At 60.5% G+C, this 41,222-nt stretch carries 47 protein-coding genes and 1 pseudogene; 31 read left to right on the forward strand and 17 right to left on the reverse strand.

Features of this window, described 5'->3' with window-relative positions:
• Nucleotides 1-59: 59 nt before the first annotated feature.
• The 5 genes from ACFWEM_RS31045 to ACFWEM_RS31065 all read right to left on the reverse strand — a co-directional run bounded on the left by ACFWEM_RS31045 (nucleotide 60) and on the right by ACFWEM_RS31065 (nucleotide 4,882).
• Nucleotides 60-464, reverse strand: coding sequence for a carboxymuconolactone decarboxylase family protein (locus ACFWEM_RS31045; RefSeq protein ID WP_003945227.1), 405 nt, complete (start codon nucleotides 462-464; stop codon nucleotides 60-62).
• 30 nt (nucleotides 465-494) lie between these two features.
• Nucleotides 495-920, reverse strand: a complete 426-nt coding sequence (locus ACFWEM_RS31050) for a limonene-1,2-epoxide hydrolase family protein (protein WP_378539530.1) — start codon at nucleotides 918-920, stop codon at nucleotides 495-497.
• Between the two features lie 18 nt (nucleotides 921-938).
• On the reverse strand, nucleotides 939-2,552 hold the full coding sequence (locus tag ACFWEM_RS31055; RefSeq protein ID WP_378539531.1) for a serine hydrolase domain-containing protein: 1,614 nt from the start codon (nucleotides 2,550-2,552) through the stop codon (nucleotides 939-941).
• Nucleotides 2,553-2,649: 97 nt separating this feature from the next.
• Nucleotides 2,650-4,221, reverse strand: coding sequence for an MFS transporter (locus tag ACFWEM_RS31060; RefSeq protein ID WP_378539568.1), 1,572 nt, complete (start codon nucleotides 4,219-4,221; stop codon nucleotides 2,650-2,652).
• Nucleotides 4,222-4,315: 94 nt separating this feature from the next.
• Nucleotides 4,316-4,882, reverse strand: coding sequence for a TetR/AcrR family transcriptional regulator (locus ACFWEM_RS31065; protein ID WP_378539532.1), 567 nt, complete (start codon nucleotides 4,880-4,882; stop codon nucleotides 4,316-4,318).
• A 341-nt stretch (nucleotides 4,883-5,223) separates the two neighbouring features.
• On the opposite strand from ACFWEM_RS31065, the gene ACFWEM_RS31070 reads away from it, so the two are divergent.
• Together ACFWEM_RS31070 and ACFWEM_RS31075 are read left to right on the forward strand one after the other, a co-directional pair.
• The gene (locus ACFWEM_RS31070; protein ID WP_378539533.1) at nucleotides 5,224-5,679 is read left to right on the forward strand and encodes a nitroreductase family deazaflavin-dependent oxidoreductase; all 456 of its coding nucleotides are present in this window, start codon (nucleotides 5,224-5,226) and stop codon (nucleotides 5,677-5,679) included.
• Between the two features lie 59 nt (nucleotides 5,680-5,738).
• Nucleotides 5,739-6,458: an NADPH-dependent F420 reductase gene (locus tag ACFWEM_RS31075; RefSeq protein ID WP_378539534.1), complete on the forward strand. Its 720-nt coding sequence runs from the start codon at nucleotides 5,739-5,741 to the stop codon at nucleotides 6,456-6,458.
• A 49-nt stretch (nucleotides 6,459-6,507) separates the two neighbouring features.
• Here the strand turns inward: ACFWEM_RS31075 and ACFWEM_RS31080 are convergent, their stop codons facing one another.
• Both ACFWEM_RS31080 and glpX read right to left on the reverse strand, forming a co-directional pair.
• Nucleotides 6,508-7,911, reverse strand: coding sequence for a class II fumarate hydratase (locus ACFWEM_RS31080; RefSeq protein ID WP_003945220.1), 1,404 nt, complete (start codon nucleotides 7,909-7,911; stop codon nucleotides 6,508-6,510).
• A 101-nt stretch (nucleotides 7,912-8,012) separates the two neighbouring features.
• Nucleotides 8,013-9,047, reverse strand: a complete 1,035-nt coding sequence (gene glpX / locus ACFWEM_RS31085; protein ID WP_003945202.1) for a class II fructose-bisphosphatase — start codon at nucleotides 9,045-9,047, stop codon at nucleotides 8,013-8,015.
• Between the two features lie 180 nt (nucleotides 9,048-9,227).
• Between glpX and ACFWEM_RS31090 the strand changes: the two genes are divergently transcribed.
• Nucleotides 9,228-9,797, forward strand: a complete 570-nt coding sequence (locus tag ACFWEM_RS31090; RefSeq protein WP_378539535.1) for a DUF4245 domain-containing protein — start codon at nucleotides 9,228-9,230, stop codon at nucleotides 9,795-9,797.
• Nucleotides 9,798-9,819: 22 nt separating this feature from the next.
• On the opposite strand, the gene ACFWEM_RS31095 is transcribed toward ACFWEM_RS31090, so the two are convergent.
• Genes ACFWEM_RS31095 through ACFWEM_RS31105 form a run of 3 tightly spaced genes read right to left on the reverse strand, consistent with a single transcriptional unit; the run spans nucleotide 9,820 to nucleotide 11,911 of the window.
• A complete protein-coding gene (locus tag ACFWEM_RS31095; protein ID WP_003945276.1) occupies nucleotides 9,820-10,038 on the reverse strand; it encodes an exodeoxyribonuclease VII small subunit in 219 nt (72 codons plus the stop codon).
• The gene (gene xseA / locus ACFWEM_RS31100) at nucleotides 10,035-11,300 is read right to left on the reverse strand and encodes an exodeoxyribonuclease VII large subunit (protein WP_378539536.1); all 1,266 of its coding nucleotides are present in this window, start codon (nucleotides 11,298-11,300) and stop codon (nucleotides 10,035-10,037) included. Before xseA ends, ACFWEM_RS31095 begins: the two co-directional genes overlap by 4 nt.
• Nucleotides 11,297-11,911, reverse strand: coding sequence for a lipid droplet-associated protein (locus ACFWEM_RS31105; protein WP_378539537.1), 615 nt, complete (start codon nucleotides 11,909-11,911; stop codon nucleotides 11,297-11,299). The genes xseA and ACFWEM_RS31105 overlap by 4 nt, the downstream gene beginning before the upstream one ends.
• Before the next feature lie 152 nt (nucleotides 11,912-12,063).
• Between ACFWEM_RS31105 and ACFWEM_RS31110 the strand changes: the two genes are divergently transcribed.
• Nucleotides 12,064-13,077, forward strand: a complete 1,014-nt coding sequence (locus tag ACFWEM_RS31110; protein WP_003945273.1) for a 4-hydroxy-3-methylbut-2-enyl diphosphate reductase — start codon at nucleotides 12,064-12,066, stop codon at nucleotides 13,075-13,077.
• A gap of 69 nt (nucleotides 13,078-13,146) precedes the next feature.
• On the opposite strand, the gene ACFWEM_RS31115 is transcribed toward ACFWEM_RS31110, so the two are convergent.
• Entirely contained in the window at nucleotides 13,147-14,109 is a 963-nt protein-coding gene (locus ACFWEM_RS31115) for a DUF6542 domain-containing protein (protein WP_378539538.1), read from the reverse strand.
• Nucleotides 14,110-14,326: 217 nt separating this feature from the next.
• Between ACFWEM_RS31115 and ACFWEM_RS31120 the strand changes: the two genes are divergently transcribed.
• Together ACFWEM_RS31120 and ACFWEM_RS31125 are read left to right on the forward strand one after the other, a co-directional pair.
• Nucleotides 14,327-15,502 carry an exonuclease SbcCD subunit D gene (locus ACFWEM_RS31120; RefSeq protein WP_378539539.1) on the forward strand — a complete coding sequence of 392 codons (1,176 nt, stop codon included), beginning with the start codon at nucleotides 14,327-14,329 and terminating at the stop codon, nucleotides 15,500-15,502.
• Complete coding sequence (locus ACFWEM_RS31125) at nucleotides 15,499-18,477, forward strand: AAA family ATPase (protein WP_378539540.1); 2,979 nt, start codon at nucleotides 15,499-15,501, stop codon at nucleotides 18,475-18,477. The genes ACFWEM_RS31120 and ACFWEM_RS31125 overlap by 4 nt, the downstream gene beginning before the upstream one ends.
• On the opposite strand, the gene ACFWEM_RS31130 is transcribed toward ACFWEM_RS31125, so the two are convergent.
• Complete coding sequence (locus ACFWEM_RS31130) at nucleotides 18,478-19,671, reverse strand: AI-2E family transporter (RefSeq protein ID WP_378539541.1); 1,194 nt, start codon at nucleotides 19,669-19,671, stop codon at nucleotides 18,478-18,480. It abuts the gene before it with no gap.
• Between the two features lie 152 nt (nucleotides 19,672-19,823).
• Here ACFWEM_RS31130 and ACFWEM_RS31135 point away from each other — a divergent pair, with 152 nt between their 5' ends.
• Nucleotides 19,824-20,228 (forward strand): hypothetical protein, encoded by a 405-nt coding sequence (locus tag ACFWEM_RS31135; protein WP_378539542.1) that lies wholly within the window; start codon nucleotides 19,824-19,826, stop codon nucleotides 20,226-20,228.
• 6 nt (nucleotides 20,229-20,234) lie between these two features.
• Here ACFWEM_RS31135 and ACFWEM_RS31140 read toward each other — a convergent pair whose 3' ends face one another.
• Together ACFWEM_RS31140 and ACFWEM_RS31145 are read right to left on the reverse strand one after the other, a co-directional pair.
• On the reverse strand, nucleotides 20,235-20,444 hold the full coding sequence (locus ACFWEM_RS31140; RefSeq protein ID WP_003945213.1) for a YbdD/YjiX family protein: 210 nt from the start codon (nucleotides 20,442-20,444) through the stop codon (nucleotides 20,235-20,237).
• A 2-nt stretch (nucleotides 20,445-20,446) separates the two neighbouring features.
• Nucleotides 20,447-22,534, reverse strand: a pseudogene (locus ACFWEM_RS31145) (carbon starvation CstA family protein); the annotation flags it as partial.
• Between the two features lie 35 nt (nucleotides 22,535-22,569).
• On the opposite strand from ACFWEM_RS31145, the gene ACFWEM_RS31150 reads away from it, so the two are divergent.
• Nucleotides 22,570-23,937, forward strand: coding sequence for a recombinase family protein (locus ACFWEM_RS31150; RefSeq protein WP_378539543.1), 1,368 nt, complete (start codon nucleotides 22,570-22,572; stop codon nucleotides 23,935-23,937).
• Here ACFWEM_RS31150 and ACFWEM_RS31155 read toward each other — a convergent pair.
• Together ACFWEM_RS31155 and ACFWEM_RS31160 are read right to left on the reverse strand one after the other, a co-directional pair.
• A complete protein-coding gene (locus ACFWEM_RS31155) occupies nucleotides 23,915-24,346 on the reverse strand; it encodes a hypothetical protein (protein ID WP_378539544.1) in 432 nt (143 codons plus the stop codon). The two genes, ACFWEM_RS31150 and ACFWEM_RS31155, sit on opposite strands and share 23 nt — an antisense overlap.
• Nucleotides 24,347-24,410: 64 nt before the next feature.
• Nucleotides 24,411-24,890: a hypothetical protein gene (locus tag ACFWEM_RS31160; RefSeq protein WP_378539545.1), complete on the reverse strand. Its 480-nt coding sequence runs from the start codon at nucleotides 24,888-24,890 to the stop codon at nucleotides 24,411-24,413.
• A 183-nt stretch (nucleotides 24,891-25,073) separates the two neighbouring features.
• On the opposite strand from ACFWEM_RS31160, the gene ACFWEM_RS31165 reads away from it, so the two are divergent.
• Entirely contained in the window at nucleotides 25,074-25,265 is a 192-nt protein-coding gene (locus ACFWEM_RS31165) for a helix-turn-helix domain-containing protein (protein ID WP_378539569.1), read from the forward strand.
• Between the two features lie 335 nt (nucleotides 25,266-25,600).
• On the opposite strand, the gene ACFWEM_RS31170 is transcribed toward ACFWEM_RS31165, so the two are convergent.
• Nucleotides 25,601-25,864 carry a hypothetical protein gene (locus ACFWEM_RS31170; RefSeq protein ID WP_378539546.1) on the reverse strand — a complete coding sequence of 88 codons (264 nt, stop codon included), beginning with the start codon at nucleotides 25,862-25,864 and terminating at the stop codon, nucleotides 25,601-25,603.
• An 851-nt stretch (nucleotides 25,865-26,715) separates the two neighbouring features.
• On the opposite strand from ACFWEM_RS31170, the gene ACFWEM_RS31175 reads away from it, so the two are divergent.
• The 22 genes from ACFWEM_RS31175 to ACFWEM_RS31280 all read left to right on the forward strand — a co-directional run.
• Nucleotides 26,716-27,240 carry a hypothetical protein gene (locus tag ACFWEM_RS31175; protein WP_378539547.1) on the forward strand — a complete coding sequence of 175 codons (525 nt, stop codon included), beginning with the start codon at nucleotides 26,716-26,718 and terminating at the stop codon, nucleotides 27,238-27,240.
• A gap of 581 nt (nucleotides 27,241-27,821) precedes the next feature.
• On the forward strand, nucleotides 27,822-28,601 hold the full coding sequence (locus ACFWEM_RS31180) for a phage antirepressor KilAC domain-containing protein (RefSeq protein ID WP_378539548.1): 780 nt from the start codon (nucleotides 27,822-27,824) through the stop codon (nucleotides 28,599-28,601).
• The gene (locus tag ACFWEM_RS31185) at nucleotides 28,546-29,391 is read left to right on the forward strand and encodes a hypothetical protein (protein WP_378539549.1); all 846 of its coding nucleotides are present in this window, start codon (nucleotides 28,546-28,548) and stop codon (nucleotides 29,389-29,391) included. Before ACFWEM_RS31180 ends, ACFWEM_RS31185 begins: the two co-directional genes overlap by 56 nt.
• Complete coding sequence (locus ACFWEM_RS31190; RefSeq protein WP_378539550.1) at nucleotides 29,391-29,588, forward strand: hypothetical protein; 198 nt, start codon at nucleotides 29,391-29,393, stop codon at nucleotides 29,586-29,588. Before ACFWEM_RS31185 ends, ACFWEM_RS31190 begins: the two co-directional genes overlap by 1 nt.
• Nucleotides 29,589-30,004: 416 nt before the next feature.
• Nucleotides 30,005-30,832: a hypothetical protein gene (locus ACFWEM_RS31195; RefSeq protein ID WP_378539551.1), complete on the forward strand. Its 828-nt coding sequence runs from the start codon at nucleotides 30,005-30,007 to the stop codon at nucleotides 30,830-30,832.
• Nucleotides 30,768-31,667 (forward strand): hypothetical protein, encoded by a 900-nt coding sequence (locus tag ACFWEM_RS31200; protein ID WP_378539552.1) that lies wholly within the window; start codon nucleotides 30,768-30,770, stop codon nucleotides 31,665-31,667. The genes ACFWEM_RS31195 and ACFWEM_RS31200 overlap by 65 nt, the downstream gene beginning before the upstream one ends.
• A complete protein-coding gene (locus ACFWEM_RS31205; RefSeq protein ID WP_378539553.1) occupies nucleotides 31,667-32,257 on the forward strand; it encodes a hypothetical protein in 591 nt (196 codons plus the stop codon). The genes ACFWEM_RS31200 and ACFWEM_RS31205 overlap by 1 nt, the downstream gene beginning before the upstream one ends.
• Nucleotides 32,257-32,652, forward strand: a complete 396-nt coding sequence (locus ACFWEM_RS31210; protein WP_378539554.1) for a hypothetical protein — start codon at nucleotides 32,257-32,259, stop codon at nucleotides 32,650-32,652. Before ACFWEM_RS31205 ends, ACFWEM_RS31210 begins: the two co-directional genes overlap by 1 nt.
• Nucleotides 32,653-32,869: 217 nt before the next feature.
• Nucleotides 32,870-33,613, forward strand: a complete 744-nt coding sequence (locus tag ACFWEM_RS31215) for a hypothetical protein (protein ID WP_378539555.1) — start codon at nucleotides 32,870-32,872, stop codon at nucleotides 33,611-33,613.
• Nucleotides 33,610-33,867, forward strand: a complete 258-nt coding sequence (locus tag ACFWEM_RS31220; protein ID WP_210377345.1) for a hypothetical protein — start codon at nucleotides 33,610-33,612, stop codon at nucleotides 33,865-33,867. The genes ACFWEM_RS31215 and ACFWEM_RS31220 overlap by 4 nt, the downstream gene beginning before the upstream one ends.
• A 12-nt stretch (nucleotides 33,868-33,879) precedes the next feature.
• Nucleotides 33,880-34,125: a WhiB family transcriptional regulator gene (locus ACFWEM_RS31225; RefSeq protein WP_210377344.1), complete on the forward strand. Its 246-nt coding sequence runs from the start codon at nucleotides 33,880-33,882 to the stop codon at nucleotides 34,123-34,125.
• 1,195 nt (nucleotides 34,126-35,320) lie between these two features.
• Entirely contained in the window at nucleotides 35,321-35,779 is a 459-nt protein-coding gene (locus ACFWEM_RS31230) for a hypothetical protein (RefSeq protein WP_378539556.1), read from the forward strand.
• Between the two features lie 22 nt (nucleotides 35,780-35,801).
• Nucleotides 35,802-37,100 (forward strand): AAA family ATPase, encoded by a 1,299-nt coding sequence (locus ACFWEM_RS31235; protein ID WP_378539570.1) that lies wholly within the window; start codon nucleotides 35,802-35,804, stop codon nucleotides 37,098-37,100.
• An 8-nt stretch (nucleotides 37,101-37,108) separates the two neighbouring features.
• Nucleotides 37,109-37,735, forward strand: coding sequence for a hypothetical protein (locus tag ACFWEM_RS31240; protein WP_378539557.1), 627 nt, complete (start codon nucleotides 37,109-37,111; stop codon nucleotides 37,733-37,735).
• Nucleotides 37,732-38,154, forward strand: a complete 423-nt coding sequence (locus ACFWEM_RS31245) for a DUF4326 domain-containing protein (RefSeq protein WP_378539558.1) — start codon at nucleotides 37,732-37,734, stop codon at nucleotides 38,152-38,154. Before ACFWEM_RS31240 ends, ACFWEM_RS31245 begins: the two co-directional genes overlap by 4 nt.
• A 41-nt stretch (nucleotides 38,155-38,195) precedes the next feature.
• Nucleotides 38,196-38,570 carry a single-stranded DNA-binding protein gene (locus ACFWEM_RS31250; protein ID WP_378539559.1) on the forward strand — a complete coding sequence of 125 codons (375 nt, stop codon included), beginning with the start codon at nucleotides 38,196-38,198 and terminating at the stop codon, nucleotides 38,568-38,570.
• Between the two features lie 76 nt (nucleotides 38,571-38,646).
• Nucleotides 38,647-38,847 (forward strand): hypothetical protein, encoded by a 201-nt coding sequence (locus ACFWEM_RS31255; RefSeq protein WP_378539560.1) that lies wholly within the window; start codon nucleotides 38,647-38,649, stop codon nucleotides 38,845-38,847.
• On the forward strand, nucleotides 38,837-39,124 hold the full coding sequence (locus ACFWEM_RS31260; RefSeq protein ID WP_378539561.1) for a hypothetical protein: 288 nt from the start codon (nucleotides 38,837-38,839) through the stop codon (nucleotides 39,122-39,124). The genes ACFWEM_RS31255 and ACFWEM_RS31260 overlap by 11 nt, the downstream gene beginning before the upstream one ends.
• 117 nt (nucleotides 39,125-39,241) lie before the next feature.
• Nucleotides 39,242-39,805 carry an RNA ligase family protein gene (locus ACFWEM_RS31265; RefSeq protein ID WP_210377337.1) on the forward strand — a complete coding sequence of 188 codons (564 nt, stop codon included), beginning with the start codon at nucleotides 39,242-39,244 and terminating at the stop codon, nucleotides 39,803-39,805.
• On the forward strand, nucleotides 39,802-40,251 hold the full coding sequence (locus tag ACFWEM_RS31270; RefSeq protein WP_378539562.1) for a DUF3310 domain-containing protein: 450 nt from the start codon (nucleotides 39,802-39,804) through the stop codon (nucleotides 40,249-40,251). The genes ACFWEM_RS31265 and ACFWEM_RS31270 overlap by 4 nt, the downstream gene beginning before the upstream one ends.
• A gap of 17 nt (nucleotides 40,252-40,268) precedes the next feature.
• Nucleotides 40,269-40,697: an endonuclease VII domain-containing protein gene (locus ACFWEM_RS31275; RefSeq protein WP_277377321.1), complete on the forward strand. Its 429-nt coding sequence runs from the start codon at nucleotides 40,269-40,271 to the stop codon at nucleotides 40,695-40,697.
• 8 nt (nucleotides 40,698-40,705) lie between these two features.
• Nucleotides 40,706-41,222: hypothetical protein (locus ACFWEM_RS31280; protein WP_378539563.1), on the forward strand; the 517-nt coding region annotated here is incomplete at its 3' end.

Below are 41,222 nucleotides of genomic sequence, written 5' to 3' on the forward strand. Positions count from 1 at the left end.
AAGTGATCTCCCCGTGCGGACTTCGGTCTGCACGGGGAGATGCCTGGGTTTGAAGTTGTTCAGTTTTGCAGCGGTCCCAGTTCGTTGTCGAGAACTTCCTGCACCACACGCATCGCCGCCAGTCCGGCCGGAGCGCCGCAATACGCGCTCGCGTGGATCACGGTTTCGACGATCTCGGTGCGCGTCAAGCCGTTTCGCAATGCCCCACGTACGTGGCCTTTGAGTTCGTTCTCGGCGCGCAGCGCGATCAGCATCCCCAGATTGATCAGACTACGACTGCGGCGATCCAGTCCCGGGCGCGTCCATACCGAACCCCAGACGTTGGCAGTCACGAAGTTCTGCAGTTCTTCGCTGTCGGTGCCGCGGGTGCGCTCGAAGGCGGCGTCGACGAAATCGGCCCCCATGACTTCGGTGCGCACAGCCAATCCGGCGTCGAAGGAGTCAGGCGTGGTGTTTTCGGACATGGCAGGTTCGCTCGCTTTCGGCAGGTGATTTCAGGCCGGAGCAAGCCTACTTCGTGTCCCGGTCCCGACAACTGCGCGGCCGACCGCGGTCACCACGCCCCACGCGACGTCTCGCAGACTGAAGTAGTCCCGCCAGACGGAGACCTTGCCGTCGCGCAGTTCGAAAGTTCCGCATACCCAGAACTCGATGCGCAACGGCCCGACAGTCAGAATGTCGGTGCGTTCGGTGAGCACCGTGGACTCGTCGCCGACGATGTGGTGCATCTCCGCCTCGAATTTCAGTGAAGGCTTGGTGACCAGACGTAGCGCTCGCACGACGGTCTTCTTGCCTCGCAGTGTGGGGAGCGAGACGTTTTGCCACACGATGTCGTCTGTCATCAATTCGGCTGCGGTGTCCACGTCGAAATCGGTGAGGGCTGCGAACATTGCGTTCACCGTGGCTGTCGAACTACTCATGGGGTGTCCTTGGCTGATTTATTCGGCCGGTGTTGCCCGGATGAAGGTACCGAGATGATCATGATCGAAGTACTCCAAGGTTAGCGAGTTTCCGTCGAAGGTGGCCTTCGAGACAGTCCCGGCCGGTGCGTTTTCGCCGCTGAGGGGGAACGTGAAGGTGTTTCCGTCCCAGTGCGTCAGCGGGTACGTCACGGCCGCGGGTCCCATGGTCAAGGTCAGCGCACCGTTCTGCTGCGTCACGAGCGCGGGGCCCCAGTAGGCGTTGCCGTAGTCGCCGGTTACTTGGTCTGTCGGTGGAGCAGGAGCAGGGGAGGTCGGCGGCGTCTTCCCGGCGAGTTCGCCCTCGGGATCGGCTTGTGAGGCAAACGACGCTTCGTACAGCGGGCGCCACTCACGAGTGATCTTTCCGAACTGCACCAGATCGGCGAACTCGGCGGTCAGGGTCTCCGCGACACCGGTGGGAGTGCCGTTGGTGAGAACGACGATGCCGACGTCAGCGGAAGGAATCGTCACGAAATTCGTCCCGGCCCCGACCAGGAAGGCTCCGGAGTGGCTGGCTGTGACACGGCCGGCGGCGCTGTCGGAAACGTTGAACCCGTAGCCGTAGAAGCCGGAGCGCTCACCGATTTCCTGCGCGTGCCGCGAGACGATCTCCGGGTTGACCGCGGGCACGAGCGCATCCGTCTCAACGACCTGCTGCCCCTGATACCGACCGCCGGCCAGCACCATGTCCAACCACTTGGCCATGTCGTTCACCGACGAGCTGACACCGCCGGCGGGGGATTGAGCGTCGGCGTCCCGGACCGGTCCTACCGAGTACTTCCCGTCCTCGAGGATGTGGCCGACTGTTCGATTTTCTCGGGCCTGGTAATCGGAGAACCGCGAAGACGTCGACGTCATCCCGAGCGGACCGTAGATCGTGTTCTGCGACAGCGTTTCCCAATCGGTGCCCGCCGCGGATGCAACGGCCTCCGCACCGGCAGTGACGCCGAAGTTCGTGTACTCGTAGGTGATTCGGAAGGGATTGAGCGGTAGTTGGCGAAGTTTTTCGAGCACCTGGGCCCGGTTGTAGCCCAGGTCCTCCAGCCCGTCGCCGGCGTGGTCCGGTAACCCCGACCGATGCGTGTAGAGATCGGAGATCGTGAGGTGGTCGGTCACCCACGGATCGGCAAGCGCAAACCCCGGCAGTTTCGAGATCACCGGAGTGTCCCAGTCGACGGTCCCGATTCCGACTTCGTGGGCGACCACCGTGGCCCCGACCGATTTCGACACCGATGCCAGTTGGAACACGGTGTCGGCATCGACGGTGGCGCTCTTACCCAACTCGCGAACCCCGAATCCCTTTGCGTACACAGTCTTACCTCCGTGCACCACGGCCACCGCCATGCCGGGAACACCGGAACTTGCCATGAGGTCGTTCGCGAGGCCGTCGAGCTTCCCGACCGCGTCGTCGATTTGCCCGTCCGGGATCGGCACCCCGGCGTCGAGACCCGGGCTGGCGTCGCTGACGACCGGCCCGGGCGCCGAGGTGGTGTCTGAATCGGACGAGCATCCGGCGAGCAGGGCGACCGTCAGTACTACCGGAACCGCCGCTGCCGACAGTCGCGAACTGTTTCTACTGGTGATGGACACGAGATTCTCCCTAGCAGGGTTGTCGTCGGTACCACTCGGTCAATCCAGTATCGGGGAACGGAGGGCTGATATTGGGACAAATCGGGAAACCTTGTAGCTACTTCGGGGTCTTGGTTGTCAGACTGCCGAGAATGGAGCCTTCCGTGACCGGCTTCCAAGGGAGCAACAACGCGACCAGCAGAGCGGTGATCAATGCTGCTCCGACTGTGAAGTACGACGCGATGGCGAAGCCTTCCAGGCATGCGGTCTTCATCGTGTAGATCAGACTGTCCTTCTGCTGCTCGAAGAGCGGACTGATGTCGCGGGAGCGGATCTCGATGACGCTGAGCACGGACTCACGAGCGAAGCCTTTCTCCTGCGCCGACATCACGGCGTCGGGAATGGCGTCGACGATCGGAGCCACCTTGGACGTGTAGTACGAGGCGACGATCGAACCGATGACGGCGACGCCCAGGGTCCCGCCGAGCTCACGCGTCGTGTCGTTGACTGCCGAACCTGCGCCGGCTTCGTCGAGGGGCACCGAGGACATGATGGAGTCGGTAGCCGGTCCCTGGACAATTGCGAGGCCCAGACCCATGAGAACCATCGAGATCACGACGGGTCCGAGGTAGGGCGTCTCGACGGTCGTCTGGCCGGCCAGGAACATGCCGCCGCTGAGGACGAGGAGGCCGAACACCATCACTGCGGTCGTGCCGAGTTTCTGTGCCGCCAAGGTGGCGACGGGGGCGCCCACGGCGACAGCGGCGGCGAAAGGCAAAGAGTGGATGCCGAATTCGAGCGGCGAGTATTCGCGAACGCCCTGGAAGTACTGCGTGATCAGGAACAAGAATCCGAACATACTGAAGTAGCTGACCGCAATAGCCAAGGCGGGGAATGAAAACCGCCGGATTCGGAAGAGATTCATGTTCAGGATCGCCGCGTCGGTGCGCAGTTCCCATGCTACGAATGCGGCCAACAACACTGTCGCAGAGAGGTATCCCGTGATGCTGAATGTCGACACCCATCCGCGATGTGGTGCGTCGATGATGGTCCACACCAGAATGACGATGCCCAGTAGCGACAAGATTGTTCCGACGAAATCGAATCGGCCGACGTGGAGCGCCTTCGATTCCGGAACAACCAGCAGCACACCCACGATGACCAACAATGCTGCCGGAACGTTCATCCAGAACACCGAGTGCCAGGAGAAGTGCTCGAGAAGCCAGCCGCCCGCAGTCGGGCCGATGGCAATCGCGAAGCCGGCCATTGCGGTCCAGGCCGCGATGGCGATGGCTCGTTCTCTGGCGTCGGTGAAGATGTTGGTGATCATGGCCAACGTAGCCGGAAAGACAGCTGCGGCAAAGACACCCATGGCGGCTCGCGCCATGATCACCTGTTCGAGGTTGGAAGCCAAGGCGCCGACGAGCGACATCGCACCGACGCCGATCAAGCCGATGATCATCACTCGGCGGCGTCCGAAGCGGTCACCCAGGTGGCCGAAGGTGAGTAGGAACCCGGCGAAGGTCAACGTGTACGCGTCGACGATCCACTGCAGATCGCTGACGCTGGCGAACAGGTCGACGCTCATCGTCGGCAGCGCCACGTTGACCACCGTGTTGTCCAGCACGACAAGGAGTTCGGCGAGGCAGATGAAGATCAGCGCAGTGAAGCGACGGGATTTTGTCATCATGGGCGCCGAGGGCGCCGGTGCAAGTGTGTGAGACATGTTTGTACGCCATCTCTGCTCCTGCGCGAACGGCAGCAGCGGTTGGAAGTGGGGTTCGTCAGCTCGGGGCTGAGACCAGAGCCTTGAGGTGAGCGCCGATGCGATCGAGAGGCGCCGTGGTGTGCTGAGCTTTTGCCATCAGGGTTGCGCCTTCGATCGACGCGATGACGACTGTTGCCCACTGTGCTGCAGTGTCGGACGGCTGTCCCTGCTGCCAGAAGAACGATGTGAGAAGCGATTCCCACGATGTGAAGGATTCGCCCGCAGCAGTTAGCGCCGCCGGCGTCGACGCGCCCTCCACTGCCGCGGCTGCGACAGGACAGGAAGAAGTGAAATCGCTCTCTACCAAGCTGTTTCGGAAGATGGTGACAACCGCGTCGATGATCTCCGGTGGGGAAGACTGGGCGATCATCGAACTGATGGCTGCGCTCACGCCCCGGCCGAAGTACGCGACGGCTTCCCCCGCCAACTGCCCTTTGCCCTCGGGGAAGTAGTGGTACACCGACCCGCGGGGTGCGCCGGATCGTTCGACGATCTCGGTGAGCGAGGTTGTGGCGATCCCGTGTTCGCGAAAGGCGTTGATCGCGCCGACCAGCATCAGAGTGCGGGAATCGGAGTCGGCCATTCCGCCATCGTATGCAATCGCGGTGCTGCTCGATTGATTCGGTGTCACTGATTCCTTCGGTACGCCCCACTTGCGACGCGCTGCGGTGATCGGACAACGCGTCTGCGGGCCGGTCATGGCAACGAGGCGTCTCGAGGTGCGTTCATCTCTGCCTCCCAGTATGTCGATCGGTATAGGAACGAATCTGAGACTAGATGTAACCGGCAGACACAGTCAAGTGTTGTATGCAGGTAGCGTGCCTTGATGGAGAATGTTGCTGGCAAAACTCTGCGAACAGTGGTTATATCGTGCGGTATAGAGCTGCTGCATGGAGTGCCAGCTCCGGAGGAGAGGAAAACGACATGCCGGTTCCGACGTCCGTTGCACGAAAAAGAAGAATCGAAGTCGCAGTCGGGAAGTACTTCGCCAATCCGCTGGTCACCGGATTGAATCGGATCGGTCTGATGCCGTCGTTGATGACCGAGATCGAGACGGTCGGACGCCGAACCGGTCTGACCCGCCGAGTACCAGTCGCGATCACCTACAACGGCGACGAGGCGTGGGTCATCGCGCAGCATGGCACCGGCACGGGCTGGGGAGCCAACATCTCTGCGACGCCGGAGGTTCGGATCCGTCGTCGCGGCGAGTGGGTGGATGGTCAGGCTCAGATTATGCCTGACGACGACGTGCCGGCGCGGGTGAAGACTTTCGCGTCGGGGAAGCTCAGATCAGCACTGACTGCGTCTGCGTTCCGCGGGTTGCAGACCGATCCGGTGAGCGTTCGGATCAGGCTGGCGCCCGACCGGTCAACAGATTGAATCAACCGGAGTTGAAATGGTCGGTGCGGAATGACCCGGTGCGTTCTCGTCGTTGACGAATGCAGCGGTGGCGCGATCGCCACGGCACACGACGAAGGAGCAGGGTCATGCGCATCGGAATCATCGGAGCCGGTCAGATCGGTGGCACGCTCACACGTAGGCTTGCTGCGCTCGGTCACGACGTGCGCGTCTCGAACTCGCGGACACCGGATACCCTTGCAGAACTGGAAGCGGAGACGGGCGCGAAGGCAGTCCGCAGTACCGAGGCCGCCGAGGGTGCCGAGCTGGTCATCGTGAGCATTCCGCAGAAGAACGTGGTCGATCTACCGGCGGGGATTCTCAGCGGTGCGGTCGCCGGTGCCCCGGTCATCGAGACCAACAACTACTACCCGCAACAGCGTGACGGTCTGATCTCGGCCATCGAGGACGGGCAGACCGAAAGCGGATGGGTGCAGGAACACCTGGGTGTACCGGTGTTCAAGGCGTTCAACGGAATCTGGTGGAAGCATCTCCTCGAGACGGGGCTTCCCGAAGGTGCAGAGGGGCGCATTGCGCTACCCATCGCCGGTGACGACGACGCGAACAAGCAGGTCGTCTTCGATCTGATCAATCAGTTGGGCTTCGATCCCGTCGATGCGGGAACGATCGACGATTCCTGGCGTCAGCAGCCGGGAACTCCCGTGTACGGCAAGGATTTCGATCGCGAAGCGACGCTGAAAGCATTGGCCGAGGCGAGCCCCGATCGCACCGACGAGTGGCGGGCAACCACTACGGTGTAGGGAAAAGTGTGGCGGTTTCCGAAGTGGAAACCGCCACTCTTTTGTTTGTTCAGTCCTTGACCTTCGCCATCGCCAGAACGTCGAGACGCTTGTCGAGTTCTTCCTCGCTCAGCTTGTCCGGGACGAGTCCGCGCTCGATGACGACCTGACGGATCGTCTTCTTCTCTTTGAGCGCCTGCTTCGCGACGGCTGCGGCTTCCTCGTAACCGATTGCCGAGTTGAGGGGCGTCACGATCGACGGCGAAGATTCGGCGAGTGTCTTGAGGTGCTCCTCGTGCGCGACCAGTCCACTCACGCACTTGTCGGCGAACAGTCGAGAGACGTTGGCCAGCAAGGTGAACGACTCCAGCAGGTTGCGGGCCATGACCGGGATGTAGACGTTGAGTTCGAAAGCTCCGGCGGCGCCACCCCACGCGATGGCGGCGTCGTTTCCGATCACCTGAGCCGCAACCTGAGTGGTTGCCTCGGGCAGGACCGGGTTCACCTTTCCGGGCATGATCGAGCTTCCCGGCTGCAGATCAGGGAGTGCGATCTCGCCGAGTCCGGTCAGCGGACCCGATCCCATCCACCGAATGTCGTTGGCAATCTTCGTCAGTGAGACGGCGATGGTCCGCAGCGCGCCCGATGCCTCGACCAGTCCGTCACGCGCGGCCTGCGCTTCGAAGCTGTTCTTCGCCGGAGTCAGCGCGTCGACACCGGTCGACTTGACCAGTTCGGCAACAACTTTGGGGCCGAATCCATCCGGAGCATTGAGACCGGTGCCGACTGCTGTTCCGCCGATCGGCAGCTCGCCGAGGCGAGGGAGTGTTGCGTTGACGCGCTCGATGCCGGCCTCGATCTGACGTGCGTAGCCGCCGAACTCCTGACCGAGCGTGACCGGCACAGCGTCCATCAGATGGGTGCGTCCGGATTTGACGACGGTCTTCCACTCGGTCGCCTTCGTGGCAAGCGCAGCATGCAGATGTTCCAGTGCCGGAACAAGATCGGTGACCGCTGCTTCGGTAGCTGCGACATGCGTGGCGGTGGGGAAGGTGTCGTTGGAGGACTGCGACATGTTGACGTGATCATTGGGATGTACGTCCACACCGGCGGCCTTCGCGATGGATGCGATGACCTCGTTGGCGTTCATGTTCGAACTGGTTCCCGAGCCGGTCTGGAAGACGTCGATGGGGAACTGATCGTCGTGCTTGCCTTCGGCGATCTCGTTCGCGGCGGCGATGATTGCGTCGGCCTTGTCCGCGTCGAGGAGTCCGAGGTCCTTGTTGACCTGCGCACACGCTGCTTTCAGCAGGCCCATTGCGCGGATCTGGGTGCGTTCGAGGGGGCGCCCGCTGATCGGGAAGTTCTCGACCGCGCGCTGGGTCTGTGCTCGCCACAGTGCGTCGATGGGCACCCGAACTTCGCCCATGGTGTCGTGTTCGATTCGGAACTGTTGATCGTTGCTCTCCGTCATGGCTCCACATTGCCACTTTTGGAGAGCGGGCAGGGGACTACGTCCCCCGTGAGCGGTTAAGGAGTGCAGGGACTCCTTAACCACTCACGGGGCGGAGCCCATCAGAACGTCGGGGGAACCGCGCCCTCTTCGCCGTCGAAGTCGACGGAGCTGTACTCACGGAGCTTTTCGAGACGGTGGTACGCGTCGATCATGCGGACGGTGCCAGACTTGCTGCGCATCACGATGGACTGCGTGCTGGCGCCGCCGCCGTAGTAGCGGACGCCGCGCAGGAGGTCACCGTCGGTGACGCCGGTGGCGCAGAAGAAGACGTTCTCGCCCGAGACGAGATCTTCGGTGGACAGGATCCGATCGAGATCGTGACCGGCGTCGATGGCCTTCTGACGCTCTTCGTCGTCGGTGGGCGCAAGCTTGCCCTGCAGCGATCCTCCCATGCAGCGCATGGCTGCTGCGGCGATGATGCCCTCGGGCGTTCCGCCGATGCCCACGAGCATGTCGGTGCCGGACTCCGGACGCGCTGCGGCGATGGCGCCGGCAACGTCACCGTCGGAGATCAACCGGATACGAGCGCCGGTGTCGCGCACGTCCTGGATCAGCTGGTTGTGACGCGGGCGGTCCAGGATGCAGATCGTGATGTCGGAGACCGACGCCTTCTTGACCTTGGCGACGCGCTTGATGTTCTCGGCGATCGGTGCGCTGATGTCGATGACATCTGCAGCATCCGGTCCGACAGCGATCTTCTCCATGTAGAACACGGCCGACGGATCGAACATCGCGCCGCGCTCGGCAACAGCCAGAACGGAGATCGCGTTGGGCATGCCCTTGGACATCAAGGTGGTGCCGTCGACCGGGTCGACGGCGAAGTCACAGTCGGGACCGTCGCCGTTTCCGACCTCTTCGCCGTTGAACAGCATCGGCGCTTCGTCCTTCTCGCCTTCACCGATGACGACGATGCCGCGCATCGAGACGGAGGAGACGAGCTGACGCATCGCGTCGACGGCTGCTCCGTCGCCGCCTTCCTTGTCGCCGCGGCCTACCCAGCGGCCGGCAGCCATAGCACCGGCTTCGGTGACTCGGACCAATTCGAGTGCGAGGTTACGGTCCGGGGTCTCACGATGAGTGCTGCTGGCCGTCATGTGCGGTGCCTCCTGGCGCGGTCGCGGTCGACGGGGTGTGTCGACGCAGTGGTTTCTTCAGGCGTCATTGTCCCAGATGGGAGCGGCTACGTGCGCTGTCGGGTCGCCGCACGGACGTTTTGTCTCGCTCGAGGGGGACCGGGAATCGTATCCAGAGCGGAGTACCTGGATACTGGGGGTGTGGCATCGAAGAAACCCCGCATTCTCGAAGACAACAAAGACATGGTCTGGTCTCTCGTACCGTTGGTGCTGTTCTGCATCATCATTGCGGGCATCGCCAGCCAGTGCACGTTCAGTCCTGGAGGCCCGACGCAGGGGCCGATCCCGAGCGTCGACGTGGACGCAGCTCTGAACTACGACGCGAAGGAACTCGGATTTCCCATCCGTAACCCCGGTGTTCCGGACGGGTGGACCCCGAACTCCGGCAGTCGCAAGATCATTTCCGGTGATGGCGGCGGTGATTCGAGCACTGTGGGATTCATCACGACCAGCGGTCGCTACATTCAGCTGACGCAGAGCAACGCCGAGGAATTCCCGTTGGTGTCACACGTTGCCGGTGGACAGCGATTCGCGACCGGAGTCGAAACCGTCGGTGCCGATACGTGGAATGTCTTCGGCGGCGAAGGCGTCGAGTCGATCTGGGTCACGGACGTCGGAGATGTTCGCCTGTTGCTGACGGGCGCGGCGATGCCGGAAGAGTTCCGGACTCTTGCCGAGAAGGTCGGCGCAGCGCAGCCGATCACCCCTTAAGGTTTTGCGGTCGGAGCGGGCCTTACTCGTCCGCTTCGGCCAGAGCCTTTTCGACGCGGGCCCTGGCGCCGGCCAAATGCTCCTCACAGCGCTTGGCCAACGCCTCGCCGCGCTCCCACAGCGAGAGAGATGCGTCGAGATCCAGGCCACCCTGTTCGAGAATCTTCACGACGCTCACCAGTTCGTCGCGGGCGGCTTCGTAGCCGAGTTCGTTGATGTCGGTGTCGGTGGCGTTGCTCATTTTTCTCTTCCCATCACTGCGGCGCGAACGGCGCCGTCTGCAAGTCGAACGCGAATCTGGGTTCCGGGTGGTGCATCCTCGACCGAGCGCAGAACCTCCGGATCACCGTCGGGGACAACACGTTGCACGACGGCGTACCCGCGGGCCAACGTCGCGGCAGGGCCCAGAGTGGTGAGCCGGGCACGCAGATGCTCGATTGTTCGGGACTCCGAGTCGATCAGCCGGGTCACATCGCGTCGTCCCGCGGCTTGGAGCCTTTCGACCTCTTCGGCGCGGCGATCCACCGCCAACAGCGGTGATGCCATGACCGGTCGAGTACGCAACTGCTCGATCAGATGAGACTCACGCTTGACCCAGCTGCGCAGTGCCGCAGCGCTGCGGTCACGAAGATCCGAAACCAGGGCAGCTTCCGCCACTGCGTCGGGTACGACGCGTTTGGCCGCGTCAGTGGGCGTGGCTGCGCGCAGGTCGGCGACGTGGTCACTGAGCGGACTGTCCGGCTCGTGGCCGATGGCACTGACGATCGGCGTCGTACAGGCCACGATGGCGCGGCACAGCGCTTCGTCGGAGAACGGCAGAAGATCTTCGACGCTACCGCCGCCGCGAGCGAGGATGATGACGTCGACTACCGGGTTGGCGTCGAGCTCCTTCAGCGCTTCGATGATCTGGGGAACAGCAGTCGGGCCCTGCACCGCGGTGTTACGCACCGCGATAGCCACTGCGGGCCAACGACGATGGGCGACCGAGACGACGTCCTTCTCGGCAGCGCTGGCTCGGCCGGTGATGAGGCCGATCGTGCCGGGCAGAAACGGAAGCGGCCGTTTGAGTCTCGGATCGAACAAGCCCTCGGCGGCGAGCAAGGCGCGAAGTCTCTCAATGCGGGCCAGCAGCTCCCCGATTCCCACGGCGCGAATCTCGGTGACACGCAACGACACAGTTCCTCGTCCGGTGTAGAACGAGAGCTTGCCGAACATCACGACACGCGAGCCTTCGGTCAACGGCACCGGCGAATTGTGCAGCAACTGTGGTGAGCACGTGATCGAAAGCGACATGTCTGCCGACGGATCGCGCAGTACGAGAAATGCCGTTCGGGTGCCGGGGCGTGCATTGATCTGGGTGATCTGACCTTCGACCCAGATACTGCCGAGCCGATCGATCCAGCCGGCAACCTTCGCGGAAACCGTGCGGACCGGCCACGGCTGCTCAGCGCTACTGGCGCCGGACGAACGCTGCGATGAAGCGGGGGGCGTTGCGGAAGTCACTTTGCCTTGGCTGTGGTGATGCGGTTGGCGAGCATGGTCTGGAACGGTGCGCGGGCGAGCGTCGCATTCTCGTAGTCCAGGACTGCGGTCAGCTCGTCGATGCTGAGCGTCCGGATGCGCGCACGGAGCTGTGCGAGTGTGAGGTTGGGGTAGTCGAGTTCGGTGACGATCTCCGGCTCTTCGGCAGGCTTGTCCGACGTGTCTGCGGTGGATTCGGACTCGGCGCCGGGTGCGGGCTCCTCGATTGGGGCGGTCGGCTCGAGCGAGTAGAGCGCGAAGCGTCCGGCGTTGGTCGGGGTGTCAGCCGAGGTCGATCCGGTGGAAGACGATCCGGTGGAAGACGCCGAGTCAGCGGGCGCGTCGGCATCCTCGTCGAACACTGCCCACTCGGGCTGTTCGTCTTCGGAAGACCAGTTGATCAGGGCAAACGCCTGATCGCCCTTGATAGCCAACGAGGTGATCGACTGCTGCACACGCATGCTTGTCTGCAGCATCTGGCTCACGGCGGTCATCGGCAGGGCGACGGCGGTGGTGGGCAACTTCTTTGCCTCTTCCATCGCGGTGACGGCGAGTCCCGCGGCAACGCGCGCCACGAACGGTGGTCGGATCATTCCCACAGCTTGCCGCAAAGCACCGACAATCGGTAGCCGACTTGCCTGTGACGGCCGTACTCGTTCACTTCGCAACCCTCGAACGGCGCGCGAAACGAGGTGTTCATGTTTGCCGGAGTGTCTCACGTTCGAGGTGCCAGTAGGCTGGTCACATGTCTTCGGCTGTTCCTCTCAATCTCGGTATCGCGCACTCGGCTGATTCGCCGTCCACCCGCAAGGGCAGCGCCAAGCGCGTGCTCCTCGCCGAGCCTCGCGGCTACTGCGCCGGCGTCGACCGCGCGGTCGAGACCGTCGAGAAGGCGCTCGAGAAGCACGGCGCACCCATCTACGTGCGTAAGGAGATCGTCCACAATCGCCACGTCGTCGAGACGCTCGAAGATCAAGGCGTGATCTTCGTCGACGAAACCGACGAGGTTCCCGAGGGATCGTTGCTCGTGTTCTCGGCGCACGGTGTGTCGCCGGCCGTCCACGACTCGGCTGCCGAGCGGAACTTGCGCACGATCGACGCGACGTGCCCCCTGGTCACGAAGGTGCACCAGGAAGCAAAGCGATTCGCTCGCGACGACTACGACATCCTGCTCATCGGCCACGAAGGTCACGAGGAGGTCGAAGGCACCGCAGGTGAGGCTCCCGATCACGTCACCATCGTCGACGGCCCGGATTCGGTCGACGCGGTTACGGTTCGCGACGAGTCGAAGGTCATCTGGCTTTCCCAGACCACTCTGAGCGTCGACGAGACGATGCAGACCGTCGCACGCCTGCGTGAGCGTTTCCCGAATCTGCAGGACCCGCCGTCGGACGACATCTGCTACGCCACGCAGAACCGTCAGGTCGCGGTCAAGGCGATGGCTCCCGAGTGCGATCTCGTGATCGTGGTGGGTTCGCGGAACTCGTCCAACTCGGTTCGCCTGGTCGAGGTTGCCCTCGGTGCGGGCGCTGCCGCGTCGTACCTGGTCGACTACGCCCGTGAGGTCGATCTCGCGTGGCTCGAGGGAGTCCAGACCGTCGGCATCACGTCGGGTGCTTCGGTGCCCGAGGTGCTCGTGCGCGGTGTGATCGAACTTCTTGCCGAGCACGGTTACAACGACGTTCAGCCCGTCACCACAGCCAACGAGACTCTGGTGTTCGCCCTTCCCCGTGAATTGCGAGCAGCGCGCACGTCGTAGAACGACAAAAATGCGGGGCACCTTCCATTTGGAAGGTGCCCCGCATTTTTTGCTACTGGGCTCGTCTGTTCAGGACTCGTCGCGATCGCGGTACCGAACTCGCGGCGGCGGATACGCCGGAAGATCGACTCCGGGTGGGCGGCGGCGAGGGGGCAGCGGCGGCGATACGTCGTCACCCGAGGCGAAGAAGGGCTCCATCCGCTCCTCACGCCGGGGCGCAGCGGAGGGCTCGGGCGCTCGGCGGCGACCGTACGACGGGTAGTCGTCGTCTGCTGCCGGTCTGCTGTCCGGCTGAGGGCGACGCGTAGGCGGTTGATGCGTGCGATCGACCCTGGGTGGCAGTGGGCTTCTCCGGGGCGGCAGCGGGCGCTCGTCCTGGATCGGCTCGCGCCTGGGGATGCTTCGGTAAGCGGGCTGTTCGTCCACCTCGGGGGCGCGGCGACGAGGGGGCTCGGAGACGGGTGCGTCGGTCACTCGGCGACGACGCCCGGTCTCGGGCGCGGGGTCGCGAGTGGCAGCTGGGGAGGTGTCCCGAGCCGCAGACGCTGATGTTGCCGAACGGCGGGAGCGGGTCGAGCGCGCAGGCCCGGTGGGGCGCTGATTGAGCAGAAAGTATCGGAAGCCACCGATGATCAGCACGACCACGGTTGCGGCCAACATGATCGGAAAGCGGTTGACCAACGGGTACGCGATATTGATCGCGATGTCGCGCAATGCGGTGCTGTTGTCCTTACCGATGAGCGTGTGCCCGATCGGCACCGCGGCGAAGAGCAGCAGGGGCGGTTGGGCCATCGCGGTGAACAATGCCTTGTTCGAAGCGGCAACCACGGCAAAGAGACAGCCCAGGAAGTAGAACGTCGAGAACACCGCGGTGAGCTCGCCGCCACCTCCGGTGGCATCGATCAGTACGCCGACGGCGGTGACACCGGCAGCAAGCAGGATCACTCCCCACCAGGGCAGGCCGGGGACGGTCACGATGAGCGATCGCTTGTCCAGCGGTACCCCGGAGCGAGCACGTTGGGTTGCAGACACATAACGACATTAGCGGTTCTTGCGTTGTCGGCCGTGTTTGTGCGGGTCGTGGCTGGCGCATTTATCGACGCGATGGCGCGATGGTTTCGGGTTCTTCGTCAAACGAACCGGACGGATTGTGTGCAGGGTCACCGGACGCTCGTGGGTTGGGGCACACCGTCGAAACCGTCAGCGTGGGAGATCGGTGGTGTCGGTGGGCTGCTCTACCGTCGGATTCATGAAGATTCTGCACACCTCCGATTGGCACATAGGTCGCACCTTTCACGGCGTCGATCTGTTGGCCGATCAGGCGAGTGTGCTCGGTTCCATCGCAGATTCCGTCCGCGAACACGGCGTCGACGTCGTGGTCGTGCCGGGGGACATCTACGACCGCTCGATTCCCAGTTCTGATGCGGTCACCGTGTGTAATCGAGGCTTCGAGGCAATTCGGGCGGCCGGGGCGGTCATCGTCGCGACGTCCGGTAATCACGATTCCGCGGTGCGGCTCGGGGCCGGGGCATCCTTTGCCGCTGCCGGCGGATTGCACTTGATCACCCGCGTCGGCCAGATCGGTACTCCGGTGATGCTGAGCGATCAGTTCGGGCCTGTCGCGTTTTACGGGATTCCGTATCTCGAGCCGGAGATCACGCGCGTCGAGTTGGACGTGCCCCGGGCTCGTACTCATTCCGACATCCTCGGAGCGGCAATGTCGCGTGTTCGGCGAGATCTCGCCGAGCGAACGGCGGTCGACCCGTCTACTCGATCGGTATTGCTCGCTCATGCCTTTGTCGTGGGCGGTGAGGCCTCGGAATCGGAACGCTCCATTTCGGTCGGCGGAGTGGAGACCGTCGCAGTGGGCGAGTTCGACGGCGTCGACTACGTCGCCCTCGGACACCTGCATTCTCCGCAGATGCTCTCGGAGAGTGTTCGATACTCGGGTTCACCGTTGCCGTATTCGTTCGGTGAGCGCAGCCACCGCAAGGCTGCGCTCCTGATCGAGCTCGACGCAACCGGTCTGTCATCGGTGCAGCGCCTCGATCTCCCGGTGATTCGGGGTCTGAGCCAGGTGGCTGGAACGCTCGAGGAACTTCTCACCGAGTCGAGGTATGCCGATTCCGAGCAGTGCTATGTCTCCGCATTGCTTACCGACCCGGCCCGTCCCGTCGATGCCATGCGGCAGCTCCAGGCCCGTTTTCCCTTTGCCGTTCATCTCGAATGGCAAAGGCCGGAAGGACAATCGGATCTCAAGTACCGCGATGCGGTACGGGGTCGAACCGACATGGAGATCGCCCGCGGTTTTGTCTCGGCAGTGCGTAGTGACCCGTCCGAGCGCGAGGTCACGTTGATGGCCGAAGCGCTCAGCGCTGCCGCGCGCGCCGAGGAGTCCACGGTCGAACTGGGTGAAACCGCGTGAGACTGCACAAACTCGAAGTCAGCTCTTTCGGGCCATTTGCCGACACGGTCGAGGTCGACTTCGACCGTTTGGGTGCAGACGGGCTGTTCCTCCTTCACGGCGACACCGGGGCAGGCAAGACCACGATCCTCGACGCGGTTGCGTTTGCGCTGTACGGGCGAGTGCCGGGTGCGCGCAACGAGGGCAAGCGATTGCTGTCCGATCACGCGCCCGCCGGCTCGGTGCCGCGCGTGGAACTGGAGGCGACCATCAGTGGTCGCAGAATCAAACTTGTTCGCAGTCCTGAGTATTCGCGTCCGAAGAAGCGCGGGACCGGTTCGATCACCGAGAATGCCAAGGCCACACTGACGTGGTTGGACGGCCACGGCGAAAACCTCTCGCGCATCCCTGACATCGGTGACGAGATCAATCGCCTCATGGGCATGAGCGCTGATCAGTTCTTCCAGGTGGTGCTCTTGCCGCAGGGTGAGTTCGCCAAATTTCTACGTGCCGAAAGCGACGAGCGAGGCAAACTGCTCGAGCGGCTGTTCGACACCAAACGTTTTGTCTCCGTCGAGGCATGGTTCGACGCCAAGCGAAAGGCAAGTGCCACCGCACTCGCGGCCAGGGAGCAGTCCGTGCGACTGCTGCTCGCGAAGGTCGAGACTGCCGCTGGGCTGGAGGTAGGCGCCGAGGCACACCCACTGGAATGGTCGCGCAAACTCCTCGCCGAGGCTCAGGACACCCGCGACGCAAGTCTCTCCGAGATGGTGACTGCCAAAGATGCAGCAGCCGAGGCTAATCGGATTTTCTCAGCGGCGCAGCGGACCGCCGACCTGGTCGCTCGCCGCAATCGTGCAACCGGTGAACTCGCGGCATTCAACACCGGCGCCGCGCACCGATCTGCGATCGGCGCAGAACTCGAGACCGCCAAGCGGGCTGTGCCGGTGGCGACCATCGCCGGCGATGTAGAAGCTGCCCGCGTGGCTCTTGCCGCATCGCTCGAATCGATGAACACCGCGATGTCGACCTACACCGCACTCGACGGGCCGGACATTTTCGAGCCGGAAGTGTGGCCGCCCACCGGCGATGAGCGCCAACGCGTCGTAGCTCGAATCCGGACGTGGCGTGACGAGATCGTTCGGCTGGACGCGCTGGCGGAGGACGCTCGCAGTGCCGATGCGACGGAAGCCGAGATCGAGAAACTCGGAGTTCGGCGAAACTCCCTGTCCGAGCGCCTCGATGCCATTGTGCGTGAACGGACTCAACTGCCAGAGCTGGTGCGCGCGGCCGGCCAACGACTGGACGAAGCGCAACACGCGCATGCCACCCTTCCCGGCCTCGAAGCTGCACTCGCGAAGGCGTCGGATGCTGCGACAGCGGCCCATGAAATCGTTTCTCTGCGTGCGCAAGCCGAGAAGATTCGTGTGCAGGTGTTGGATGCACGTGACGCGCACCAGGGTGCTCGTGGGCGCTGGCTCGATCTTGTGCAGAAGCGTATCGAGGGCATGGCAGCGGAGTTGGCGAGTTCACTCGCACCCGGTGATGCATGCCAGGTGTGTGGTTCGCGTGAACACCCGGCGTTGGCGCAGTCGGACGTCGTCACGGTCACCGAGCCCGATCTCGAGGCCGCGTCGGCAGCCGAGCGCGCAGCCGAGAAAGCTCTCAGCAAAGTCGTCGACCGTCAGGGAACCGTCGACCGTGACATCGATCGGGTGATCGCGCGCGGCGGCGACGGTGATGTCGAAGAACTCGACAGGCTTCGCGCTGCGGCGCAGAGCTCCGTCGACGAGGCAACGCGGGCTTCCAGGCAGGTAGAAGCGCTGGCCGAAAAGCTCGCGCACCTCAACGAGCGTGACGGCGAGCTGCAACAGGAATCCGCTTCTCTGACGGCCGAATTGGCGGCACTGACCGAGCGCATCTCGGCTCTGTCGGCCACGGTCACGCAGATTCGGGCGGCGCTCGTTGCTGCGGTGGGAGACGATTCGTCCATCGCGGCTCGGCGCTCGCGGTTCGAAGGGCTGGCGTCCGCTGCCACGTCTGCGTCCGAAGCGCGGGACGAAGCCGTCCGTGCGCAGGTGCGATCGGCAGAATTGTCGACCAAGCTGGCCGATGCGGCGACCACGGCCGGATTCGATTCGGTTGACGCTGCGATCGAGGGCGTCCGAGCGCCTGCCAGAATCGCGGCGATCGAAACGGAACTCGCCAAAGCGCGTGACCTCGAGGTGGCCGCTCGGACAGTCCTCGACGATCCTGACGTCGTCGCGGTGAGCGAGATCGAGACCGTCGACGTGGACGGTCCTCGTGAGCGCGCTCTTCAGTGCGCAGAAGTAGTGAACTCGGCCGTTGCGGCCGCATCCCTGGCAGAGAACCGTGTGTCGGATCTCGAACGGTTCAGTGGACAACTCGAGAAGGCATTCGCGGCGGTTGCGCCCGAGCGGGAACTGCACGACGAACTCGCTGCCCTCGCCGACGTGATCGCCGGCAAAGGGCAGAACAGTCGCAAGATGTCGCTGAGAGCCTATGTACTCGCGTCGCGGTTGGAAGAGATCGCGGTGTCGGCATCAGTTCGGCTGCAGCGGATGTCCGGGGGACGGTACGAGTTCGTCCATAGTGACGAGGCAGGAACTCGGGGTCGCCGCGGCGGTCTGGGACTCGACATCCGTGACGACTTCACGGGCGTCGTGCGCTCGGCGAAGACGCTGTCCGGCGGTGAATCGTTCTTGGCATCATTGTCTTTGGCGCTCGGACTCGCCGATGTAGTTGCCGCGGAGTCCGGTGGAATCGTTCTCGACACGATGTTCATCGACGAAGGATTCGGCACTCTCGACGCGGACACCCTGGACTCGGTGATGGCTGTGCTGGACGAGCTCCGTGATGGTGGACGCGTGGTGGGAATCGTCAGTCACGTGGACGAGATGCGGCAGCGAATCCCGAGTCGCCTGCACGTCATTCGGGGACGTGCAGGCTCCTCGGTGAAGGTGATCGCGGGCTGATCAGGCCTTTTCGTTCTCTACCTCTGACTCGGCTTCGTCATCCTGCTCTTCGAGGACGTCCGAGGCGTCGCCGGCAGGCATCGGCTCGTTGTCACTTGCGCGTTCGTCGATCTGCTCGCCGATGTACCGGATGACCACCGCAGCCACGGCGGCGACCGGTACTGCGAGGAAGGCGCCGACGATGCCGTACAGCGAGCTACCGGCAGCCACGGCAAGCAGCACGATGACGGCGTGGAGTTTCATCGACTTGCTCTGTAGCACAGGCTGAAGGACGTTTCCTTCGATCTGCTGAACCGCCAGGATGATGATGAGCACGATGATGGCGGTGGTGAGACCGTTGGCCACCAGGGCAACCAAGACGGCCAGGGCGCCGGCGACAAACGCACCGACGATCGGGATGAAGCCACCGATGAATGTGAGAATTGCCAGCACCGGTGCCAGCGGGACCCCGAGGATCAGCAATCCGGCGCCGATGAAGACCGCGTCGATCAAGCTCACCAGCGCTTGAGTCCTGATGAATCCGCCGAGCGTGTCCCACATGCGAGTGAGGACCTCTTCGAGGTGCCTTCCGGCACGGCCGCCGCCGACAGCGTGCAGCCACGGGATGAACCTCGGTCCGTCTTTGATGAAGAAGAACGCGAGAATCAGGACCAAACCGAGCGTGACCAACAACGAGCTAGCCGTGCTCACACCGCTGAAAACGCCTGAAGCGATAGCAGTTCCACTTTCCTGCACCTTGGTGATGACGGCGTGGACAGCGTTGTCGATCTGGTCGTCCTTGAGATTCAACGGCGGACCCTGGAGCCAGTCCTGAACCTGGTTGATGCCCTCGGTGGTCTTGTTCGCGAGCTCGGGGGCCTGGCTGACCACTGACGGAACGATGCCTGCGATCACTCCGGCCAGGATGCCGATCGAGAGCACCAGGGTGATGCCGGCTGCCGCGGCCGGTGGCATACCGCGCTTGATCATGCCGCGGGTCGGTGGCCACATGACCGTCGCAACAACGATCGCCAGAGCCACCGGCAGGACGATGACCCAGAGCTTTTCGATCAGCCAACCGAAAATCCAGGCACCCAGCGAAATCGACGCCAACACCAACGACCACTTCGCGAGCCACATACCCCCTTGCCCGATGATCTCGCCGCGGTCGCGCTTTCGCACCCCTGCGGACGTCCCCTTGTCTTGCTCGCTCACTGATCGTCCTTTCCGTCGGCGCAGGGATCTCCTCGCCGATGTGAGAATCCGGTGATCTAGCTGAGCTGATCGTAACGACTGCATGCGATAACTCGTGTGTTGCGCTGCAATACTGTGTTTTGAAGCATGCCGACCGGACTAACATTTCCGTCATGAGAATCGCAGCAGCAGTCGGGGCAGCAGCAATCGTCGTTCTCGGGCTCACCGCGTGTAGCACCGAGGATCAGGACAACGCACAGAACAAGATCAGCGAGGCAGTCACGAGCGGGCAACAGGCGCTCGAGACGGCTAAACAGTCAGCCGGCAACGCCATCGATCAGGGCAAGACGGCGCTGTTCGTCGCCACGTTCCGTGGGGCTTACGCACCGTTGGCGGAGAACCGCGACGACGCAGACATCGAGGAGATCTTGACGACCACGTGCACCGAGGTCGCCAACGGCACGGACGAGGCGAAGGTCAAGGCCAAGATCACCGACCTGGCCGAGAACAACGGCAACAAGCCCACCGACGAGCAGGCTGGCCACATTTACGAACTCGCGAAGGCCACCTGCCCCTGACCGGATTCAGCAGCAGCGGGCGCCTGGATTGGCGTCGGCTGCTGCGTGTCGGCGTCGCCAGAACTCCCGTTCGCTGATCACCGGTGAGTCGGCGTGGTGGCGTCGGGTGTGCTCGACGTAGCGCTGATAGTCGAGATCACCCATCACCGAGCGAACCCACCACAGCGTTCCGCGGAACGCTGTGGTGAGTTTTGCCGTCATAGTCGCCGTCGTCATGGTCAGTGCCCACCTCCGTGCGCGGCTCCGGGCGCGCGGACCTTCCCGGCTTTGATCAGCTCGTCCCATTCCTTCTGGATTTCCTTCTCGGCGGGCGTCGGAATGAAGCTGGCGGGACCGAAGATCTTCGACGGTTCTTCCGGGGACTCGGTGGTCGGCAAGCCGCCGGCTCGGATTGCCTTGGCGCATACGATGATCCCGGCGATGACGACGACAATCACCAGTGACGCGAAGACGATCGACAGCGTGCCCTGGATGAAGGTGTTGCGGATGACGGCATCGATGGCCTCCGGAGTCTTCGCGGAACCGTGCGCCGTCTCGCCGGCAGCCTTCGCATCCTTGAACACGTTGTGCTGAGCCCAGTAACCGATCGCGGGGTTGTCGGAGAAGATCTTCTGGTACGACGCGGTCATGGTCACGACCAGGTCCCAGACCAGCGGCACGCCGGGAATCCAGGCCCATTTGAACAGGCCCTTCTTCATGACGATCGTCATGACTACCGTCAGCGCGATCGCGGCGAGTAGTTGGTTCGCGATGCCGAAGAGTGGGAAGAGCGTGTTGATTCCGCCGAGCGGATCGGTGACACCCATGAGCAGGATCGCGCCCCACGCAGCGACCACGATCAGCGAGCACAGCCACGCGCCGATGCGCCACGACGGGTCCTTGAACTTCTTTGCCGGACCGCCGAAGTTGCCGAGCGAGTCTGAGAGCATGAACCGAGCGACGCGCGTGCCGGCATCGATCGTGGTGAGGATGAAGAGCGCCTCGAACATGATCGCGAAGTGATACCAGAACGATTTCAGCGAGTCACCGCCGAACACGTCGCTGAGCACTTCGGACATGCCGAATGCGAGCGTCGGGGCACCGCCGGTTCTCGAGATGATCGATTCTTCGCCGACGGCCTCGGCTGCCTGAGTCAGCACGTCCGGTGTGATGGGTGCGGTGCCGAGGGGCAGGTTGTTGACGTACTCGGCTGCGGTTTCGGGGGTACCGCCGGTCAGCGCCGCGGGAGCGTTGAGTGCGAAGTACAGGTGCTGATCGAGGATGCAGGCGGTGACCAGAGCCATGATCGCAACAAATGATTCGGTCAGCATGCCGCCGTACCCGATCATCTTGGTCTGGCTTTCTTTTTCGAGCAGCTTCGGTGTCGTGCCCGAGGCGATCAGCGCGTGGAATCCCGAGAGAGCGCCACAGGCAATGGTGATGAACAGGAACGGGAACAGTGAACCGGCAAAGGCCGGGCCTTCGCCGTTGGAGGCGAACGGCGTCACTGCCGGCATGTTCAGCGCGGGTCGTGCGACCAGAATTCCGATGGCCAGCAGTGCGATGGTGCCGACCTTCATGAACGTCGACAAATAGTCACGCGGCGCCAGGAGCAGCCACACCGGCAGCACCGAAGCGGCAAATCCGTACGCGATCATCAGCCACGCGATGGTGACCTTGGAGAGCGTGAACCAGTCTGCACCCCAACCGGTATCGGCAACCCAACCACCGGAGACGATGGCCATCAGGAGGAGGACGACGCCGATCAGGGAGACCTCGGAGACCTTGCCCGGGCGTAGATACCGTAGGTACACGCCCATGAACAGGGCGATGGGGATGGTCATCGCGATCGAGAAGACGCCCCACGGGGACTCGGCGAGCGCATTGACGACGACGAGGCCCAGCACCGCGATAAGGATGATCATGATGACGAACACACCGATCAATGCGGCGACACCGCCGACGAGGCCGAGTTCCTCGCGGGCCATCTGACCGAGGCTGCGCCCGCGTCGCTTGGACGAGATCCACAGGACCATGAAGTCCTGCACCGCCCCGGCGAACACGACGCCGACGATGATCCAGATCGTTCCCGGCAGATATCCCATCTGCGCGGCCAAGACAGGCCCGACCAGTGGACCGGCACCGGCGATTGCCGCGAAGTGGTGACCGAACAGCACCCGACGATCGGTCGGCATGTAGTCGGCGCCGTTCTCCATGATCTCGGCGGGAGTGGCGACGTCGTCGCGGGGTTTGACGATTTTGCGTTCGATCAACCGGGCATAGAAACGGTAGGCAATCAGATAGGTACAGATTGCGGCCAACACGAAGGACAAATGTCAATAGCCACATGTATGATTCGGGGATGCGAGCGATCATCTACACGCGAGTCAGCGCCGACAACACAGGCCTCGGCAGGTCAGTTGGGGAGCAGGAAGCTGAATGCCGAACGCTGTGTGATCGCGAAGGTTGGGATGTCGCGAAAGTTCTCCAAGACAATGACATTGGCGCATCCCGCTGGTCAGGCAAGACCCGTCCGGAGTACAAGCGCCTCCGTGACGTGTTGAAGAAGGGGGATGTGCTTGTCACATGGGAGGCATCGCGTGCGCAACGCGACCTTGATGCTTATGTGCAACTACGCGACCTGTGTGCTGAGCGTGGAGTGTTGTGGTCGTACTCCGGGAAAACATTCGACCTGTCAAAGGGCGATGATCGGTTTTCCACTGGCCTCGACGCCCTTCTCGCGGAACGTGAGGCTGACCTGATTCGAGAGCGTGTACTTCGGGCGATGCGGTCAAACCTGGCTTCCGGACGGCCTCATGGAAAGACGCCCTATGGATATGCCCGGGTGAACACACCTTCGGGGAAACTGGAAAACTGGGTGCCCAATGAACCTGAAGCTGAAGTTCTGCGCGAGATTGTTCGCCGAATTCTCGCAGGGGATTCCGTTCGATCGATCGTCAAGGATCTAAATTCGCGTGAGCTTCCAGGCCCAGGAGGGAAGGTTTGGCACACATCCTCGCTTTCTAGGCTTGCGAAGAATCCTGTCTATGCAGGATTGCGGACGCACTATGGAGTTGTTCATGGCCCAGGTATCTGGGATGGACTGATCTCAAATGAGGATCACATCGCTGTTGCGTCACTGCTGACCGGGCGTGCAACTCATGACCGCGGGTCGGAACCTCGACATTTGTTGTCAGGCATTGCCACGTGTGGAGTTTGTGGGGCATTCGTGCGGCGTGGACATAACCGGGGGATCGAGTACTACCAGTGCAAGGAGAACTTTTGCATCGCTCGTGTGAAGCATCAGGTGGATGCCATGGTCACGAAGGCTGTTATTCGTTGGTTGGAAGAATGGAATGAAGGCGCATCGGAACGCTCGGATGACACAAGCGGAGCATCTGAATTGGCGGATCTGAGGATGCGCCTTGAAGAGTTCACGCAGTCAGCGATTGACGGAGGCATAACGTCGTCCACATTCGCCAAGATCGAGTCTTCGCTCACCTCGAAAATAGCTGAACTGGAACAGTTGCTTGTGCCAGCTCACGTCGAGCCTGTAGCTGACCTCATCGGCCTGGATGCTGCCGAGAATTGGAAGGCTGTACCTATGGCTAGGAAGCGAGCAATCGTGCGCAGTCGCTTCACCGTCAAGATAAAGGCAACGACTATGGGTCCAGAATTCGACACTGAGTCTGTCGAGATTGACTGGACTACGGCACCCCGCGAGACTTGAGCATTTGCTGAATTTCTCGTTTTTCGTGTGCAGATAGCGATTGGACCCACACTTTCAGCGTGTGACTGTCAACCCGCAATTCGGCGGCACATTCACGGCCAGCTGTCCTTCGGCTCCAAGCGAGAGCGTCTACAAACTTGTCGACTGTGATTAATCGTCGAGCTACCGCAATGTCAATCGCACGTTCTTCTTTGCTGTTCGGGTGTTCAAACAGATGATCGGTACCATTGCGGATGTGATCTAGTTCGTGGGGAAGCGTGCACCTACGTCCATCCTCATCAAGGGTGCGGCACAAGTAGATCGTTTTCCCCTTAATGAACCCTCCCACGCCGGCAGGCAGCTCATGGCGGATGTTGATGGTGTAGTCGGGGAAGTTGTCGCGGGCGTCCCGCCATGGGTTGTAATCCATGACGGGACTATCGCAATCGGTACCGACAAGTTTCCTTGAATGACCCTTTACTGTTGATGCCAAGTTACGAGTAGTCCCCTTCTGGGTCATCGATCGTCTGTTTTTCCCTATGACTTGCTGCGTCCCAAACGCTGAAGTCGGGCTTCTCATTGGGGTCGTAGTCCGGCGCGACCTCCCATGGGCGGATCTGGTGGACGGTCGCGGGCTTCGCGTTCGGTGCCGGCAATTCCTTTGCGGCAAGTGCTGGATTGGCGCGCATCGCCAGTTCGCGGGCGAGTTCGTAGTCGGAGCTTGTGTCAACTAGCAGGCCCTCTGAACCTATTGCGTCGACTACGTCTTTGGTGTCGAGGATTCCAATGTTGATGAGTCCTGATGCTCGAGACAGTTCGTAGTGGTCTAGCACTGCGAGGATTTCGTCCACGGGGAAGCCTTCTTTGATGCGTCGGCCCACACTTGCGCGGCTCAGTTTGAGGACTGTGGCCACTTCTTCTTGCCGGACGGGCCGGTCCAATTGTGTCACCAAGTAGTCAAAGAGATCGTTCATGCTGCAAATTCTATCGTCAAATATGAAACATCACAAGCTGAGTGACCTGCACTTTTGCAACTTCTTACTCCAAAGTCATGAATCACATTGTTGACATTACTTGCTTCGATGCGTCAAAGTTGCAGCATGCAGTTGAGCGAGCCAGTCGAAGCAAGACTTGATGTAGCTGCGGTTACAGCAGCAATGAAGCGGAAAAAGATCGGAACGCAGGCGGAGTTGGCGCAAATTTTGGGCCTATCGCCGGCAACCGTCACAAGAGCGTTTAGAGGTGAACGTCCACCGATTGAGTTCCTTGCAGGGCTTCAGGAGCGGGTTGGTCTGCGGATGGACCGGGCCGTCGTCATCGGATCGCGGAACGTGAGGAATGTCGGATGAAGGCGGACGATCCTGAATGGCTGAAGAAACTGTTCGCTAGGCGTCCAGATGGTGATGCTGAAGTTCTAGCTGCGGCGTGGCGGTTAATCCTTGGCCCTGACAGTAAGTATGTAGTTCATGTTCGATAGTTCGGGGTCCCGAATGGTTGATGTGAGTTCGATTCTCACGCGGGACGCAAAAACCCCCACCACCAGGGCAGGGGTTCCAACGAAAAGGAAGTCACATGTCGAAGCAAGCGACCCGGAAACTGAGCTATACCGAAACCGGGAACTACCTCACAGATGACGGTGACGGTTTCATCCGTGAATGGGATCGCGAGAGCTGGGAGTTCGTCTCTATTCGGGATAGTCCCAGTGCACGCTCCGCAAGTTAAGGTCGTTGGCGAGCACCCGGAACCCTCCACCTTTGGCGATGACGTTGAATGATCCGCCTGCTTCAACTGGACCGTTCAGGGTGTGCTTGTCGCTTGATCCGATGATGCGAACGGTCGCGCCTGGGGCGGGGGCGATGGAGATCCCTGCAAGTTTCGATCCGTGCGTGTTGGTGAGTTTGAGTTCGTTTGATGCGCTGTCGGCTGGTGTTGCGGTCCATGTGCTCATGGGTCGTTAGCATACTGGCTTTCCGGTTTCTTATGTCGAGGCTTGTTGAGCCTTTCTGCTAGTTGGTCCCGAATGGTTTGTGCGGGTTCGATTCCCGTGCGGGACGCGACACCCACAAGGTGTTAAGGGGTGCTGCCCGCCATGGTTCGACGGGCAGCACCGTGCAGGTCAGGATCCTGGTTGGTCGACAGTGCGTCGACTTCTCACGTATCCGGTGCCTGCGGTTATCGCAAACGCAGCGAGTATTTGTCCTAGGAAACTACTAGCGGTGTCTCCTAGAAACTTGACTAGCTCAGCGTTCGTGATCAGCTCGGTTACCAAAGTTTGCCCTTTCGACGTGCCAGCGGGGTGTGGTCGGCGGCAAAAATTGGCTCGTGTGAGCCGTGGCTGATTGTAGATGGAAGTCCAGGATGGTCGGTTTTGTGGGGTTCGATTCCCTGCCTGGACGCGGCACCTTCGGGTGTTTCTGTTCAACAAATACTTTGAACCGTTTCTGACGGTTTCTTAAGCGCGGGTTTTTGCCAGGTCGCCTTCGGGTGGTGGTGGCGAATGGATGCCTGTTGCTGCATGTCCTTCGAAAATTCCAGAGTGTGTGTTTTACGTGCGGTGCCTGACTTTTGTGGGCCTGTCGTGACTGTCTGAACCCTGATGTGACTTGTCTGCGGGGGTGGTGGTTGCAGGGTTTGCGGGTTGGGGTGTTTGCTGCACGGTTTGGCGCGGGATACGGGACTGGTTGTCCTACACCAAGTTGAGGTAAAGGCGTCGAACGGTTGTCCTGATGGCATACGTGCCCGGTTCGAGTCCGGGAAGGACGCTCATGAATGTTTAACCCACACAGGAGGAATGAGGAAATGGCGGTAAGTGTCAAGCAAGCTGAGCAGATGTGGTCCGACCTACACGGGCTGTTCGTCAATGCTGAAGCCAAGATTGTTGAGATCATTGAGGCGAAGGCTTGGGAGCCTTTGGGTTACGACTCGTTCGCTGAGGCGTGGCAGGCTCGCATGACAGGCGTTCGACTGTCTTCGGAGGAGTTGCGGGCACATGTTGTGTACGCAATGTTCGACGAGGGCTTGTCGGAATCTGACGTGAATGAAGCGCTCGGAGTTGGATCGGGCATTGGGCCGGCATCGGTGAAAACCCTTAAGCAGCAACGCGGAAGCGGTGTTCCCCCAAATCTGGCAACACCCCGAAGTCGCCGGCCAGATGTGACGACGGTGCGTGAACATGATCGCAAAAAGCCTGGACCCCCGCAGACGATTCACGTTCAGTTCCCTGCTGATGAATATGAGAAGTTCAAAGAAACCGCAGCACGACTGGGGCGAACCGTCGACCAGATAGCGCATGACGCAATCAAGGAAGCGTTCGAGGGCCTGTGATTTGAATGTCAACGGGTCGAGATTTCAAGCACGGACTTAGCGCGTACAGCAACAGGGGATGTAGATGTGAAGTCTGCTCCGAGGCTAGCCGAAACTATCGGAAGTCTTACTACAAAGCGCATTCCGAGTACGGCAAAGAATGGGCGAAACGGTACAGGGGCGAAAATGCTGACGCGATCGCAGAGCGGCGGCGTAATCGCTACATCCGGAACCGAGAAGTTGTAATAGCCAGAAACTCTGACTATGTGAATCGGAACCGTGAAATTGTAGGAGAAAGGTCTCGCGCCAAGTATGCGAAAAATGCGGATCACTACCGCTCTCGAGCGCGGGAGTACGGGCGAGTTAAACGCTCGATGATCGAGTCGAGGAGAAGGTCGCAAAACAGGCTGTCTCGCACCAGTGCGAATCGGCATGGCGAACCTTGGACTTCAGTTGAGGATTCTATCTGTTTCGACCGCTCTAAGAGCGCAAAGGAAGTCGCCTTCTTGCTCAATCGAACTATCGGCGCTGTCAATGGGAGGCGCGCAACCTTGAATCGCATCCGATCGTCACAGTGACGAATCAACCTGAAAGGAAATGCTATGTCGGAACTTGTTTCCGTGGATGTGCAGTCACCGTTCGATTCACTGCGCAGAGTTCGACCCAACGCATCAGAGTACTGGTCGGCGCGCGACTTGATGCCGATGATGGGGTACCCGGCCTGGCGTGAGTTCAAGCCGGCCATTGAGAGGGCTATTTGCGCAGCCGAAAACCAAGCGGTGGAAGTCTCTGGAAACTTTGGGGTTGCCCCCAAAAAGGCAGGTCAACGTGGCCCCGCCCAAGAAGACTACGAGTTGTCTCGGTTTGCGGCCTACCTGGTCGCTATGAATGGTGACCCGCGCAAGCCTGAAGTTGCAGCCGCTCAGGCCTACTTCGCGATCAAGACCCGTGAAGCGGAGCTAGTCCAAGCCGTCATACCCGAGACATTCTCGGATGCACTGAGGTTGGCGGCCGAGATGAGCGACCGGGCTAGGGAAGCTGAAGCAGCTGCACTCTACGCCAATGAGAAAGTGGTTGAGCTGGAACCACTTGCTGCTGAGTACGAACGGTTCCTCGATGCCGAGGGGACGCTGAAGATGGGCGGTGTCGCCAACATGTTCGGCATTGGCAGAACGACACTCTTCAAGCATCTGAAGGAGGAGGGTGTGTTGCAGCCGGATCGTAGGCCGTATCAGCAGTATGCGGATTGGTTCAGGGTGATTCCGCATGGCTACAAGAACAGTAAGGCTGAGGATCGGATGGCTTTTACGCCGACGTTGAAGCCTGATGCGGTTGATCCGATGCGGAGGTTGCTTATTCGGCGCGGCCGGCTCGCAGCTTGATTCTTCTCTGATTCAAACCAAATGGAATGGCCCGGCACTGCACCACCAGTGGCCGGGCCTCGAACTATCCCACTCAAAGGACCACTCAATGGAAACTATATCAATTCGCCGTGATGTTTGGGAAAACATGCAGTCGGCGCTCGCCAAGCTCGTCCACTACATCACTGATCAAGAGTCCAGCGGAAGTGGTTGGCTGGATCGGCTGGGGGATTTGGTTGCACAGCCCGGAACGACGATTGTCAGTCGAGATCAGGTTGCGGCTGAGGACGCCACGTTCGAGGGATTTGCGGAGTTCTCGGATCACTCGCCGATCCCGTACACGTTGGCAACCCGCGTTTTTGATCGCGGTGACACCATCCCTGACGATGTGAAGCGCCTCCGGCTGTCGAACGAGGAGAACAAGTCGTTCCAGGTTGTGGAACGCAAGGGATCTGGCAATTTCGGATTCCTGCATGTCAATCACAATGGCGGGTGGGGGCCGAGCGATACGACAGATCCCGCATGGGAAGACAGTGACTTTCCTGTCGTTGAGGTGTTCGAGGATGTGACGTACAACGTTTTCGAGGCTGTCGATCATCTGAAGCATCATGGCGTTGACACGAACTCGATTCGGTTGTGCCAGTTCCTGAATACCGGCGCAGCGTGGACTGATGGGCTTGGTTATCCGCGGGAGTGTGCAGCGGAGTACTTGGTGGTGGAGGGCGGTCCGGGCGTCGTACTTCATCCGGAGTTGCGGTTTACGCCTGCGGGTTTGGCTGAGTTGGTTCGGATCATGAAGGTGGCTGTCTGATGCGTGACCTCGCGACATTGTCGAATCGTGAACGTGAAGCCGAAGCTGACCGGCTTCTCGCCGAGGACCCTGAATGGAGTGACGAGCGAGTCACATTCGCTGATCCTGCTGGCACAGCTGCGGATATGGACGTGCTGATCAATGGTGAGGGTTGGTTTCCGGATTTCCTGGCCCGCAAGTTCCGGATCCGGCGATGACAACGGTTCCTCCTGATGATGATCCGGAGGGTGAACCTGACTGGGTGGATGTTGGTTTCGGTGCCGCGATCATTGGTGGCGCATTCCTGTACGCGAAGTTCAAGGGGTGGTGGCCGTGAAATCTGCTGTGTCTGTCAATGAGTGGCGTTTCTATGGGGCTGTGATGGCTTCTTATCTGTTGGTGTGGTCTCAGATGGTGGGTGTGTTGTGAGTGTTCCGAGTGGTCCTCCGGTGTTGGATCCGCCGTTGGCGGGGTTGGGTTTTGATCCGGATGATGTTCCGGCTGCGTGCCCGCATTTTGATGTGGTTGAGGTGGCCGCGGCGGAGTTTGGTCGGGATTGTGTGTTGGTTGCGGGGCATGTGCCGCCGTGTGTGTTGGTGTCGGGTTCGGTTTTCAATGTGGTGGAGGGTGTTTGATGACTTCTGTTGAGGTTTTGGCGGCGCGTGATTTGGTTGACGGTTTGCCTGCGCATGCGTTTTGGGCGACGAGTCGTAGCACGGTGGTGCGGACGCTGACGGGTGTGGCGGAGCGGTTGGCTGCGGAGGAGGCCGCTAAGGCGATTGCGGCTGAGGCTGCCGAGAAGGCGCAGCAGGAGGCTGCTGCGCTTGCTGCTTACGGTGGTACCGCTGCGGCTGAGGATGGCTGGAATGCGTTGCGGCAGCACAACCCGAAGGTCGATCGCTCGACCGGCGTGTACGGCGAAGCGGGCGAGGTACGAACATTCAGCGACTTGCCGTTCAAGAAGAAGTTGGAGTACGCGGCGATCGCGTTTGGTGTGCTGAATCCGGGTGCGAAGCTGGGTTCTGATGCGCCCGTTGAGCCGTACCGGTTTAAGGTTGGCGACAAGGTTCGTATCACCGGGCCGGTGCAGACCACCACGGGTGGGATTTGCTTCCTTCAGGGAGGCGAGGTCGCCACAGTGGTTTGCCCCGTTCCGGACATCGAAGGCGATATTTCGGTGAGTGGGAAGCTGGCCGACGGTGACGAGGTTTGCGCGCAGTGGATTGATCCGGCGTCGTTGACGTTGGTGCGGGAGCCACGAGAGTGGGATTCTGCCGAAAAGATACCTGTCGGAGTTAAGTTCACTGACAAGGGCAACGAACGCGATGACTACTGGGTGAAGGAGTCGGACACCGAGTACCGCTGGCATTCGGGTGGCTACCGGCAGAACGGATGGCGTGCAGACGTGGTCGACGGATACGGCCCGTTCGTTGAAATCATTGGGGGCGATTCAAATCACTGATTACAGCGTGGTGAGAGATCAGTGGGGCCGGCCTTTTGTCACCACCGACGGACAGCCACTCAAATATGAAGGCAAAAAGAAAACACCCGTCAATGCAGTCGGCTACACCCGAGTGTCAACGCTCGCTGGCGCACTCGATGACAAATCGAACCTGGGGGACTGGCTGGCAGCGCAGACCGCTGTCGGTTTGATCCGCGAAAAGTCCGTCGCCGCGCAGGTCGCGTCACTGGTGTCCAAGTACAAGGATCCCTGGTCGCAGGCGAAAACGCAGATGAAGCAGCTCGTTTCGCGTGCTCAGACAGCTGCGTCGTCGGATGACGGATCAGGTAAGGGTACGGCGTTTCACGAGTTCACGGAGATTGTGGATGCGGGTGGTGAGCCTGAGTTCATGCCTGAGGAGTTCAAGCCGTGGATGGACTGCTACCGGGAGGTGATGTCCGATTACGAGGTGTTGGCTGCTGAAGAGTTTGTGGTTGTTGACGAGCTGCAGGCGGCTGGTTCGTTCGACAAGCTTTTGCGGCATAAGCGGTCTGGGCGCGTGCAGATTGGGGATTTGAAGACTGGTGCTTCGGATCCCCGGTATCCGCTGAAGGCTGCGATTCAGTTTGCTTCGTATGCGCATGGTGAGCGCTATGACCAGGTGACTGGTGCTCGTGAGGTGTTGCATGCGGATTTGGATTTGTCGGAGGCGGTGTTGATTCATGTGCCGATTCGGGGAAAGTCTCCTTCTGCTGCTGCGTATTCGGTTGATATTGGGGCTGGTTGGGAGTTCGCGAAGTTGGCTGTGCGGGTTCGTGAGGCTCGGAAGATGAAGCCGTTGGAGGTTGTGGCGTAATGGGCTATCAGAAGAATGACGACTACATCGAAGTTCCGGAACGGATCGCGGAGTTCCGAACCAAGTACCCGGAAGGTTCGCTGCAGCCGTGGGACAAGGCCAAACCGTATGAGGTTGTAGATCTTGGCGGAGTGGTTCACATCATTGTGGTTGCCGCGGCCTACCGTTCGCCTGATGATCCGCTGCCGGGTGTGGGTATGGCGCAGGAGGTTTTTCCTGGCAAGACGCCGTACACCAAGGGGTCTGAGTTGATGAATGCTGAGACTTCGGCGTGGGGTCGTGCGATTGTCGCGGCGCTGGCGGCTGACACGAAGCGTGGGATTGCTTCGGCTGAGGAAGTGCGGAACCGTCAAGCGGAACGCGATGTGCCGGATTCAAAGCCTGCATCAAAGCCTGCAGCTAAGCCCAAACCTGAATATGCCGAGGCAGCAGACCTTCGGGCGAAGATCATCGCTGCAGCACAGGCTGCTCAGTTCACACCCGCTCAGGTGACCGGCCTTGTTGGTGAGGCCGGAGGCAAGGGCGGGTTGAACACTGAAACTGACTTGGCAGTCCTCCGCGCTGTACTCGCGCTGATACCTCCGTTCTGATGAGCGGCGATGTGAGAGACGTTCTCCTTTCTGAGCAACTCGATCCCACCTCGCCTGCCTACGTCAACGCTCGACTCTACGAACTCGAACAGTTCTTTCAGGAAATGCCTGATCTGTTGGAGTCGATCGAGGGTGCGCACGATGAGGCCACTGAAGCTCATTTGTTGGCTGAGGCGTGGGCGCAGTTGGAGGCAGATGGGAAGACTGCGGCGGATCGTGAGGCGCAGGTGTTTTTGAAGACGGCTGAGTCTCGGAAGGTGTTGCAGGCTGCGAAGTCTGCTCTGCGTCATGCGAAGGCTCGGGTGAAGGCGCGTTCGGAGGAGAAGGACACGTTGATTACGCGGTCGGTGAATTTGCGTCGTGAGATGGATTTGAGCGGAAGGGGCAGGCCGTGAGGGTGTTCGAGCGTGGGGATCTGATTCCCGATGACGTTGAAGCAGTCGAATGCACCGATGGAATCAAGTATGTGCGGCACACGAATGGGTTGTTCCGTAATGCTGTGCCAGCCGACGATCAGCCGGGTTTCCTCTCGGCGAATACATCCAAGTTGGGGCCAGAGCCATTGTGCGCTGGCTGGTTTGACTATGAGTTCCCTTTGATGGAGGTTGCGGTATGAGTGTGACGGCGGATCAGATTGAGGCTGTGGCTGAGCATGCTGAGGCTGTGCATCTTGTTGGTGCGGCGCAGCAGTTGCGTGGTCGGGCCGCTCATGTGCGGTTGGTGGAGTCGCAGCCTGCTGAGGTTGTGGAGTTGGCTGCGGCGATTCGGAATGCGTATTACAACGATGGTGTGCGGCGGGAGTTGTTGTCGTCGCGGGATCCGGGTCAGTGGTTGCGTATGGCGGTGGAGGCTAAGTCTGCGTTGGGGGTTGGGGCGGTTGTACCGCGTGTGTTCAACGTGGGCGATCCTGAGCCTGAGGACCGGGACACCATCACTCTGAGTGGATCTTCGAATGGTGCACCTGAATCCAACAGACCGGCCAGAAGCGTGCTTCAGATCAAGTTCGGCAACTACGCAAGCGACCCGGAATCCTATGCGGGCCGTTCGAAATGGTGGCAGGTTACAGAATCGCACCATACTTACGGCACGTGGGAGTACTGGCTTGAGCACTACGGGCCACTCACCGAGGTGCTGGACAAGCCGAAACCGCCGACGCCGCGCACCTTCGAATGGGGTGACGACGAACCAGTCGACATCGCATACGCATACGACGAAGACGGTGCGCTCTTCAAGCGTCTGGGGCCTGACACTTGGGCACAGCGCCTCGGTAGCGGCCGATACGGAGACAGTCGATACACCTGGAGTGAAGTCACAGTAGGCGCAGGTGCGACCGAAGCCTTCGGTGATCTCGGATGACACCCGAAGAGGTCGACCAACTCGCCCTCAACCACGCCGGCGAACCCGACATCCACAACGCAATCCAATACATCCACACCCTGCAACAACGCAACGACAACCTGTCCCAAGCGCACAGGATCGCCGAAAACCTTGCAGAACAGTATCGGATCCCGTTGACAGCGTTGCGCGGGTTGAACCGCAAGTTCCGGGCAGGCGAGATCGATCAGGTCCAATTCAATGCGGGCGTCAACTATCACGCCACCGACAACTAGGAACAACACAACATGGGTTGGCAACAACAAGCGAAATGTCTGACCGCCGATCCTGAACTCTGGTACGTCACCAACCTTCCTGCCGAGGATCCTGTCGGGGCAGCTCGCGAGTTGTGCGCTGGCTGCCCCGTGCTGCGGGACTGCGCTGCTGACGCTGTGAAGCCAATCGACATGACAGCGCTGTTGGGGACGTTCGAAGAACCGGACCTCATTCACGTGTCTGGTGTGGTTCGTGCGGGAATCATTTGCGATGAGTAACGCACTCGCGCAGCTTCTTTCCATCGCAGAGGGTGAACCGGTCGCCGATTGGTACGGCGGATCTTGCGTCGATTGTGGGCGCAGCATGTACCGCAAAGGGCACCTCGCGCAGGGCAAGCCGCGTGGATGGGTTTGCAAAGGCGCACAGGGCAAGTGCATGTCCTGCTATCAGAGGAAGCGTCGTCGGGAGCGGGGACATATGCCGCGCCGTTCTGCGGCGTTGAGTCGTTGCGTGGTGTGTGGGCGTTCGATCAGGTATGCGGATGAGCCCGCAACGGTGGGTGAGTTGGTTCGGTCGAGTTTGTCGACGTGTAGGTCATGTATTGCTCCGAGGCCTGACGATCCGGTGGCGTGTTCGTTGTGTGCGCGCAGGTTTGGGTCGACGGGGCCGTTGGGTGGGCGTGTGCGGTTGGGGATTCGGAGGTCGGGTGTGTGTACGACGTGTCGGGATCGTGAGTCTCAGAGGAGGAAGCGTGGCCGGGCGAAGGACGGGGCCGGATAGGCGGACGGTCGAGTTGGTGACGGAGCGGGCCGGCGGGGATTGCGAATGCTGCGGCATGGGTGCCGCGGAGCAGATACATCACAGGAAACCCCGCGGCATGGGCGGGACTAGAGACCCGGCTATCAATGCGGCATCAAATTTGCTTTTCATTTGCGCGGCGTGCCATCGCGATATCGAGTCGAATCGTTCATTGTCTATGGAGTTTGGGCATATCGTCCGAAATTCTGGGGATTCTTTGTCGACGGCGGTTTATCGGCGTGGGGTGAAGTCGTTATTGGATGATGATGGAGGTTGGATGGCGTGCCCTGGTTTCAAGTAGACGACCATCTTGCGATGCACCCTAAGGTGGTGGAGGCAGGGAATGCGGCGATGGGTTTATGGGTGCGGGCGGGGGCGTGGTGTGCCGCGCATTTAACTGAGGGCGTGTTTCCTTATTCAATGGTTACTGCTCTCGGTGGGCACAGGCGGGATGCTCGAAAACTTGTCGAGTCTGGTTTGTGGCGGCAAGTTGACGACCCAAAGGGTGACTATGTTTTCCATGAATGGGATCAGCGAAATAAGTCCAAGGATCAGGTTGAGGCTGAGCGGGAGGCGACTCGCAGGAGGGTCGCAAATCATCGTTCGGGCACCAGTTCGGCACCAGTCGGGCATAGGTTGGGCACCAGCTCGGCACCAGCCGGGCATAGGTCGGACATGAAAGTGATTCCGGGAAGTCAGGTCTATGCCGAGAGCGATGGGATCAATCAGCAGGTAGATGCGGGTTTTGGTGACCATGGTAACGGCGTTACAGAACCCGTTACTAACAGCGTTACTAACACGACCCTATCCCTACCTATCCCTTCCTTACCTACAACTGATGTGTCGCCGAAGGCTCGGAAGCGTGTTGTTGACAGTGACGAGTTTGTTCGGTTCTGGGCTGTTTATCCGCGCCGGGAAGATAAGGGAAATGCTCGGGCCGCATTCGCTAAGGCGTTGCGGATTGCTGATGTTGAAACGATTATTGCGGGTGCGGAAAGATATCGGGATAGCCCAAAGCGTAAACCCAACTATACGAGGCTTCCAACTACTTGGCTTAATGGCGAAGGCTGGGAGGATGAGTTAGTGGGCGCGGCTAAACCTTTGCCTCCGGGTGAAAGAATGTGGGAGGAATGATGGACCGTTGATCGAAATAGAAGTGGACCGCGAGGTTGCCTGGGATGAACTTCAAGAAAAAACGCTACTCGGGCTAGCAATCCAATTCCCAGACAGGTGCGGAGACGCACTACTCACCGTCGAATCTGACGACTGGTACCACCCGGCGCACAAAGAACTCGCAGCAGTGATGGTGAAGATGCTGCGATCCGGGCAGTCGGTGGATGTGACAACTCTGGCGGGGCAGCTGCAAGCGCAAGGACTCACCCGATTCTGGGATGCCGTCAAAGTGTTCGGACTCACGGAACTCGCTTGGCGGCCTGAGAGCGCTTCTGACATAGCGGCAAGGCTCCGGGAGCTCTCGGGTAGGCGGAAGCTGTTTGCGGCCTGTCAGCAGACATCCCACAGGCTGCAATCGCTATCCGACATTGACGGACCTGACCAGGTTCGGCAAGCAACCCGAGTTCTGAGGGAAGCGTGCGATGCCGCTGAAGCCGTGGCCGCAGATAAACAAACATCACTCCCTCGCGGGATGGGGGACTTCCTCCAAGCCGAAACAGCTGCACGGCAATGGCTCGTCCCAGGACTTCTCGAGCGGATGGATCGCACAGTGCTGACAGGCGCTGAAGGTGGCGGAAAGTCGGTGTTGTGCTCACAGATAGCAGCAACTCTGGCCGGCGGTGTACACCCGTTCGGAGGTCACGTAATGGGTGAGGGGGACCAGCAAGTCAGGGTGTTGGTGATCGACTGCGAAAACTCGGATGACCAATCGCGGCGCAGGTACAGATGGGTGATTGATCGTGTGACTGCGCTGCGTGAACAGCACGGTCACAGGTCGGTTGACTGGAATGAGCAGATGCGGATTGACACGAAACCCGGCGGGATCGATTTGCTGTCGGGGCGTGATATTTCGTGGCTGGAGAACGCAATTCAGTCGATTGCGCCTGACATGTTGGTGTTGGGGCCGTTGTACAAGCTGCACCATCGTGATCCGTCTGAGGAAACTTCGGCACGTGAAGTGGCGTGGGTTTTGGATGGGCTGCGGGAGCGTCACGGGTTCGCGTTGTTAACGGAGGCTCACGCGGGCAATGGCGAGGATGTGAAGGGTGATCGGGTTATGCGGCCGATTGGTTCTTCGTTGTGGCGTCGGTGGCCAGAGTTCGGGTTCGGGTTGCGGCGAGCTAAGGATGATCCGGGGGGTGCGCGTGCATCTCGGGTTGATGTTGTGTCGTGGCGCGGTGCTCGTGAGGAGCGTGCGTGGCCACGAAAGTTGGAGCATGGGCATACGTTGCCGTGGGTTCCTGATGCCGAGTACTACGACTCGATGAACAATTATGAGTAGGAGTGTTTGTGGCTAAATCTGGTGTGGCCCTTGCGGGCGAGAGAATTGATGTATTCGGGGATGTGCGTGCGTTCAACGAGGCGTGCGGCGTGCGGATGAATGCAGAATCGGGTTCAATTCCTGATTCGGATCTTGTTCCGTCCCTTCAACTGATTGCGGAGGAGCTGAATGAACTGGATGAAGCGGTGGGCCAACGAAACCTTGTCGAGGTTGCGGATGCTGTTGCCGACTTGATCTATGTAATGTCAGGGATGCTGCTGCGCCTGGGCATGACGGCTCCGAGGCTGCTGCGCAGTGTCAACCCGATTGGCATCCCCGCCCCTCATCGACAAGGGATGTGGCTACTCGCGGAAGGCTACGCACTAAAGGCGCACCGCGAGCTAGGAAAGATGTTCATCACTAGTTTCGGGTGTGGAGATGTCCGGCGTCACGCGGGCTATGCAGCAAAGGCGTTGCGTGAGTTGGCTGGAACTTTGGGGATTCCTTTGCAGGCTGTGTGGGATGAGGTGCAGCGATCAAACATGGCGAAAGTTGTTGAGGGGGTAGTAGTTCGTGATCCGGTAACAAACAAGATTCTGAAGCCGGACGGGTGGACCGCACCTGACATTGCCGGTGTCTTGGAGCGCGCTGGATGAGTGGCCCGAATCGTATCCAGCGGAAGCGAACCAAAGGCTGGAAGATGCCCGAGAACGCCGTCTACGTCGGACGGCCAACCAAGTGGGGCAACCCGGCACTGATTGAAAGGGCGCACGGATCCTGGTGGACCTACGCGGGCGATGTCGGCCCCTTGCTCGCTAGCGCCCCAGTCGGCACCGCAAGCGAAGCGCGGGCCGCAGCAGTCAGGTACTACGAAGCGTTCATCAAACATCCGACCGGCATCATCCCGCCCACTGACGGATGGAACGCCTCGCACGCCTACGTGGCCGCGCACAATCATTTGACTGATGCACTCGCAAACGATTTGGCCGAACTCGCTGGCAAGGATCTCGCCTGCTGGTGCCCGCTCGATCAACCGTGCCACGCAGACGTACTCCTCGAAATCGCAAACAACTGAATCATCCCGCAACACAAACACCTAACGAAAGAGAGCAAGACATGGCACTGGCCAATCTGAGTGGCAAAGGTTTCATCATCGGAGAAATCGAACTCAAATTCATCGGCGACCGACCCGTCGCCAACTTCCCCGTCGCATTCAACAAAGACAAGAAAAACGAATCGACCGGGCAGTGGGAGAAGGACAAGAGCGCAGTAATCCGTTGCGCCGCATGGGGTCCACTCGCGGAGTTCGTGAAGGAAAACTTCGACGCGAAGACTGAGATTGAACTGTCGGGTGAGTTTTACATCCGCCCGTACGAGAAGGACGGGGAGACTCGCCAGTCGGCTGAGTTGACGGTTCGGACGGTGTCGGGACCGATCCCGAAGCGGAAGAGTAACAACGCTGGTGGCGATGACGGATGGTCAAACGCATAACCCTGAACTGAATACACCTGCACGGGAGGATCGCACAGATGTGGTCCTCCCTTTCTCATGCCCAAAGGAGGATGAGTTGACCGTCATCAGAGTCACCAAGGTGAAATCCAAAGGACTCCCAACCAACTACAGCGGCACTTCCGACGTAGTGGAGTACACCATCAAACTTCGGTCATGGGAGAACGTGGTTGACCGCCCCACTGAAGCGGAAGTGCGGCCCGAGACGCTGCCCGCAGAAGTTCGAAACCAATTGGAGGACTGGCTCAATGGCAACTAGTGCGATCGCATGGCCCACAGCGCAACCCGCCACCGGATACGCCGGCCACGCCGAAATCTACGACATCGAAGACGGCCCCACAGCCCACGGCAAACAACTGCTGGTGTGGACAATCATCGAGCCGGATGCGGTGGACCCGGATGTTGAGCGTGCGTCGACTGTGGTGTTTACGCGGTTTGGTGGGGTGCCGTTGTTTGAGGGTTCTGTTCGTTCTCATGAGAAGGCTTTGGCTGCTTGTGGGTATGAGTTGGTGCCGGTGGAGGAAATCGCAGCATGACCCTTGTTGATGGTTTGTGTGTCCGGTCCGAGTTCCCGCCCGAATGGTGCTGGCACTGCAAGCAACTACCCGACGACCCATTCGACGGCATCCCCAACCCAGAACAGGACACCGAACATGAGTGACTTCGAATTCAAACCCTGGCCCAAAACCCCACGCCTCAAACGATCCATCGTCATCACAGAAAAGATCGACGGCACAAACGCCTGCATCTACGTCAGCGATGACCAAACATTCGTAGGCGCACAATCACGCAACCGCATCGTCACACCAGACAACGACAACGCAGGATTCGCCCGCTGGGTTTACGCCAATGCCGGCGCACTCGCAGACACCCTCGGGCCCGGATATCACTACGGCGAATGGTGGGGTAGCGGAATCCAACGCGCCTACGGCCTGAAGAACGGCGACAAGCGATTCAGTTTGTTCAACGCGGATCGTTGGCAGTCACATGCTGATGAGTTGGCGGCTGTCGACTCTTTGGGTGTGGTGCCGGTGTTGTACCGCGGCGACTTCACTACGAATGCGGTGGATGACACTGTTGCGGGGTTGGCTGAGTCTGGTTCGCGTGTAGCTGATTTCGATCAGCCTGAGGGTGTGATTGTTTACCTGCCGGCGGCGCGTCAGGGTTTCAAGGTGCTGATCGAGAATGATCATTTGCCGAAGGGGTTGGCAGCGTGAGCGATATTCGCGAGTTTGATGAGATGTGGGCGGAATACGCCACCGCCAACTTCGGATTCCCGCAACCTGGATTCCTAACGGCCTACTTCAGTGATCCGCATACGAAGTGGCTTCTGTTCTCGGTGCCGGGTGGCAACTACAAGTGGAAGCGTGAGGTTCCGTTGCAGTGTGACGGGCTGGGTGATCCTGGTGCTGATCCAGCTGCAGAGTGGGATGTGCCAGACAAGCCAACTGACTATGAACTGCAGTCAGACGCAATCAACCCCAAGCACTACCGCAGCCACCTCAGCGGCGTCGAATGCATTCAGATCACCGAGCACATGGGGTTCCTGCTCGGAAACGCAACCAAGTACATCTGGCGTGCAGACCTCAAGCATGACAGTCCGATTGAGGACATTGACAAGGCAATCTGGTACTTGGAACGGTACAAGGCACTGCGATCGTGAAACCGTGCGTTGACTGCGTGGCCGAGAACATCACCACCAACCGGCCAATCGCCACAGACAAACGAACCGGCAAACCAGTACCCGGACCACGCTGCACGACCCACCACCGAGCCAAACGTGCAGCCACCAAAGCGAAATCACACGCCCGCTACGTCCAAAACACCTACAAACTGCCGCCAGGAATGTACCCCGCAATCCTGGCGGCACAAGGCGGACGTTGCTACATCTGCCAAAGAGCGTCAGGAAAGGCGCGGATGCTCGCCGTCGATCACGACCACAGTTGCTGCCCTGGCGGGGAATCGTGCGGCAAATGTGTTCGGAGCCTTCTCTGTTCGCCGTGCAATCAGCTGTTGGGGCATTTGCGGGATGACGTGGAGGCGTTGCGTCGGGCGGTTGTGGTGATTCGGGATAAGCCCGCTCAGGCGGTGATCAATTCATTGAACTAGGAGAACACATGACTGAAAGTCGGATTGAGAAGCTCACGCGCATCGGGCAGGAGATGGCGGCAGCCGTTGCTGAGATGCGCGCTGAAGCCGTAGACCTCACGCCTGACCTCACCACCGAACTTGCAAACCGGCAGATTGAGGGTGAAGCAGCGTGGTGGCGAAGCGTCGACTTCGGCCGAAATGCCAGTCGCACTTTCGAGTCAATGACCGGAGATTCGCAGCAGGCTGTGCGAACCGGGGTTGAGCAGGTCCTCGCATATCTCCAGTCCACCGGCCGACTCGTCCCTGCTGGCGGTATGGCACTCACCGCCAAGGAGAAGGCGGAAATCTGGCAACAGGGGTATGACTTCGGTGTTCACGACGAACGCTTGAGTCACGAAGTGACAGGTGGCGAAGTTGCTCCTGGGCGCGGCAATCCGTATGCGGCATCCGCCCTGTTCCCGGCAACCGAACCCGCCGAGGTCAACGGCAACATTTGCGCGGAAGGAAACAGTTCGCCGACTGTCGTTCACGTCCACCATCACG

This window comes from Rhodococcus sp. NPDC060176, assembly GCF_042728675.1.
Taxonomy (GTDB): Bacteria; Actinomycetota; Actinomycetes; order Mycobacteriales; family Mycobacteriaceae; genus Rhodococcus_F.

Coding starts and splice junctions, on each gene's coding strand:
- ACFWEM_RS31160 (WP_378539545.1), bottom strand. CDS start 24,890: ATGAACGATCTCTTTGACTACTTGGTGACACAATTGGACCGGCCCGTC.
- ACFWEM_RS31080 (WP_003945220.1), bottom strand. CDS start 7,911: ATGACGGAGAGCAACGATCAACAGTTCCGAATCGAACACGACACCATG.
- ACFWEM_RS31215 (WP_378539555.1), top strand. CDS start 32,870: ATGAGTGTGACGGCGGATCAGATTGAGGCTGTGGCTGAGCATGCTGAG.
- ACFWEM_RS31095 (WP_003945276.1), bottom strand. CDS start 10,038: ATGAGCAACGCCACCGACACCGACATCAACGAACTCGGCTACGAAGCC.
- ACFWEM_RS31250 (WP_378539559.1), top strand. CDS start 38,196: ATGGCACTGGCCAATCTGAGTGGCAAAGGTTTCATCATCGGAGAAATC.
- ACFWEM_RS31105 (WP_378539537.1), bottom strand. CDS start 11,911: ATGATCCGACCACCGTTCGTGGCGCGCGTTGCCGCGGGACTCGCCGTC.
- ACFWEM_RS31110 (WP_003945273.1), top strand. CDS start 12,064: ATGTCTTCGGCTGTTCCTCTCAATCTCGGTATCGCGCACTCGGCTGAT.
- ACFWEM_RS31265 (WP_210377337.1), top strand. CDS start 39,242: ATGAGTGACTTCGAATTCAAACCCTGGCCCAAAACCCCACGCCTCAAA.
- ACFWEM_RS31150 (WP_378539543.1), top strand. CDS start 22,570: ATGCGAGCGATCATCTACACGCGAGTCAGCGCCGACAACACAGGCCTC.
- ACFWEM_RS31180 (WP_378539548.1), top strand. CDS start 27,822: ATGTCGGAACTTGTTTCCGTGGATGTGCAGTCACCGTTCGATTCACTG.
- ACFWEM_RS31165 (WP_378539569.1), top strand. CDS start 25,074: ATGAAGCGGAAAAAGATCGGAACGCAGGCGGAGTTGGCGCAAATTTTG.
- ACFWEM_RS31185 (WP_378539549.1), top strand. CDS start 28,546: ATGCGGTTGATCCGATGCGGAGGTTGCTTATTCGGCGCGGCCGGCTCG.
- ACFWEM_RS31170 (WP_378539546.1), bottom strand. CDS start 25,864: ATGAGCACATGGACCGCAACACCAGCCGACAGCGCATCAAACGAACTC.
- ACFWEM_RS31175 (WP_378539547.1), top strand. CDS start 26,716: ATGGCGGTAAGTGTCAAGCAAGCTGAGCAGATGTGGTCCGACCTACAC.
- ACFWEM_RS31075 (WP_378539534.1), top strand. CDS start 5,739: ATGCAGCGGTGGCGCGATCGCCACGGCACACGACGAAGGAGCAGGGTC.
- ACFWEM_RS31230 (WP_378539556.1), top strand. CDS start 35,321: ATGAAAGTGATTCCGGGAAGTCAGGTCTATGCCGAGAGCGATGGGATC.
- ACFWEM_RS31225 (WP_210377344.1), top strand. CDS start 33,880: ATGGGTTGGCAACAACAAGCGAAATGTCTGACCGCCGATCCTGAACTC.
- ACFWEM_RS31195 (WP_378539551.1), top strand. CDS start 30,005: ATGACTTCTGTTGAGGTTTTGGCGGCGCGTGATTTGGTTGACGGTTTG.
- ACFWEM_RS31135 (WP_378539542.1), top strand. CDS start 19,824: ATGAGAATCGCAGCAGCAGTCGGGGCAGCAGCAATCGTCGTTCTCGGG.
- ACFWEM_RS31155 (WP_378539544.1), bottom strand. CDS start 24,346: ATGGATTACAACCCATGGCGGGACGCCCGCGACAACTTCCCCGACTAC.
- ACFWEM_RS31045 (WP_003945227.1), bottom strand. CDS start 464: ATGTCCGAAAACACCACGCCTGACTCCTTCGACGCCGGATTGGCTGTG.
- ACFWEM_RS31260 (WP_378539561.1), top strand. CDS start 38,837: ATGGCAACTAGTGCGATCGCATGGCCCACAGCGCAACCCGCCACCGGA.
- ACFWEM_RS31220 (WP_210377345.1), top strand. CDS start 33,610: ATGACACCCGAAGAGGTCGACCAACTCGCCCTCAACCACGCCGGCGAA.
- ACFWEM_RS31120 (WP_378539539.1), top strand. CDS start 14,327: ATGAAGATTCTGCACACCTCCGATTGGCACATAGGTCGCACCTTTCAC.
- ACFWEM_RS31205 (WP_378539553.1), top strand. CDS start 31,667: ATGGGCTATCAGAAGAATGACGACTACATCGAAGTTCCGGAACGGATC.
- ACFWEM_RS31060 (WP_378539568.1), bottom strand. CDS start 4,221: ATGATGACAAAATCCCGTCGCTTCACTGCGCTGATCTTCATCTGCCTC.
- ACFWEM_RS31190 (WP_378539550.1), top strand. CDS start 29,391: ATGCGTGACCTCGCGACATTGTCGAATCGTGAACGTGAAGCCGAAGCT.
- ACFWEM_RS31070 (WP_378539533.1), top strand. CDS start 5,224: ATGCCGGTTCCGACGTCCGTTGCACGAAAAAGAAGAATCGAAGTCGCA.
- ACFWEM_RS31140 (WP_003945213.1), bottom strand. CDS start 20,444: ATGACGACGGCGACTATGACGGCAAAACTCACCACAGCGTTCCGCGGA.
- ACFWEM_RS31065 (WP_378539532.1), bottom strand. CDS start 4,882: ATGGCCGACTCCGATTCCCGCACTCTGATGCTGGTCGGCGCGATCAAC.
- ACFWEM_RS31245 (WP_378539558.1), top strand. CDS start 37,732: ATGAGTGGCCCGAATCGTATCCAGCGGAAGCGAACCAAAGGCTGGAAG.
- ACFWEM_RS31210 (WP_378539554.1), top strand. CDS start 32,257: ATGAGCGGCGATGTGAGAGACGTTCTCCTTTCTGAGCAACTCGATCCC.
- ACFWEM_RS31050 (WP_378539530.1), bottom strand. CDS start 920: ATGAGTAGTTCGACAGCCACGGTGAACGCAATGTTCGCAGCCCTCACC.
- glpX (WP_003945202.1), bottom strand. CDS start 9,047: ATGACGGCCAGCAGCACTCATCGTGAGACCCCGGACCGTAACCTCGCA.